Source organism: Alteromonas sp. Cnat3-28, assembly GCF_022348265.1.
GTDB classification, from domain to species: domain Bacteria; phylum Pseudomonadota; class Gammaproteobacteria; order Enterobacterales; family Alteromonadaceae; genus Alteromonas; species Alteromonas macleodii.
Window position 1 is genome coordinate 1 of sequence record NZ_JAKREY010000003.1, and the last position, 57,671, is coordinate 57,671.

At 45.4% G+C, this 57,671-nt stretch carries 57 protein-coding genes (1 of these 57 running past the window's edge); 14 read left to right on the forward strand and 43 right to left on the reverse strand.

Translation table 11 applies throughout. From position 1 onward, the window contains the following. Window positions 1–225: 225 nt before the first annotated feature. From MHM87_RS03970 to lpxD, 10 genes are all read right to left on the reverse strand, one after another. Complete coding sequence (locus MHM87_RS03970) at window positions 226–726, reverse strand: phosphatidylglycerophosphatase A (protein ID WP_239257827.1); 501 nt, start codon at window positions 724–726, stop codon at window positions 226–228. Between the two features lie 41 nt (window positions 727–767). Further along, on the reverse strand, window positions 768–1,733 hold the full coding sequence (gene thiL / locus MHM87_RS03975) for a thiamine-phosphate kinase (protein WP_014950086.1): 966 nt from the start codon (window positions 1,731–1,733) through the stop codon (window positions 768–770). Window positions 1,734–1,781: 48 nt separating this feature from the next. After that, window positions 1,782–2,204 carry a transcription antitermination factor NusB gene (gene nusB / locus MHM87_RS03980; RefSeq protein ID WP_012518940.1) on the reverse strand — a complete coding sequence of 141 codons (423 nt, stop codon included), beginning with the start codon at window positions 2,202–2,204 and terminating at the stop codon, window positions 1,782–1,784. Between the two features lie 12 nt (window positions 2,205–2,216). Then, entirely contained in the window at window positions 2,217–2,690 is a 474-nt protein-coding gene (ribE, locus tag MHM87_RS03985; protein ID WP_014950088.1) for a 6,7-dimethyl-8-ribityllumazine synthase, read from the reverse strand. A 174-nt stretch (window positions 2,691–2,864) separates the two neighbouring features. Then, window positions 2,865–3,965, reverse strand: a complete 1,101-nt coding sequence (gene ribBA, locus MHM87_RS03990; RefSeq protein ID WP_014950089.1) for a bifunctional 3,4-dihydroxy-2-butanone-4-phosphate synthase/GTP cyclohydrolase II — start codon at window positions 3,963–3,965, stop codon at window positions 2,865–2,867. A 20-nt stretch (window positions 3,966–3,985) separates the two neighbouring features. Further along, window positions 3,986–4,648, reverse strand: coding sequence for a riboflavin synthase (locus MHM87_RS03995; protein ID WP_014950090.1), 663 nt, complete (start codon window positions 4,646–4,648; stop codon window positions 3,986–3,988). A 20-nt stretch (window positions 4,649–4,668) separates the two neighbouring features. Further along, window positions 4,669–5,808 carry a bifunctional diaminohydroxyphosphoribosylaminopyrimidine deaminase/5-amino-6-(5-phosphoribosylamino)uracil reductase RibD gene (gene ribD, locus MHM87_RS04000; protein WP_239257828.1) on the reverse strand — a complete coding sequence of 380 codons (1,140 nt, stop codon included), beginning with the start codon at window positions 5,806–5,808 and terminating at the stop codon, window positions 4,669–4,671. Between the two features lie 50 nt (window positions 5,809–5,858). Then, entirely contained in the window at window positions 5,859–6,308 is a 450-nt protein-coding gene (gene nrdR / locus MHM87_RS04005) for a transcriptional regulator NrdR (protein ID WP_012517538.1), read from the reverse strand. Window positions 6,309–6,406: 98 nt separating this feature from the next. Next, a complete protein-coding gene (gene glyA, locus MHM87_RS04010; protein ID WP_110289203.1) occupies window positions 6,407–7,663 on the reverse strand; it encodes a serine hydroxymethyltransferase in 1,257 nt (418 codons plus the stop codon). Between the two features lie 154 nt (window positions 7,664–7,817). After that, window positions 7,818–8,846, reverse strand: coding sequence for a UDP-3-O-(3-hydroxymyristoyl)glucosamine N-acyltransferase (gene lpxD / locus MHM87_RS04015; protein ID WP_014950093.1), 1,029 nt, complete (start codon window positions 8,844–8,846; stop codon window positions 7,818–7,820). 292 nt (window positions 8,847–9,138) lie between these two features. Between lpxD and ettA the strand changes: the two genes are divergently transcribed. Together ettA and MHM87_RS04025 are read left to right on the forward strand one after the other, a co-directional pair. Then, window positions 9,139–10,806, forward strand: a complete 1,668-nt coding sequence (gene ettA / locus MHM87_RS04020) for an energy-dependent translational throttle protein EttA (RefSeq protein WP_075177085.1) — start codon at window positions 9,139–9,141, stop codon at window positions 10,804–10,806. Between the two features lie 210 nt (window positions 10,807–11,016). After that, the gene (locus tag MHM87_RS04025; RefSeq protein ID WP_239257829.1) at window positions 11,017–11,424 is read left to right on the forward strand and encodes a PilZ domain-containing protein; all 408 of its coding nucleotides are present in this window, start codon (window positions 11,017–11,019) and stop codon (window positions 11,422–11,424) included. Window positions 11,425–11,532: 108 nt separating this feature from the next. Here MHM87_RS04025 and radA read toward each other — a convergent pair whose 3' ends face one another. After that, entirely contained in the window at window positions 11,533–12,900 is a 1,368-nt protein-coding gene (gene radA / locus MHM87_RS04030) for a DNA repair protein RadA (protein ID WP_014950096.1), read from the reverse strand. Window positions 12,901–13,089: 189 nt separating this feature from the next. Here radA and MHM87_RS04035 point away from each other — a divergent pair, with 189 nt between their 5' ends. Next, the gene (locus MHM87_RS04035) at window positions 13,090–15,615 is read left to right on the forward strand and encodes a PilZ domain-containing protein (RefSeq protein WP_239257830.1); all 2,526 of its coding nucleotides are present in this window, start codon (window positions 13,090–13,092) and stop codon (window positions 15,613–15,615) included. 171 nt (window positions 15,616–15,786) lie between these two features. On the opposite strand, the gene serB is transcribed toward MHM87_RS04035, so the two are convergent. Beyond that, window positions 15,787–16,770, reverse strand: coding sequence for a phosphoserine phosphatase SerB (gene serB, locus MHM87_RS04040; RefSeq protein ID WP_239257831.1), 984 nt, complete (start codon window positions 16,768–16,770; stop codon window positions 15,787–15,789). A gap of 118 nt (window positions 16,771–16,888) precedes the next feature. Here serB and MHM87_RS04045 point away from each other — a divergent pair, with 118 nt between their 5' ends. After that, window positions 16,889–17,605: a hypothetical protein gene (locus MHM87_RS04045; RefSeq protein WP_061095469.1), complete on the forward strand. Its 717-nt coding sequence runs from the start codon at window positions 16,889–16,891 to the stop codon at window positions 17,603–17,605. Between the two features lie 17 nt (window positions 17,606–17,622). Here MHM87_RS04045 and MHM87_RS04050 read toward each other — a convergent pair whose 3' ends face one another. The 10 genes from MHM87_RS04050 to rpoE all read right to left on the reverse strand — a co-directional run bounded on the left by MHM87_RS04050 (window position 17,623) and on the right by rpoE (window position 27,098). Continuing rightward, a complete protein-coding gene (locus tag MHM87_RS04050) occupies window positions 17,623–18,444 on the reverse strand; it encodes a TatD family hydrolase (protein ID WP_239257832.1) in 822 nt (273 codons plus the stop codon). A 115-nt stretch (window positions 18,445–18,559) separates the two neighbouring features. Next, the gene (gene pdxH / locus MHM87_RS04055) at window positions 18,560–19,198 is read right to left on the reverse strand and encodes a pyridoxamine 5'-phosphate oxidase (protein WP_014979782.1); all 639 of its coding nucleotides are present in this window, start codon (window positions 19,196–19,198) and stop codon (window positions 18,560–18,562) included. Window positions 19,199–19,411: 213 nt separating this feature from the next. Beyond that, entirely contained in the window at window positions 19,412–20,323 is a 912-nt protein-coding gene (gene era, locus MHM87_RS04060) for a GTPase Era (protein ID WP_239257986.1), read from the reverse strand. Window positions 20,324–20,342: 19 nt separating this feature from the next. Continuing rightward, window positions 20,343–21,029 carry a ribonuclease III gene (gene rnc, locus MHM87_RS04065; RefSeq protein ID WP_014950103.1) on the reverse strand — a complete coding sequence of 229 codons (687 nt, stop codon included), beginning with the start codon at window positions 21,027–21,029 and terminating at the stop codon, window positions 20,343–20,345. Then, a complete protein-coding gene (gene lepB / locus MHM87_RS04070) occupies window positions 21,029–21,931 on the reverse strand; it encodes a signal peptidase I (RefSeq protein WP_014950104.1) in 903 nt (300 codons plus the stop codon). Before lepB ends, rnc begins: the two co-directional genes overlap by 1 nt. Further along, window positions 21,931–23,727 carry a translation elongation factor 4 gene (gene lepA, locus MHM87_RS04075; protein ID WP_101565230.1) on the reverse strand — a complete coding sequence of 599 codons (1,797 nt, stop codon included), beginning with the start codon at window positions 23,725–23,727 and terminating at the stop codon, window positions 21,931–21,933. The genes lepB and lepA overlap by 1 nt, the downstream gene beginning before the upstream one ends. 322 nt (window positions 23,728–24,049) lie before the next feature. Continuing rightward, the gene (locus MHM87_RS04080) at window positions 24,050–24,511 is read right to left on the reverse strand and encodes a SoxR reducing system RseC family protein (RefSeq protein ID WP_131137719.1); all 462 of its coding nucleotides are present in this window, start codon (window positions 24,509–24,511) and stop codon (window positions 24,050–24,052) included. A gap of 18 nt (window positions 24,512–24,529) precedes the next feature. Then, window positions 24,530–25,714 (reverse strand): MucB/RseB C-terminal domain-containing protein, encoded by a 1,185-nt coding sequence (locus tag MHM87_RS04085; protein ID WP_239257833.1) that lies wholly within the window; start codon window positions 25,712–25,714, stop codon window positions 24,530–24,532. A gap of 124 nt (window positions 25,715–25,838) precedes the next feature. Then, on the reverse strand, window positions 25,839–26,420 hold the full coding sequence (locus MHM87_RS04090) for an RseA family anti-sigma factor (RefSeq protein ID WP_014976995.1): 582 nt from the start codon (window positions 26,418–26,420) through the stop codon (window positions 25,839–25,841). A 99-nt stretch (window positions 26,421–26,519) separates the two neighbouring features. After that, window positions 26,520–27,098 (reverse strand): RNA polymerase sigma factor RpoE, encoded by a 579-nt coding sequence (gene rpoE, locus MHM87_RS04095; protein WP_012518957.1) that lies wholly within the window; start codon window positions 27,096–27,098, stop codon window positions 26,520–26,522. 197 nt (window positions 27,099–27,295) lie between these two features. Between rpoE and nadB the strand changes: the two genes are divergently transcribed. After that, window positions 27,296–28,981 carry an L-aspartate oxidase gene (gene nadB, locus MHM87_RS04100; RefSeq protein ID WP_239257834.1) on the forward strand — a complete coding sequence of 562 codons (1,686 nt, stop codon included), beginning with the start codon at window positions 27,296–27,298 and terminating at the stop codon, window positions 28,979–28,981. Window positions 28,982–29,291: 310 nt separating this feature from the next. On the opposite strand, the gene MHM87_RS04105 is transcribed toward nadB, so the two are convergent. The 3 genes from MHM87_RS04105 to MHM87_RS04115 form a co-directional block, all read right to left on the reverse strand. Further along, entirely contained in the window at window positions 29,292–30,164 is an 873-nt protein-coding gene (locus tag MHM87_RS04105; protein ID WP_239257835.1) for a MaoC/PaaZ C-terminal domain-containing protein, read from the reverse strand. Window positions 30,165–30,177: 13 nt separating this feature from the next. Further along, window positions 30,178–30,573, reverse strand: coding sequence for a hypothetical protein (locus MHM87_RS04110; RefSeq protein WP_014950111.1), 396 nt, complete (start codon window positions 30,571–30,573; stop codon window positions 30,178–30,180). 121 nt (window positions 30,574–30,694) lie between these two features. After that, the gene (locus tag MHM87_RS04115) at window positions 30,695–30,946 is read right to left on the reverse strand and encodes a succinate dehydrogenase assembly factor 2 (RefSeq protein ID WP_014950112.1); all 252 of its coding nucleotides are present in this window, start codon (window positions 30,944–30,946) and stop codon (window positions 30,695–30,697) included. 187 nt (window positions 30,947–31,133) lie between these two features. On the opposite strand from MHM87_RS04115, the gene MHM87_RS04120 reads away from it, so the two are divergent. Both MHM87_RS04120 and MHM87_RS04125 read left to right on the forward strand, forming a co-directional pair. Continuing rightward, a complete protein-coding gene (locus MHM87_RS04120) occupies window positions 31,134–32,180 on the forward strand; it encodes a glycine cleavage system protein T (protein WP_239257836.1) in 1,047 nt (348 codons plus the stop codon). A 59-nt stretch (window positions 32,181–32,239) separates the two neighbouring features. Continuing rightward, a complete protein-coding gene (locus MHM87_RS04125; protein ID WP_014950114.1) occupies window positions 32,240–32,725 on the forward strand; it encodes a peptidylprolyl isomerase in 486 nt (161 codons plus the stop codon). An 84-nt stretch (window positions 32,726–32,809) separates the two neighbouring features. Here the strand turns inward: MHM87_RS04125 and MHM87_RS04130 are convergent, their stop codons facing one another. Together MHM87_RS04130 and nadE are read right to left on the reverse strand one after the other, a co-directional pair. Further along, window positions 32,810–33,148 (reverse strand): P-II family nitrogen regulator, encoded by a 339-nt coding sequence (locus MHM87_RS04130; protein ID WP_014950115.1) that lies wholly within the window; start codon window positions 33,146–33,148, stop codon window positions 32,810–32,812. A 2-nt stretch (window positions 33,149–33,150) separates the two neighbouring features. Further along, window positions 33,151–33,987: an ammonia-dependent NAD(+) synthetase gene (gene nadE, locus MHM87_RS04135; protein WP_014979790.1), complete on the reverse strand. Its 837-nt coding sequence runs from the start codon at window positions 33,985–33,987 to the stop codon at window positions 33,151–33,153. Between the two features lie 409 nt (window positions 33,988–34,396). Between nadE and MHM87_RS04140 the strand changes: the two genes are divergently transcribed. Next, a complete protein-coding gene (locus tag MHM87_RS04140) occupies window positions 34,397–34,942 on the forward strand; it encodes a GspH/FimT family pseudopilin (protein WP_239257837.1) in 546 nt (181 codons plus the stop codon). Window positions 34,943–34,980: 38 nt separating this feature from the next. Here the strand turns inward: MHM87_RS04140 and MHM87_RS04145 are convergent, their stop codons facing one another. Further along, window positions 34,981–35,373 carry a prepilin-type N-terminal cleavage/methylation domain-containing protein gene (locus MHM87_RS04145; RefSeq protein WP_014977002.1) on the reverse strand — a complete coding sequence of 131 codons (393 nt, stop codon included), beginning with the start codon at window positions 35,371–35,373 and terminating at the stop codon, window positions 34,981–34,983. Between the two features lie 78 nt (window positions 35,374–35,451). Here MHM87_RS04145 and MHM87_RS04150 point away from each other — a divergent pair, with 78 nt between their 5' ends. The 4 genes from MHM87_RS04150 to MHM87_RS04165 are packed head-to-tail and all read left to right on the forward strand — an operon-like array spanning window position 35,452 to window position 37,904. After that, window positions 35,452–36,006 (forward strand): prepilin-type N-terminal cleavage/methylation domain-containing protein, encoded by a 555-nt coding sequence (locus MHM87_RS04150; protein ID WP_061486153.1) that lies wholly within the window; start codon window positions 35,452–35,454, stop codon window positions 36,004–36,006. Beyond that, a complete protein-coding gene (locus MHM87_RS04155) occupies window positions 36,000–36,638 on the forward strand; it encodes a potassium:proton antiporter (RefSeq protein WP_101565236.1) in 639 nt (212 codons plus the stop codon). Before MHM87_RS04150 ends, MHM87_RS04155 begins: the two co-directional genes overlap by 7 nt. Further along, a complete protein-coding gene (locus MHM87_RS04160) occupies window positions 36,625–37,596 on the forward strand; it encodes a hypothetical protein (RefSeq protein ID WP_239257838.1) in 972 nt (323 codons plus the stop codon). The genes MHM87_RS04155 and MHM87_RS04160 overlap by 14 nt, the downstream gene beginning before the upstream one ends. A 47-nt stretch (window positions 37,597–37,643) precedes the next feature. Further along, window positions 37,644–37,904, forward strand: a complete 261-nt coding sequence (locus MHM87_RS04165; RefSeq protein ID WP_239257839.1) for a hypothetical protein — start codon at window positions 37,644–37,646, stop codon at window positions 37,902–37,904. Window positions 37,905–37,985: 81 nt separating this feature from the next. On the opposite strand, the gene MHM87_RS04170 is transcribed toward MHM87_RS04165, so the two are convergent. From MHM87_RS04170 to murJ, 11 genes are all read right to left on the reverse strand, one after another. Next, complete coding sequence (locus MHM87_RS04170) at window positions 37,986–38,450, reverse strand: type IV pilin protein (RefSeq protein ID WP_343213311.1); 465 nt, start codon at window positions 38,448–38,450, stop codon at window positions 37,986–37,988. A 2-nt stretch (window positions 38,451–38,452) separates the two neighbouring features. Then, entirely contained in the window at window positions 38,453–42,523 is a 4,071-nt protein-coding gene (locus MHM87_RS04175) for a PilC/PilY family type IV pilus protein (protein WP_239257840.1), read from the reverse strand. Between the two features lie 8 nt (window positions 42,524–42,531). Further along, window positions 42,532–43,095 (reverse strand): PilX N-terminal domain-containing pilus assembly protein, encoded by a 564-nt coding sequence (locus tag MHM87_RS04180; RefSeq protein WP_014950125.1) that lies wholly within the window; start codon window positions 43,093–43,095, stop codon window positions 42,532–42,534. Then, window positions 43,092–43,949, reverse strand: coding sequence for a PilW family protein (locus tag MHM87_RS04185; protein WP_014950126.1), 858 nt, complete (start codon window positions 43,947–43,949; stop codon window positions 43,092–43,094). Before MHM87_RS04185 ends, MHM87_RS04180 begins: the two co-directional genes overlap by 4 nt. Continuing rightward, a complete protein-coding gene (locus tag MHM87_RS04190) occupies window positions 43,946–44,596 on the reverse strand; it encodes a pilus assembly protein PilV (RefSeq protein WP_080589202.1) in 651 nt (216 codons plus the stop codon). Before MHM87_RS04190 ends, MHM87_RS04185 begins: the two co-directional genes overlap by 4 nt. 395 nt (window positions 44,597–44,991) lie before the next feature. After that, on the reverse strand, window positions 44,992–45,936 hold the full coding sequence (gene ispH, locus MHM87_RS04195) for a 4-hydroxy-3-methylbut-2-enyl diphosphate reductase (protein WP_014977011.1): 945 nt from the start codon (window positions 45,934–45,936) through the stop codon (window positions 44,992–44,994). Between the two features lie 2 nt (window positions 45,937–45,938). After that, on the reverse strand, window positions 45,939–46,406 hold the full coding sequence (gene fkpB / locus MHM87_RS04200; RefSeq protein WP_014950129.1) for an FKBP-type peptidyl-prolyl cis-trans isomerase: 468 nt from the start codon (window positions 46,404–46,406) through the stop codon (window positions 45,939–45,941). 14 nt (window positions 46,407–46,420) lie between these two features. After that, on the reverse strand, window positions 46,421–46,969 hold the full coding sequence (lspA, locus tag MHM87_RS04205) for a signal peptidase II (protein ID WP_136782298.1): 549 nt from the start codon (window positions 46,967–46,969) through the stop codon (window positions 46,421–46,423). Further along, entirely contained in the window at window positions 46,962–49,781 is a 2,820-nt protein-coding gene (gene ileS, locus MHM87_RS04210; protein WP_239257841.1) for an isoleucine--tRNA ligase, read from the reverse strand. Before ileS ends, lspA begins: the two co-directional genes overlap by 8 nt. A gap of 268 nt (window positions 49,782–50,049) precedes the next feature. After that, the gene (gene ribF, locus MHM87_RS04215; protein ID WP_014950132.1) at window positions 50,050–50,970 is read right to left on the reverse strand and encodes a bifunctional riboflavin kinase/FAD synthetase; all 921 of its coding nucleotides are present in this window, start codon (window positions 50,968–50,970) and stop codon (window positions 50,050–50,052) included. A gap of 120 nt (window positions 50,971–51,090) precedes the next feature. Continuing rightward, the gene (murJ, locus tag MHM87_RS04220; RefSeq protein WP_239257842.1) at window positions 51,091–52,650 is read right to left on the reverse strand and encodes a murein biosynthesis integral membrane protein MurJ; all 1,560 of its coding nucleotides are present in this window, start codon (window positions 52,648–52,650) and stop codon (window positions 51,091–51,093) included. Window positions 52,651–53,100: 450 nt separating this feature from the next. Between murJ and rpsT the strand changes: the two genes are divergently transcribed. Then, the gene (gene rpsT, locus MHM87_RS04225; protein WP_014950134.1) at window positions 53,101–53,364 is read left to right on the forward strand and encodes a 30S ribosomal protein S20; all 264 of its coding nucleotides are present in this window, start codon (window positions 53,101–53,103) and stop codon (window positions 53,362–53,364) included. 182 nt (window positions 53,365–53,546) lie between these two features. Here the strand turns inward: rpsT and MHM87_RS04230 are convergent, their stop codons facing one another. From MHM87_RS04230 to MHM87_RS04245, 4 genes are all read right to left on the reverse strand, one after another. Further along, on the reverse strand, window positions 53,547–54,299 hold the full coding sequence (locus MHM87_RS04230) for an SDR family oxidoreductase (protein ID WP_239257843.1): 753 nt from the start codon (window positions 54,297–54,299) through the stop codon (window positions 53,547–53,549). After that, on the reverse strand, window positions 54,299–55,429 hold the full coding sequence (locus tag MHM87_RS04235; protein ID WP_239257844.1) for a phosphotransferase family protein: 1,131 nt from the start codon (window positions 55,427–55,429) through the stop codon (window positions 54,299–54,301). The genes MHM87_RS04230 and MHM87_RS04235 overlap by 1 nt, the downstream gene beginning before the upstream one ends. A gap of 183 nt (window positions 55,430–55,612) precedes the next feature. Further along, complete coding sequence (locus MHM87_RS04240) at window positions 55,613–56,443, reverse strand: SDR family oxidoreductase (protein WP_101565254.1); 831 nt, start codon at window positions 56,441–56,443, stop codon at window positions 55,613–55,615. 127 nt (window positions 56,444–56,570) lie between these two features. After that, on the reverse strand, window positions 56,571–57,470 hold the full coding sequence (locus MHM87_RS04245) for a bile acid:sodium symporter family protein (protein ID WP_239257845.1): 900 nt from the start codon (window positions 57,468–57,470) through the stop codon (window positions 56,571–56,573). Between the two features lie 119 nt (window positions 57,471–57,589). Here MHM87_RS04245 and MHM87_RS04250 point away from each other — a divergent pair, with 119 nt between their 5' ends. Continuing rightward, window positions 57,590–57,671: the 5' portion of a LysR family transcriptional regulator gene (locus MHM87_RS04250; protein WP_239257846.1), read on the forward strand. Its footprint extends 824 nt past the window's final position; 82 of the gene's 906 nt are visible here — the first part of the coding sequence; its start codon is at window positions 57,590–57,592; the stop codon falls past the right edge of the window.

A 57,671-nucleotide genomic window follows, 5' to 3' on the forward strand; every position in this document is an offset into this window, starting at 1 on the left:
GAATGTTTCATCGAGGTTTGTAAGTAAAGACATTAAAAAATCCGATACCAGAGACTGATATCGGATTTTGAAGCCTTAAAAAGATCGGTCAACCGATCATGAAAATTTTCTTAACTGATCGGCATTACGCTATTTTGCGGGCTTTTTCGTAAATAGTTTGCTCACCGTCAACTGGCTTTCCTTTGAGGTAAGTCTAACAAAATGGCGGCGAATATTCGTAATGAATTAAAACAAAGCCAATGCGGCAGGCCAAAACGCTATTAGTAAATGTAGACAACCGCATGCCATGGCGCCAGCGATAAGATCATCAAGCATAATGCCTGTACCGCCGTGTAAGCGCTTATCTATGATACCTATTGGCCAAGGCTTCAAGATATCGAAAAGCCTGAATAGAACAAAGCCTACAAGTAAAGAGGACGCTGAAATAGGTACAAACAGAAAGGTCACAAACATGCCCGCTATTTCATCCCACACTATAGAGCCATGATCGTGAACCTGCATATCGTCAGCAGTCTTGCCACACAGGTAAATGCCTACAACTGAGAATATCAGCGTAAGCGCGATAAAGGAAATTAGGGAAATCTGGCTACAGGCAATAAGTAGGGGCAACGCAGCAAGTGAGCCAAAGGTTCCCGGAATGAAAGGAATAAGTCCACTGCCAAAGCCTAGTGCGAGAAAATGCACGGGATTTTTCATACTCACTCTAGCGCGAAACTCAGCCTGCATGCTTTTTCCTTTTTATTGCTTTTGTCGGACAAATAGGCCGCCTAAAAGGCGTGCTCGTAACCTGACACGTTAACAGGTGTGTACTTTTCGTTGTCTTTGAGCAATGAAAGTGTGCCGTTATGGCCGGTTAATTGGCCAATACATGTGGCTTTCACGTTTGTGCTTGCCAACGAGGTTTCAAGACTTCCGCGCTGCTCTTCACTTACAGTGAAAATAAGCTCATAGTCATCGCCTGCAGACAGCGCGTATTCGATAGCTTGCTCAGGTGTAACCGCGCTTGTTAATGCTCGTGACAACGGTAAACGCTCTACATGAACATTTGCACCGCAATTAGACGCTTTTAGGATATGACCTAAATCTGAAATTAAACCATCAGAGATATCAATGCACGACGTTGCAATACGTCGGATAGCTGTGCCCACCGCTACGCGAGGAGTTGGGAAGTAATGACGATTTACCAAGACATCTTTCGCTTCACCACTTACACTCAGCTTATTTTGCAGGATGTCTAAACCTGCACCCGCGTCACCAAGCGTTCCTGTGACATAAAGCCAATCACCCGGCTTAGCGCCGCTACGCGTTAGCTCAGAACCCGGCGGTATAAAGCCTTGAGCTGTAATCGTGAACGCCATTGGGCCTTTAACCGTATCGCCACCGATTAGCTGTACAGAATAGTACTGAGTTAGCTCATAAAGGCCCGAAACAAAGTCATCTAGCCAAGCTTCGTCCACTTCCGGTAATGACAGAGATAAGCTAATCCACGCTGGCTCTGCGCCCATTGCGGCAAGGTCGCTTAAGTTTACCGCCACTGTTTTATACGCAACAGACTTCGCCGGTGCGTCTTTCAAAAAGTGCACACCTGCAACCAGGGTATCTGTGGTAACGGCAAGCTGTTGGTTTTCAGGAACCGTTGTTACAGCACAGTCATCACCAATACCAATAACAACGTCTTTGCGTTTGTGGCCGCTGTTTGAAAAGTAGCGGCCGATAAGATCAAATTCTTTCACGGTAATTTTTAAACCCTTTTAGCGGCAGTCCATGCCGCCACGGTAAGGTTAGTCGCGCTCGTCTTTGCGCAATGTGCGCACTGCTTTGTCCAGTGCACCATTAATGAACTTGTGACTTTCTTCAGCACCAAATGCTTTAGCAAGCTCAATCGCCTCATTAATAATTACGCGGTAAGGGACGTCAATGCGCTCGGTCAGTTCCAGCGTCGCAATGCGCAAGATTGCTTTTTCAATAGCGTCTAACTCTTCAGGCAAACGGCCAAGGTAAGGCTTGATGGTCGCATCAAGTTTACTTGCGTTGTGTGCAACACCGCGAAGCAGAGCTTGGAAATACGCCATATCTACCTTTTGCATGTCGTTACTGGTGGCTAGCGCCAGTTCAACCTGCTGAATATCGTTGTGACTCATTTGCCATGAATACACGCCTTGCAGAGCGAGTTCACGGGCTTTACGACGAGCTGAAACTTTCACTTAATGTTTACCTTAAAGCTTTTCAACAGCATCGATAACGTTAACCATTTCCAGCGCACCAAGTGCAGCTTCTGCACCTTTGTTGCCCGCTTTGGTTCCTGAACGCTCGATAGCCTGTTCAATTGAATCTGTTGTAATTACGCCAAATGATACGGGTACACCGTATTCAAGAGAAACTTGCGCAAGACCTTTGTTACACTCGCCTGCTACAAAATCAAAGTGTGGCGTACCACCACGAATAACCGCACCTAGTGCGATGATGGCGTCAAATGACTTTTTCTCAGCTAATTTCTTAGCTACTACAGGTAACTCGTAAGCACCAGGTACACGTACTAACGTGATATCGTCATCACTCACTTCACCGTGACGCTCTAGTGTATCTAGTGCACCTTCAAGTAAGCTTTCAACTACAAAGCTATTAAAGCGTGATACAACGATAGCAAATTTCTTACCGGTTGCTCTGATATTACCTTCAATTACCTGCATGGATTCATTCCTCGAGAAAAAACGGCGCGAAGTATACCACAACTGCGCCCAAACTAAATCGATTGTTTCTTTAACTTCAACTATTCGTAAACGGGTACGTTAGCTTGACTCAATGTGGGAAGGGAGTGCTCGTCGCAAACCCTATCCACTTTAGCTCCGCCATACAGCTAAGTACTAGTCGTGCACGTACTCCACTACTTCAAGGCCGTAACCTGAAAGTGCGTGATATTTAATTGGCTTACTAAGAAGACGCATTTTGTGTACGCCCATTGATGCTAGAATTTGACTGCCTACACCAATAGTGCGTGACGATCCCTGCCAGTCAGCGCCAGTCGGGCGCTCGCCTCGGTCTTCTGCGGCAAAGCGGCGTACCTGACTTTCAATATGCTCTTCTTTACCTAATAGCACCAATACGCCACCGTCTTCTGAAATTTTGCGCATGCCATCTGCAAGCGTCATCGAGCGATGAATACCGCGGGTAGACCCAAGAAGATCACTAAAGGTATTGTGAAGATGTACACGTACAAGTGTCGGCTCATCTTCTTTAATTTCGCCTTTTTTAAGTGCGAAATGAAGCTGGTTGTCGATGCTGTCTTTAAACGTGTGAAGCTCGAAGTCACCATACTCGGTTGGCATATTGCATTGAGCGACCTTTTGAATGGTGGTTTCGTTGAGATTGCGATATTCAATCAAATCAGCAATGGTGCCGATTTTAAGATTATGTTTTTCAGCAAACTTTTCTAGTTCTGGACGACGGGCCATCGTGCCGTCTTCATTGAGGATTTCTACAATAACCCCAGCAGGCTCTAACCCTGCCAAACGCGGTAAATCTACACCAGCTTCAGTGTGACCTGCGCGGTTTAACACGCCACCGTCTTTAGCAATTAGCGGAAAAATATGACCCGGCTGTACAATGTCTGTCGCTTTCGCGTCTTTCGCTACAGCAGCTTTAATGGTTGTTGCGCGATCTGCCGCCGAAATGCCTGTGGTCACGCCGGTTGCCGCTTCAATAGACACAGTGAAGTTGGTAGAAAACTGTGCTTCGTTTTTATCCACCATAAGCGGAAGATTCAGGGTGCGACAGCGCTCTTGCGTCATTGGTAAACACACTAAACCGCGAGCGTGGGTTACCATAAAGTTAATGGCTTCAGGCGTCACATGCTCTGCCGCCATTATCAAATCGCCTTCATTTTCCCTGTCTTCGTCATCCATCAAGATAACCATTTTACCTTGGCGAATGTCTTCAATTATTTCTTGTGTAGTGTTAAATGCCATGTTGTGTGCTTCTTGTAGGGTTATTTTCTTAAAAATCCGTTCTCGGCAAGAAATGCCATGTCAATGCCTTTGCTTTTTGGTTCGGCGGCTTTGTCGCCCAACATCAGTCGCTCTAAATAGCGCGCAATAACATCAACCTCTAAGTTCACCGCTGTGCCCACCTTATAGCTCCCCATAATGGTTTCTTGCAATGTATGAGGAATGATCCAAAGCATAAATTCTGCGCCATTAACTTCGTTAACAGTTAAGCTGATACCATCAACGGTGATACTACCTTTATGCGCAATATATTTAGCCAAGGCTTCTGGCGCTTTTACCCAGAACTCTACGTAGTCTGAGTGCTTAATGATTTGTGTAACCTCGCCTACACCATCAACGTGACCGGAAACGATATGACCACCTAAACGGTCGCTTGGACGCATCGCTTTCTCAAGATTCACCGTAGAGCCTGCGCTGTAATGTGCAAAGCCCGTTAATTTGATGGTCTCTGCCGACACATCTGCACAATAATAATCGGGGCCCATATCAGTAACTGTTAAGCAAACACCATTGGTCGCAATACTGTCGCCGAGTGCGACATCAGACATATCAAGCGTAGGCGATGAAACGGTAAGTCGAATATCGTTGCCACGGTTATCAAGCTTCTTAATTGTACCTAGCGCTTGAATAATTCCAGTAAACATAAAGTTCCTCTTTAATCGCGTTAACCACGGGTGTTGCTAACATCAGGACGGAAGATAAGCTTAATATCGTTACCCACTTGACGATTTTCAATAAGCGAAAGCGAAATACATTCATTTAGCGACGTGAACGCGGGTAAATTAACCATACTGACTCCCTTATCACCTAAAAGCTTAGGCGCTTGGTAGCAAATAAGTTCATCCACCAGCCCTTCTTGCAATAATGCACCGGCAAGGCCTGGGCCTGCTTCCACCCACACTTCATTATATTGCTTATCGCCTAGTGCTGACATAAGTGAATGTAAATTGAGTTTACCGTCTTTTTCGTCCAGTTGGAGATAGTACTGAGTAGCGGTGTCTGGGTGAGCCTGTGACGTCGCCGTGAACGTAATATTGCCGTCGTTAAAAAGTGTGTAGTCTCTACTAAGCTTACTTTTGCTATCTACAACCACACGTGCTGGCTGGCGGATATGATCTAGTGGATACTTTTCAAACTGAGCCTCTTTTTCACGAACTAAGAGGCTAGGATTATCAGCTTGTACCGTACCCGAACCCGTCAATACTACGCAACTTTGTGCACGATACTGTTGCACATCCCGCCTTGCTTCTGCACTAGTAATCCACTGACTCACCCCATTTTGAAGGGCTATTTTTCCATCTAGGCTAATGCCTAATTTCACGCGAACAAAGGGCTTACCAGTAAGCATGCGTTTAATAAACCCGGGGTTTAGCGCTGCGGCCTCAGCAGCCATCACTTCGCTTACCACTTCAATGCCTGCTTCCTGCAGAATGCTAATACCGTTACCGCATACGTTTGGATTCGGGTCGGTCATAGCAATAACAACACGCGCTACCTTTGCTTCTACCAAGGCAACAGCGCAAGGCGGTGTGCGACCAAAATGACTACAAGGTTCAAGTGTAACGTATGCCGTCGCGCCCTTTGCGCCCTGCGGACGTGCGTTAGATGCTTGTCTTAATGCATGCACTTCGGCATGGGGTGTACCAGCTTGAATGTGATATCCCTGACCAAGCAATTGATTGTTTTCGTCAACAATTACACAGCCTACGCGAGGGTTAGGAGAAGTGGTAAAACGCCCTTGTTGGGCAAGCTGAATGGCTTGTGCCATCCAAAAATAATCGTTCTTAACCGTATCGTGGTTCACTTGGATTCCTGTTGTAGCCCTAAGTGCCTGATGTTTGAGAGGTCGCCGACTTAATCTCCTAATCGCGCAATCTCTTCTCCGAATTCACGAATATCTTCGAAAGAGCGATAAACGGAGGCGAACCGGACATAAGCAACTTTATCGAGTTCTTTGAGGGCTTTCATAATTAGGTTGCCGAGCAGTTCACTGCTCACTTCACGTTCACCGGTTGCGCGCAACTGTGACTTAAGTGAGAGGATACATTGTTCAACTTTTTCTGTGCTCACAGGGCGCTTTTCGAGTGCGCGTTGCAAGCCTGCACGAAGTTTATCTTCGTTAAACGGTTCACGAGAACCATCGCGTTTAATAACGCGAGGCATCACGAGCTCGGCACTTTCAAAGGTCGTGAAGCGCTCGTGACACACCATACATTCACGGCGTCTACGCACCTGTTGCCCTTCTGCAACCAAACGAGAATCAATGACTTTTGTTTCTTGTTCTGAACAAAACGGGCAAAACATGAATAATCCTTAAATATTGCGTACTTAGGTATCTAAATTGAACCTAGACTAGTTAGTCCAGCATTAGTACCAAAGTACGCAATAAAACACAAACCTATTTATTTATAAACAGGGAATTGTGCGCAAAGTGCAACCACTTCGTCTTGAACACGTTTGATAACAGACTCATCGCCCATGTTATCTAGAATGTCGCAAATCCATGTTGCAACTTGTTTAGCTTGTTCTTCTTTGAAACCACGGCGAGTAATCGCTGGGCTACCAATACGAAGACCGCTGGTTACAAACGGTGAACGCGGGTCATTTGGCACTGAGTTTTTGTTTACCGTAATATTTGCGGCACCAAGTGCTGCGTCAGCATCTTTACCGGTAATGTCCTTGTCGATAAGGTCAAGAAGGAACAAGTGGTTGTCAGTACCGCCAGAAACGATGTTATAACCGCGCTCTTGCATTACAGAAACCATAGCTTTCGCATTTGCAACAACCTGCTGCTGATACGCTTTAAATTCTGGCTGTAGTGCTTCTTTGAATGCAACCGCTTTAGCTGCGATCACGTGGCAAAGAGGGCCACCTTGGTTGCCTGGGAATACCGAGCTGTTTAGCTTTTTGTAAATCGCTTCATCGCCGCATGAAGAAAGGATTAAACCACTACGTGGGCCAGCAAGGGTTTTATGAGTAGTCGTTGTTACCACGTGAGCGTGAGGAAGCGGGTTTGGATAAACGCCCGCTGCTACAAGTCCTGCTACGTGCGCCATATCTACGAGCAAGTAAGCGCCAACGCTATCAGCGATTTCACGGAATTTTGCCCAATCAACAATGCCAGAATACGCAGAGAAACCACCGATAATCATTTTCGGCTTGTGCTCTTTAGCAAGTGCCTCAACCTGAGCGTAATCGATTTCACCGGTTTCTTTGTTCAGACCATACTGAACAGCATTGTAGGTTTTACCAGAGAAGTTTACGTGTGAACCGTGAGTAAGGTGACCACCTTCAGAAAGGCTCATTCCCAATACCGTATCGCCTGCGTCAAGTAGTGCCATGAATACGGCAGAGTTAGCTTGTGAACCAGCGTGCGGTTGAACGTTCGCGTAGTCTGCACCGAATAGTGCTTTTGCACGATCGATAGCAAGTTGTTCAACAACGTCTACGTGCTCACAACCACCGTAGTAACGCTTGCCTGGGTAGCCTTCCGCGTACTTGTTAGTAAGCTGCGAACCCTGTGCTTCCATTACACGTGGGCTACAGTAGTTCTCAGAGGCAATTAGCTCTATGTGATGTTCTTGACGCTCAACCTCTTTAGACATTGCATCGGCTAATTCAGGATCGAAGTCGGCTATATTCATTTCGCGAGAAAACATGGGGGCTCCTTAACTGCGGTTTTTATATGGCGTTACGCACTGATTGCTCAAATTCGAGCCATATTCTAGTCATTTTCGAGGGCTTGTATACCGCTTTGTGACCAAATTAATATAAATGGCGCAGGTTTAACGAAATACCTGCGCCAGCGCGAGATCAGACCTGTTTCTCTAAGGCCTTAACACGGTCAAATAAACTACCAATTTTGGCAAGGCGAACCGTATTCTTGCGCCAGTCACGGTTGGTTTGTGCTGGCTGGCCAGAAGAATAAACGCCCGGTTCAGTGATATCTTGTACAATCATGGTATAGCCAGTCACCTGAACATTATCGCAAATGCTAATGTGGCCATTAATGCCCACTCCACCACCGATAATAACGTGCTTGCCGATATGACAGCTACCAGCAATACCTGTAGCGCCGCAAATACAAGAGTGATCACCAATAATACAGTTGTGGCCAATTTGTACTTGGTTATCGATAATAACGTTAGTGCCTAAAATCGTATCTTCCATGGCGCCGCGGTCAATGCTGCTGCTTGCGCCAATCTGACTGTCGTCACCAATGCGAACCGACCCTGTTTGTGGAATAGGGATCCAAACGCCTTTATCGTTTGCGTAACCAAAGCCTGCCGCACCAATAACTGTTTGGCTATGAATTGTCACGCGCTTACCAATCACAACGTCATGATAGATAGTTACATTCGGGTGAATGGTACAGCCTTCACCAATATGGGTGCCTCTACGAATAACCGTATTCGCGCCTACAGTAACTCTATCGCCTAAAACCACGTTCTCTTCAATGATTACATTGTGGCCTAGCGATACATCACTGCCGATGCGGGCAGATGGCGCAATAACCGCTGTCTCAGCAATACCTGTCGCTACCGCTGGAGTAGTATCAAACAACTGAGCGATAAGGGCGAACGCTGCATGAGGGTTTGCCACAACCAACGCTGGAACTGGGCTATCATCTTTTAAGTTTTTGTGCAGAATTACCGCACCAGCCTGAGTATCTTTTAACTGCGGCTTGTATTTAGGATTTGTTAGAAACGAAATTTGGTGCGATGCTGCACCGGATAACGTACCTACTGCAGAGATAGTAATGTTTCCATCGCCCTGCACTTCCCCACTTACATGTTTGGCAAGCTCTTCCAGACTGTATGTGCGTTTACTCATAGCGGTCATCATAATTACCTGTTCAGAGATATGAATAGTGTTGAGTCTATCGCTTTGGGTTCTTTATTGCTGTTTGCTAGCTCACCCTAAAGCCCATGTTTACTCATGCTTATAAAAACAAGTTTACCTTAAATCAACTCGCCAACCGATGCATAAATCGATCTTTTTGGCATGAGTGATTAAAATATCGCCAAGCACAAATACACTAAGCGTAAGTAACTGGCACAAACTACTCTGTTACGAGTAGAATAGACCACAATCACTTTTTTATTTTTCACCGCTTATTCAGCGAGGATAGAGCATGGCGCAATACGTTTACAGTATGCATCGCGTGGGCAAAATCGTCCCACCTAATAGACACATTCTAAAAAATATCTCACTTAGCTTTTTCCCAGGCGCCAAAATTGGTGTGCTAGGTCTAAACGGTGCAGGTAAATCTACCTTACTTCGCATTATGGCCGGCGTAGATACCGACATCGAAGGTGAAGCGCGTCCTCAACCGGGCTTAAAAGTGGGCTACCTTCCACAAGAGCCTCAGCTTGATGAAACAAAAGATGTTCGCGGCAATATAGAAGAAGCCGTCGCCGACGTTAAACACGCATTAACTCGCCTAGATGAAGTATATGCAGCTTATGCAGAAGCAGACGCTGATTTTGACGCCCTTGCTAAAGAGCAGGGCGAGTTAGAAGCTATTATTCAAGCCAAAGATGGCCACAACTTAGAAAATGCATTAGAGCGTGCTGCTGATGCCCTTCGCCTTCCAGCGTGGGATGCGGACGTTAGCAAACTATCTGGTGGTGAACGCCGCCGTGTAGCGCTGTGCCGCCTACTTCTAGAAAAGCCTGAAATGTTGCTTCTAGACGAACCCACTAACCACTTAGACGCAGAATCAGTCGCATGGCTAGAGCGTTTCCTTCACGATTATGAAGGTACGGTAGTCGCTATTACCCACGATAGATACTTCCTTGATAACGTTGCAGGTTGGATTTTAGAACTTGACCGTGGTGAAGGTATTCCGTGGGAAGGTAACTACTCTTCTTGGTTGGAGCAAAAAGAAAACCGACTTGAGCAAGAAGAGCGTACCGAAACGGCACGTATGAAGAGCATGAAACAGGAACTTGAGTGGGTACGCTCAAACCCGAAAGGTCGTCATGCTAAAAGTAAAGCTCGTATGGCCCGCTTTGAAGAACTATCTACCAGCGATTACCAAAAGCGTAATGAAACCAATGAGCTTTTCATTCCACCAGGTGAACGCTTAGGTGACAAGGTTATTGAAGTAAGCAACCTTAAAAAGTCGTATGGCGATCGCGTACTTATCGACGACTTAACGTTTAAAGTACCAAAGGGTGCCATTGTAGGTATCGTTGGCCCTAACGGCGCGGGTAAATCAACCTTGTTCAGAATGCTTACTGGTGCTGAGAAACCTGATTCAGGCACCATCGATTTAGGTGAAACCGTTCAAATTGCTGCGGTAGAACAGTTCCGCGACCACATGAACGAAAACAACACCGTGTGGAAAGAAATTTCTGACGAACAAGACATTATTCGCATTGGTAACTTTGAAATTAACAGCCGCGCCTACTGCAGCCGTTTTAACTTTAAAGGCACCGACCAGCAGAAGTTCATCAAAGACTTGTCAGGTGGTGAGCGTAACCGTGTTCACCTTGCGAAACTGCTTAAAGCAGGCGGTAACGTATTGCTACTGGATGAGCCAACCAACGACCTAGACGTAGAAACACTTCGCGCCTTGGAAAACGCGTTGTTGGAGTTCCCAGGCTGTGCCATGGTTATCTCGCACGACCGTTGGTTCCTAGACCGTGTAGCAACACACATTATGGATTACCGCGATGAAGGTAACATCAACTTCTTCGAAGGTAACTACTCAGACTACGAAAGCTGGTTGAAGCAAGAATTTGGACAAGATGTGGTTGAACCGCACCGCCTTAAATATAAGCGTATGTCTAAATAACACAAATTCAGAGATGTAAGATCTGTATCTCTGCTTTACGCCTAAAGCCGCTATCGCTGATAGCGGCTTTTTTATTTGTTCGCTTTTCATTGCGAACCCACGCAAATTAGCCAATACTAATACCAGTCCGCATAGGTCATTACCCACTCAGTGGGCAATTATCTACGCGGACTGATATAACAGCGTTAATGATAACTGGGTATTTGAAAAATGACGGATAAGCGCCAATTTCAACGGGTGTCACTGAATGTAAATGGCACACTGGCACACAATGACGTTAGTATTGATGTGGTAGTCAGCGACGTATCGCTTCAAGGCATTAAACTTCAAGCTACCGAAACGGCGTTGTCACACTTACCTTTTGACAGTCACGACCCTTACACTGCTACCTTCCAAGCAAATGAAGACAGTCCTGTAATAACCCTCTCTATTTCGCAGTTGTATCGTCATGCCGACAGTAGAAAAGAACGGGTTTCATTAGGCTGTAAAGTTGAACGAATGGATGTAGAAAGCATTAGCGCTCTTCGCCGTTTAATCACCTTAAACAGCGACGACGCCAGTATTGAAGAGAAAGACCTGAATGCGTTAGTTAATGCGGTTTATCAGGCGCCACATTAACCTCTAAAAAACGCATTTCACTCGTTTAATGCAGGAAAAGCCCATTCAATAGGCCTTTTAATCTAACAGGCACCGTCAACACTTTGCGTAAATGTTGAGCCTTTCGCATTACTCAAGCGCGTCTAACGCTTCAGATAAGCGCGCTACCGGTACCACTTTCATACCATTAATGGCTTGCTTAGGCGCATTGGCTTTTGGCACGATCGCCCGCTTAAAACCATGTTTCGCTGCCTCGATAATGCGTTCCGTTCCGTTAGGAACCGGGCGAATCTCGCCGGCTAGCCCGACTTCGCCGAATACAATTAAATCTCTGGGCAGCGAGCGATTTCTAAAGCTTGAAATCATGGCCAATAATAAGGCTAAGTCTGCACTGGTCTCTGATACTCTTACACCACCTACCACGTTGACAAAAACGTCTTGATCGTTCATTTGCACATTGCCATGGCGATGCAAAACCGCGAGCAGCATAGACAAACGGTTCTGATCCAACCCTACAGCGATTCGCCTTGGGTTCGACATCTGCGAATAGTCTACCAACGCCTGTATTTCTACAAGTAACGGGCGGGTGCCCTCCCAAATAACCATAACGCTAGACCCTGGCGTTTCATTGTCACCTCGACTTAAGAATATGGCCGATGGGTTGCTTACTTCTTTAAGGCCTTTTTCTGTCATGGCAAACACGCCGAGCTCATTTACCGCACCAAAGCGGTTTTTATGACTTCGAAGCGTACGGTAGCGACCATCACTTTCTCCTTCCAGCATCATAGAGCTGTCGATACAGTGCTCAAGAACTTTCGGACCCGCCAAGTTACCGTCTTTTGTTACATGGCCAACAATGAACATAGCAATATGATTTTGCTTGGCAAAGCGCGTTAAATACGCCGCGCTTTCTCGTACTTGCGACACACTGCCTGGCGCAGACTGAACGTCTGACACGTGCATCACCTGAATAGAGTCGATAACCATAATTTTAGGCTTTTTCGTAAGGGCTAAATCGCAGATAGTTTCCACGTTTGTTTCGGCTAACATCATCAGCTTGTCGTCAGGTAGATTTAAGCGCTTTGCTCGCATGGCGACTTGCTGAAGCGACTCTTCCCCCGTGACATAAAGCGCGGTTTCACTTTTTGCCATCTGACACATTACTTGAAGCAGAAGCGTACTCTTACCCGCTCCTGGCGAGCCACCAATTAACATAGCTGCCCCAGGGACTATTCCGCCCCCTAACACTCTATCTAGCTCTTTAAATGTTGACGAGAATCGCGGTAGTGATTCGAGATCTATTGCATTTAATGTCTCAATTTTGGCAGCGGTTTGCCCAGCATAACCTGACGTGGTTTGGCGTGCGACACTTTTGGCACTTGCAACCACAAACTCACTTATCGTATTCCACGCTTTACACTCCGAACATTGACCTTGCCAGCGAGGGAACTCTGCACCGCAGTCAGAACACACATAAGCAGTTTTACGTTTTGCCATATTCCAGTTTTATCCATTGCTTAAAAAGAGTATTCTAACACTTAACAACGGTGAAATAAGCACAAACCTAAGGTCAGTTCTCCTCCAGTAAAACGGTACAAAAGTATAACGACTTTACGGGTTAATGAGTTTTGCTGATTTGCCGATAACAACTAAAATAATGATACTAAACAACAAAGTTGCGCATTCATGAGTCAAGATTTAAAGCAATATGCTGATATTATTGAACAGCTAAAGCCCATGGTTAATGAGCCTGAGTTTAACCAGGTATTGCTTCAAACTGCATCTGATGTGCCGAAAGAAAAGCGCTTCCTCATCAAAATGGAAGTGAAACGCCTAGCCAAACCCTGTATGCGCACCATAGACTTGCGTGGTCATGTTGACGGAAAGTGCAATAAATATGTACACGAAGGACGTAGCCATTACATGGATGACGTCGCTGTTGACAAGTTTGAAGAGCAGTTGAGGGTATTTGGCCGATATACTTACGGTGTTTACGAAGCGGTACAAAACACCGAAAACAACTTTCGCTTAATGCGCGAAAAAGAACTCGCACAAGAACGCGCTGATAAAGAAAATCCTGAACTTAAAAAGCGCTCAGCAGTATTGGAGCAGTTTAAAGTTCCTACCGTAAACCTGCTTGATTACAGACAGCGCAACACTGAACGCATGAACTTCGCTGTGGCGGTAGAATTATTTAATAGCGCCAATCAATCAATGCGCGGTTTGAGTGTTGATATATCTCTTGAAGGCTTGCAGGTAAAACTCTCTAAAGACGCGTTTTTCGAAAAAGGAGAAACGCTGTTTATATTCTTTAGGGGCTTAGAGAATGAATTTGCCATGGACAAAAAGAATGGCATTGCATATAAGCTCGTAAAGATAATAACTAAAAACGATGTTAACTATCTTGCCTTGCAACGAGATAAAGAAAAGCCAAGCCCCGCATTCGACAAATTCTTAGAAAGCTTTATACACGGCAATAAACGCCGATATAAAGTTAATATGAGCAATACGATTGAGGCGATTACCAGTAAAATTTGTGAGCAGTACTTTTCGCCGCGTAGCCCCACGTTGCCGGTGTATATAGACGTCATTAATAAAACGCTGGTTCCCCGGTTTGCTATGGTTAACGAAGTGAACCGCGAAACCGTACAGTATTGGCAAGACGAAGACGATAACTGTCGATTGAACTTCTTACTCACCCAGGAAAGGCTTATGCGCCTATTGCAGAAGTCAGAAGAAGTAAGAGAGATTTTCGTATTTAGTTTTACTCATTTGCAGAACGACAAGGTCTATTTTTACTCAGCGTCTTACGAGGAACTCTTGCAAAAAGACGTACTAACCCGAGTATTTTTAGGGTTTGGATCTAAAAAAGCGAGTTGGCGTGTATTTAAAATAACCTTAACAGAGATTGACCCTGAACAGGCCCATATTCCGCTTTCCATTCCGGATTCTGTAGGTAATAAAGTTAAAAAACTGAACACTCCACCATCAGCTCGACTGATGTCAAAGCTGAAAAACCTGCGATTCTTGGCACACGTAACCGATGTAACCTCAGTAACAGGGCAAGAGACCTACAACGAATTTAAGTTTAATAGAGAAAACCTCTCTCATCTGCGAAATTTTGGGCATCCGCGCAATCGCGCTCCTTCGAATGTTCAGGTTGTCAGGTTTAAATATGAAGAGCAACGCATTGAAAGCCGCTATCAGCTGAGAACCCAAATTGAAGCTCGCTTCAATAATGAAGAGCTGGTGCACAAAGGGGTCAGCGAAGATATTTCGGTGCATGGACTTGGACTTCGTATAGAGTTAAGCAAAGAATATAAAGGTAATTTAGAGGGCAAAGTAGAAGTCGCCTTCCCTCGTCTGCAAGAAATTGCCAGTTCCTTTGATGTCATGCATTTGCAATACGAAATCATTTATCACAACGTCGGCAAGAACATTCTTCATTTAAAAACTATGCCGGGCGACGAAGGTAAAAGTGCTAGAAACTTCTTTGAAGAACTGATTAAAAAGAACAAAGGCAGCCTTAAAGTAGAGAACGACGAAGAAGAAGTACCAGGCATGGGACAGGCGCTTCGTTGTATTAATGCGCGAAACGCTACCTCCCTATCCTTCTTGATGAGTAAGGAAGGTGTTCGCTATACACCACAGGCTTGTATTGTCGGAAAGCAGGACGAACGCATAACCACCCTAACCACGCAATACGCCAAACGTGGGCAAGTGAATTTAGAGTTTCTCTTTAGAGACCGAAAGCAAGATATACCTTTTGTACAAAGTGGCATTAAGGCCGTTAAGCTTGAAAATATGCCGTTGCGACAGGAATTATTTATCTCCTTCGATGCATCGCAAAAAGAGCCGCGAATGGCGATCATTCCCCGCTATTCCGATAAATTCGAAAATAACGAGCAGCGCCGAGCATTTATTAGAGAAGCTATGGTTCGCGGCCAATTCGTGGCTATTCATGTCATGCTAACCACAACCGGCAAGCCAGACATGACCATGCTGGAAACGGAAATCAATTACGTCACCATTTACGCCATGCACCGGGCCCGTGAGTTAGAGAAGAAAATGTGGAGTATTGCAGCGTGCTCTCACCTGGTCGATGTCACAGATGAAGTGCTTATAAGATACGGCTTTACAATGGAAGATATCACGGCTAATAAAACGTTAAAAAGTGCGGTTCAACCTAAAGCCATTGCGCGCAACGCATAGTGAAATCGCAAAGCCTATCAATTTAAATGAGCCCGAAGGTTAAAACCCATCACGGGAAGCTTTTAATCACAAGATTTTGGAAACTTGTGGCTGGTGAAAGGTAATCGATAAAGTGTGATGCGCTAGTTTTATTTTCCCAAAACTAGCGCTTGTATTACAGACTCTCGTTAACTACTTGTCTAGAAAATACAGAAGGCTATGTAAACTGCCAATGCGGATTGCCACATCCGCCTTTTCATTAACCAGTGGCTTACCGTGACACGCCACGCCAAGCGCTGATTCAGCCATCATGACCAAATCGTTAGCCCCATCCCCCATAGCAACGGTTTGTTTGGCTGGAATTTGCCACTTCTCAGCAAGGGCGTTTACGGTTCGCGCCTTAACGTCTGCATTGACAATTTCACCCTCTACTTTTCCAGTCAGCTGCTCGTTTTTCACCGCAAGCGTGTTAGAAATGGCAAAATCGAGTCCAAGCCTTGCTTTTAGGTGGTCAGCGAAAAATGTGAACCCACCTGAGGCGATTGCTAATTTCCAATTGTACTGTTTCAAGTGAGTGAGCAAGGCTTGAATGCCAGGCATGATAGGTATGCTGTCACGAATTTGATTAAGGTGACTAACTGGCACGCCTTCCAAGCACGCCACCCTATGCGTTAAGCTATCATTAAACGCAATTTCTCCACGCATTGCCTTAGCAGTAACTTCTGCCACCTGCTCGCCAACACCCGCCAATTTAGCTATTTCATCGATACATTCAATCGCGATGACAGTGCTATCCATGTCCATGACCAGTAGTCCTGGCTTAGACAATGAGGGGCGAGAGCCCTGCAAACCAACATCAACATTATATGCCTTGGATACGTCGCCCAGCAGTGGCTTAATCTGATCAAGCTCAGTGTTTTGCAAAGCACCTCTAATTTCTATTACATCATCCCCCATTTGCTTGTGTAAATGATGGAAAGCAGCGCTAGAAGGAGTAAACACATCGTTGAGTTTAATTAAAACGCTGTGCAGTAGATAAGGTGTTACAGCTTGACCAATAACGGTTAACGTATGTGAATACGCACTGTCGTTGTGACTATTGCTAACTACATGAGACAAAAAAGAAGCTAAATGGATATCGTCATTATCGATATTATTAAGAAGAGTGTCTTTCATAACGCACACAGAAACTGCGGTGATTGGCAAATGGTGCTCTAATGCTAACCAATTAGGCTAACTAATAAAATATCTCCTTTTAAATTATTTCGAATTATCCTACTGTTAGGTAACCCTCGTGACATTATGGAAAAGCGAATTGGTAGACGGGCTAAGCAACGCAGCTTCACAAACAAAGAATGACTCGCATTCGTTGTACACAGTTCTAAAGCGATTGTTCCACACAATAGTAGTGAGTGCGGTGTTTGCTTTGATAGTGGTATTGCTTCTGTTATTCCAACAGTACCAAAACGACTGGCTTACCGTGCAAACTCGCTTCTCTGGTGAGAGCATAGCAAGGCAGTATGCAAAACTGCTACAACCTGCCTTTATCGCTGACGCACTTTCGAATCAGGAAACTGAGAACAATGTAGATTCCGCGCTATCTGATACTCTCACTCAACGGGAGTATATTGAAAGTGTCGCCTCTATTTTGGTCGACGAGCCACACATTCTTGCCTTGTCTGTGTTTGATAAGGACGGGAGGTATATTGCTCCTTTGCCTCAAATTGCCAGTGTGGTGTCGATGAGTCAGTCGCAAAGTGTAACGCCGCTTACCTATGTTGGCGTTATCACTGACGATAATGAAAATTTACTAGGTTATGTAAATATTCACATGAACACGCAGGCTGTCCTCGAGAGTCCACTGACATTGCGTTACCAGCTTGCTCTTATTGCGTGTATTCTCGTCTTTTTAGCGCTCATGCTAGGTATTTACCTAACCCGGGCCTTTTATAAATCTCGCCCATGGTTTATTCAGGTAATCGAATCAAAAAGAAATAAAGAGAAGCGCTAGATAGCTAGTTTGGAAGTCTATGCTTCACTTCCAGCATCAATATTAAATAGTCGAGTGTAGTTCGCTGTGGTGGTGGACACTATTTCTTTATGTGACATGCCATAGCGGTCGCTTATAACATCAACGACATCTGATAAATAACGAGGTTCGTTTGCTTCTCCTTGTCTACCGCACATGGGCATATCAGGGGCATCCGTTTCTAAAAGCAATTTATCAAAATGGTGTTCTAACAAAAAACCAAGGGTGTTTCGTGTTTTTTGAGCACGCTCATAGGTAATCGTACCGCCTACACCTAGGTAAAACCCTCTTTCAATATACCCTTTGGCCGCTTCAATACTTCCTGAAAAAGCATGTACAACGCCTATACCTTGGTATTTGGTTTGCTTCAATACTTCAACTAGCAGATGATGACTTTTTCTGTGATGTAAAATTACGGGTAACGATACTTTATCGGCAAGTTTCAAATGGTTATGTAGCGCTTCCTTTTGAAGCGCTAATGGCACGCTTATATGCCCATCGATACCTGTTTCCCCCACGGCTCTTACCGAAGGGTGCAAGTTAGCCGTAGCGTCCTCAAGTTGACGAAGACTCTTCTTGAGGGTTTGCTCTGGCTTTTCAAGCTCACTGCCAGTTAAAAAATAAGGATGGAGTCCAAGCGCAGTATCAATAGATAAAAGGCTTTCATAGCGTTCATTGAGCGCTTGTAACGCCTGCCAAGATTCGGGGTTAATGCTAGGCGCCATGATGCGGGTAAGCCCTGCGGCTTTGGCGCTTTCTAATGCAACTCTAAGATCTTTTTTTTGTGCAAGTAAGTCGAGATGGCAATGACTATCAATCACGGCTTAGATGCCTCCTTGTTACCTATCTCGCCGCACGCTATCTACAAGCTCAATAGTTAAGCGGGCTCACATTCTAGAGAAGTACTTTAGCTGGAACGAAAGGTGAACGTATTCCCTACGGCATTAGGCGCTGTGTTACCCACGCGCCATCTTCAGTTTTGTTGTATTCAAAGCGGTCATGTAGCCTATCTTCTCCACCTTGCCAAAACTCAATTTGATGAGGCACGATCCTGAAACCGCCCCAAAAGTCCGGCACGGGAAGCTCTTTGTTAGCAAACTTATCTTTTAATTGCTTAAACTGGGTCAGTAGTAGCTCCCTGCTACCAATAGGTTTGCTTTGTTTTGACGCGTACGCTGCTAGCTGACTGTCTTTCGGTCGCGAAAAGAAATAAGCAGCATTCTCAGAAACAGAAAGCTTTTCAACGCTGCCACATACGCGAACCTGACGCTCCATAAAAAACCAGGGAAAGTGGCACGACACTTTAGGGTTTACCGCTAACTCTTGTGCCTTACGGCTGCCTAAGTTAGTGAAAAACACAAAGCCCTTTTCACTGACATCTTTTAACAAAACGATACGCTGAGAGGGTTGGCCGCTGGCATCGACGGTGGCAACCGTCATTGCAGTGGGATCAGGAATTCCGGCGTCTATGGCGTCCTTTAACCATTTATCGAACATGATAAATGGACTTGAAGTAATATCTGACTCACTCAAACTGCCCTTTGAGTACTGCCTGCGCATATCTGAAATTGCCATATACCGCTCCTAAAAAGAAGTTGTTGTGCCTGCTAAAGATGTTGAAACCGAGTATGTAAACCACCGTGCAAAAGCTCACATAAGCGCATCTAACTGAGGTAGTTGCCCACAAGCCATCAGCTACACCACTTGGCGAAAATGCTGACTCACTCTCTTTGCTAATATAACGCCAGTTACAGCTAACTAGCGTTATAAAGATAATATTAGCGTGAACTAGAAGTTACTGTCGTCACCGTAACCTAGAGAGCGCAGAGCACGTTCATCGTCTGCCCAGCCTTGTTTCACTTTCACCCAAAGTTCTAGAAATACTTTGTTGTCGAACAAGTTTTCCATATCTTTACGCGCTTGCTCACCAATGGTTTTCAAATGCTTTCCGCCTTTGCCGATGATCATGCGTTTTTGGGTTTCACGCTCTACCAAAATCAGACCGCTGATACGATAAACACCATTGTCTGCCATTTTGAATTGCTCAATTTCCACAGTAGTAGAGTAAGGCAGTTCATCGCCGGTAAAGCGCATAAGCTTTTCGCGAATGATTTCAGCGGCCATAAAGCGGCTTGAGCGGTCAGTAATGTAATCTTCCGGGAAGAAAAACTCACTTTTAGGTAGCGACTTGGCCACTAACTCTCTAATTTCGTCAACCATTCGACCCTGTTTAGCACTGATAGGGATCATGTGCGCAAACGGGTGTTTTTCGCCAAGCTTTTTAAGGTGAACCATAAAGTTTTCTTTATCTTCAACCTTATCCATTTTGTTTACGATGAGATAGCAAGGAAGGTTTGCTTGTTTAACCTTACTTAATACCATTTCATCTTCGGCGTTGAATCGATCGCCTTCGACAACAAAAAGCACAAGGCCAACTTCAGCCAAAGAGCTTGATGCCGCGCGGTTCATGTAGCGATTAATCGCGCGCTTTTCGTCTTGGTGAAGCCCTGGGGTATCAACGTAAATCGCTTGATAGTCACCATCGGTGTCTATACCAAGAATGCGGTGGCGCGTGGTTTGCGGCTTACGCGATGTAATGCTTACTTTTTGACCTAGCAAGCGATTGAGCAAGGTCGATTTACCCACATTAGGGCGACCTACTATGGCAACTAGGCCACAGCGAGTTTGAATATCAGGCATTTCTGGCAAATTCGACTCATCATGCGTTGTCATCAAGCTTCTCCAATGTTAAACGAGCAGCTTCTTGTTCTGCTTTTCGGCGGCTATTGCCAGACGCCACTACCGCTTCTGGTAGACTTTCTACCTGACAGCTAACTTCAAAAGTCTGAGCATGATCTTTCCCTGAAATAGACAGCACTTCATAGGTTGGTAGCGCTTGTTTACGGCCTTGTAAAAACTCCTGAAGACGAGTTTTGCTGTCTTTAGGGTGGGCATTAGGGTCTAGTTTGTTAATGCGGGTTTCCCATAAACGGTCTATAACGCCTCGTACCTCGTCCATACCGGAATCGAGATAAATAGCCCCTAAAATAGCTTCAACTGCATCGGCTAAAATCGAACTTCTACGATGACCACCGCTTTTGAGCTCACCGGGCCCTAAGTTAAGTAGTTCACCCACACTGGCTTCCTTTGCAAGTTCTGCCAGTGTGTCTCCTTTAACCAAAGTAGAGCGCATTCGTGTGAGTTTGCCTTCTGGCACAGTTGGGAATCGCTTAAACAGCGTTTCCCCAACAATCATGCCTAAAATAGCGTCACCCAGAAATTCTAGTCGCTCATTGTGCTGTTTAGCCGCACTGCGATGAGTAAGTGCTTGTTCCAATAGAGCTTCATTGGTAAATGTGTAGCCTATCGCCTTGTACAGACGACGATATTTATCAATTCCCTGCATTAATGAATGCCACCTGCTCGCTCAAATCGAACACCTGTTGGTACCCAAGTTGGAAGGAAGTCTGACGGACTGCGCTCAAATTCAAATGAAATCCAAATCGCCACCGCTTTTCCAACCAAGTTTGCATCTGGCACAAAACCCCAAAAACGGCTGTCGCGGCTGTTGTCACGGTTATCGCCTAGCACGAAATACTGACCTTCTGGCACAATCCACTCATTGCTGCGCGTTCCAGGCTGGGTATAAAAGTTAACCGGCGAAATCTCGCGTACTGGGTGGCGCAAAATGTCGTGCTCTACTGTGCCTAAATCTTCGGTGTAACGCATAAGCTGCGCCATGTCCTGTACAAACTCACCACGCTCTTGGAACGTCAGCGGTACGGCTTTCAATTTAGGACAGTTGTTGCCAGTCTCACACTTCGGTTTGATATAAACCTGTTTATTTTGATAAACCACAGTATCGCCCGGTAAACCGATCACGCGCTTAATGTAGTCTATTGAAGGCTCTTCAGGGTACTTGAAAACCACCACATCACCACGCTCTGGAACGCCAGTTTCAATCAGCTTACTTCTGAAAACCGGGTCTTTAACGCCATAGGCAAACTTTTCAACTAAAATGAAGTCACCCACTAACAGAGTGGGCATCATTGAGCCAGAAGGAATTTGAAATGGTTCATATAAAAACGAACGCAATACCAACACGAAAGCAATAACAGGAAAAATCTGTTGCGAAGTATCAACAAGGTACGGCAGTTGAGGATCTTCTCCGTAGCCCGCCCCTTCTGCGGTTGCCGCAGCCTGTAAGCGTGCTTTTCGTTTTGGTGCAAACACTAGGCTATCCACTAGCCAGATTAATCCTGTTATTAAGGTGAGTGCCACCAAAATCAAGGAGAAGTAATTCGCCATTATTTGCCCACCTTCAATACTGCAAGGAACGCATCTTGTGGCAATTCAACATTACCCACTTGCTTCATTCGCTTTTTACCTTCTTTCTGCTTTTGAAGTAGTTTCTTCTTACGACTTACGTCACCGCCGTAACACTTCGCGATTACGTTTTTACGTAGCTGTTTAACTGTACTTCTTGCAACAATATGGTTACCGATAGCCGCCTGAATAGCGATATCGAACATTTGTCGTGGAATAAGCTCGCGAAGCTTTTCGACCAGCTCACGACCACGGCCTTGAGAGTTTTCTCTATGCGTAATTACTGCTAACGCATCTACACGTTCACCGTTAATAAGAATATCAACACGCACCATGTCTGATGCCTGGAAACGCTTAAAGTTGTAATCAAGCGATGCAAAACCACGGCTCGTAGATTTCAAACGGTCGAAGAAATCGAGCACCACTTCTGCCATTGGCAGTTCGTAGGTTACCGCCACTTGCTTACCGTGGTACGTCATGTTGGTTTGCATACCGCGCTTTTCAACGCAAAGTGTAATTACGTTGCCTAGATACTCTTGTGGCACAAGAATATTGGCTTCAACCATAGGCTCACGAATTTCAGCGATATCATTTACCGGAGGTAGCTTAGCCGGGCTATCTACAGTAAGGGTTTCGCCTTTGGTCGTTTCTACTTCGTATATTACCGTTGGCGCAGTAGTGATAAGACCCAAGTCATATTCACGCTCTAAACGCTCTTGAATGATTTCCATGTGCAGCATGCCAAGGAAACCAATACGGAATCCAAAACCTAGCGCTGCAGAGCTTTCTGGCTCATAAAACAGTGAAGCGTCGTTCAGGCTTAATTTCGCAAGGGCATCACGGAAATCTTCATAATCGTCTGAGCTTATTGGGAAAATACCGGCATAAACCTGAGGTTTAACCTTTTTAAAGCCCGGCAGCATTGCATCAGCTGGCTCGCGAGCCAAGGTAATGGTGTCGCCCACAGGCGCGCCTTGGATATCTTTAATCCCTGCAATGATAAAGCCTACTTCACCGGCTCTTAATGTGCCTGTATCGAGTGGCTTAGGCGTAAATACACCAATTTTGTCAACCTGATGCGTTTGACCGTTTGACATAATTTGAATTTTGTCTTTCTTGGTCAACTGGCCTTCGACAATACGTACCAGTGAAACAACGCCTTGATAGTTGTCAAACCAAGAATCGATAATCAACGCCTTAAGTGGCGCTTCGCGGTCACCTTCTGGCGGCGGAATTTTATTTACAATAACTTCAAGTACATCTTCAATACCGATACCGGTTTTTGCTGAGCAGCGCACAGCGTCCAGTGCATCGATACCAACAATATCTTCAATTTCTTCTGCAACGCGGTCTGGTTCAGCCTGAGGCAGGTCGATTTTATTTAGTACAGGCACCACTTCCATATCCATCTCGATAGCGGTATAGCAGTTTGCCAATGTTTGTGCTTCTACGCCCTGACCTGCATCAACAACCAAAAGCGCACCTTCACAGGCAGCAAGAGAACGAGATACTTCATAGGTAAAGTCAACGTGTCCAGGAGTGTCGATGAAGTTAAGCTGATAAGTTTCACCGTCGCGCGCTTCGTAGTTCAGCGTTACGCTTTGCGCTTTGATAGTAATACCGCGCTCTTTTTCCAGGTCCATTGAGTCGAGAACCTGTTCAGCCATTTCACGGTCTGTTAGCCCTCCACAATGCTGGATTAGACGGTCTGACAGCGTAGACTTACCGTGGTCGATGTGGGCGATAATACTGAAGTTACGAATGTGCGATTGTTGCATAATGCTGGAAATTACCTGCAGAAAAATTCATTAAACAAAAAATGCTGCTTGCCTTGCTTAAAGGGTTATACGCAGCGCGTGCGGATTTTACCCATTTCTTGCGCGAAAAGCGAATTGGCGTGGTGGAAAATTTATTACTTTCAAGAAACATAACGAATGGAAGTGGCAACCTGACGTGACTTCCTCGGCCTATCTCAAAACTTGGCTACATTGATGAGCGTGAGTTAACACTATAATCTCGTATAAATTGGCCTCGTATAAAACGGCATGTATGGAGCAGTCCCGTATTAAACCATTGAGCAGCGTAAAGCCCTTCAAAAAATCAATGTTCTACTGCACTGTGATCTTGTTGACCCAATAGGACAGGTTGATATTTCGTACGTTCTACACGACGCAACTTGTAAGCAATTAGCTTATAGGTAAAGAAGGTTACTAACCCACTTGGCAGCATGGCCCATAACTCGTGAGTAAATCCGTTACTACTAAGTAATGATATAGACACCGAATATGCCCCGATAAACGCTATGAGCGGTAGTAAATACAACCAAGCCGATGCACTTAAAATACCTGCTTCCGGTATGCCTACAGTCACTTCTTGGCCAACCCGCACAGGCATGGGAGTGCGCAGCGTCAACTGCTGCGTTTTCGGTGCAAGCGCACGAGAAATAACGCCGGTACCACAATCACTTTGTGCTTGGCATGCGTTACAGGTCGATTTAATCGCTGCTTCTACGGTGACCGTATCCCCATTAACGGCAACTACGGTGGCGGTTTCTCTTATCATTGTTACTCAATTGCGCGGTTATTCACTTACACTGCTGACGGGGCGTAAAGACGTAGCAATAGCGTTAGCGGTTTGCAAAGGTATTTCTCCCACCACTGTCACCTGGGCTTTGCCGTCTGTCAACGTTAAGAACGTACTCACTTCATTGCGCAGCGCCAGCGTTTCACCTAACGCATCTTCCGCAGGCTGAACATACACAGATACGTCAACCAATCCATCTGAAAAGAGTTTATATTCTACAATCTGTCCTGTTAAGGCCAATCGTCTTGTATCTTGCTTTATTTCTCGCATGCCAGCCGGCAAATAGGTGACATCCCATTTGTGTGCACGATTTGGCGTATTGCTCAGCGCCATGGGCGCGGGTAACGACGCAGAATTAATTCGTGAGAAATAATCAGCAGGCTCTGGCGATATCGCAAATGCCGTGACCTGAATCTGCTCTAATAGCGCCCCTTGCAAATCAAGCATGTTCAGTTTGAGCAACATACCAGACGACTCATCCAGCCACAGTTGATAACCAAATCGCGTGTTATCTCGGCTGACTATTCGAATTTGTTGCGCTGAACGTCCTGCCACCCGCGCTCTTCCCACAGCGACGAACTCATAGGCTTCGGCAAGCTGTTCAGGATGATACAATAATACACTTGGTATTGGGCCGTTGATATGCTTTGAACGCAAGCTATAGGGTTGTACATCTGGCTCAAATACACTCACCACATCGTTCACACGAATAAGCTCGCGGCCTGGTCCATTTTGAAGATTTAACTGCTCTAATTCAGAGCCATCTTCCATAATCCCGTGGCGCCATAAATATGGAACGGTTTCCTTTCCTGCAATAGTTTGCACAAAAGACACTTGGAAATTGGCATTGGTTATAATGTTTTGAAGTTCAGCTAACCACTGGTTGGCCGATTGAGGCTCTCGTGTGCGAGAAGCAGATGTATTTTGCTCGCTTCGACTTTGTTCAAGTTGCTCTTGAATCACGTCGTCTCGCACTGCTTCTTTTTGATCAGCTTCATCTAGTCGGCCAGCTCTCGTGTTTGATTCTGAGTTAGCGTCTAATTCAACGTCGCCATCATTCACGTTTTGGACTGGAGCAATAGGAGCTTTCGTTTCTTCGCTCAGCGAAGTAGTTTGGGCAATAGTGGGCTGAATAGCCGCGCCCGAAATGAAAAAAAGTGCAAGGATAGAACTACAGCGCATTTTTTCCCGCCTTAAAACAAACATACCAGCAGTATATGCTGGTATGATTAAAATATGAAATACATGTCAGTCGCAATTTACTTGCGAAAGCACATTCCAACTAATGTTGACTGGCTGCGATAACTTATGGGCGCTCTGGTCCACTTGTTTCGCTTTCACCCTCGTCCTCTTGCGCTTGCTTAAGCTTTATTTGCTGCTCATGATCAGCAATCAATGCATTAATTTTGCGCTTTTTCTCAAGCATTTCATTCATGTCGTTACGTGGTAACGTTCTGGTTTGTTCCAAACTCACTGGAGACAATCCACCTTGAGGAGCAATCGTTGGTGCTGTCATAAATGGCTCGGTAGGCGCTTCTTGATTAGTGTATTGAACACCAAAGATAACTGCCACTGCCACCGAAGCGGCTACTGCAAACTGGCCTGACTGCTTCGCAAAAGGAACAACATTCCCAATCAATGGTATCGACTGCCAGCGCGAGCGTTTAGGTGCGACTATAGCTGGCTCGTTTTCAAGCGCAGCTGCTACGCTTGCGGTGATGTCCAACTGTGGAGCAACACTTGCTTCTTTTCGCATTGCACCGCGATACACATGGTAACGTTGCCATTTGGCCTGAAGCGCTTCATCTTGCTTAATCGCATCGATGATGTCATTGCCTTCTATCTCACCATCCATGAATGCGGACAATTTTTCTTGCTGTTGCGTCATATATTCATTTCCAGATCAAAGTGATCGTTAACTACCCTAACACAGCTGTTAGTCATCGTGGAAAAAAGAAAGTTCATCTTTTTTTGATTTTATTTCTTTTTAATTTTCTAACAACGGTTGAATAACTTTATCAATCGCCTCGCGAGCCCTAAAAATACGGGATCTCACCGTACCCACAGGACACGACATTACGTTCGCGATTTCTTCATAGCTCAACCCTTCAATTTCACGCAGCGTTATCGCCATACGTAAATCGTCCGGCAGCTTCTCAACTACCTTAAACAGGGTTTCTTCAATTTCCTCAGATAACAGGCTTCGCTCGGGTGTAGATTGCTCTTTTAATGCATCACTACCTTCGTAGAAATCTGCTTCGTCAGCATCGACATCGCTTGCAGGCGGCTTGCGACCTTGAGATACAAGATAGTTCTTGGCACTGTTTACCGCAATCCGATAAAGCCAAGTATAAAATGCACTGTCGCCACGAAAATTAGGTAAGGCACGGTATGCTTTGATAAACGCTTCTTGCGTTACATCAGCAACGTCACCGGTATTTTTCACATAGCGAGAAACGAGATGCATCACTTTATGTTGGTAACGAGTTACCAACAAGTTGAACGCATTTTTATCGCCACGCTGTACTTTTTCGACCAGTTGTTGGTCGGTTATCTGCTCGCTCATTCGAGCCATTACTCCCTACTTCAACTACACAATAGCTCTAACAAGCATGTGTATAGACGCGTTCTTTTTACAAAAGTTCTGTAAAAGCATTAAATATTTTAAAAAATGCTTAGGCCAGGGGGCAAGAATGATTGTGTTTTGCTACTCATCCTTTAGACTTGCCGAACCTTTGCTCGTTTGAATTGATATAAAAATACATGAAATCTGTATCGTCTTCACTAACTTCCACATCAAATGCAATAGAACACCGTTGTGACGTATTGATTATTGGGAGTGGCGCGGCAGGATTGAGCTTAGCGCTTAAGCTTGCCGACCATTGTCAGGTTATTGTACTTAGTAAAAGTGACCGCAATGAAGGCTCTACCCGCTATGCACAAGGTGGTATTGCCGCAGTATTCGATGAACAAGACTCCATAGACGCACACGTAAAAGACACGCTTGCTGCAGGTGCTGGGCTTTGCGAAGAGCCAGCCGTAAGATTTACTGCAGAACGAGCAAAGGCGTCACTTGAGTGGCTTATCAGCTACGGTGTACCGTTTGATACAGAAAAAAGTGAATCTGGTGAGGAGCGCTTTCACCTTACCCGCGAGGGTGGACACAGCCACCGGCGAATTCTTCACGCTGCAGATGCCACTGGCGAAGCGCTTCAAATTACATTAAACGACGCGGTATCGACCCATCCAAACATCCACATATTTGAGCGCTATAACGCCATTGATCTCATTCCTTCAAAGGAAGAAAAGAACAGCGTGGTGGGTGCTTATGTTTGGAATAGACAACAAGAGCACGTTGAAGTAATTCGCGCCCCTTTCGTTGCGCTAGCGACTGGCGGTGGTAGTAAGGTGTACCAGTATACATCGAACCCCGATGTGTCGAGCGGTGACGGCATTGCCATGGCATGGCGAGCGGGTTGTCGAGTGGCCAATATGGAATTCAATCAATTTCATCCGACTTGCTTATTCCACCCGCAGGCACGTAACTTTTTGATTACAGAAGCGCTGCGCGGCGAAGGCGCAAACCTATGCCACGCCGACGGTACCCGCTTTATGCACAAATTTGATGAGCGTGGCGATCTTGCGCCGCGCGACGTAGTCGCTCGCGCAATCGATTATGAAATGAAGCGATTGGGCGCTGACTGCATGTACTTGGATATCAGTCATAAGCCTGCTGACTTCATCGTTAAGTACTTCCCTAATATATATCGAAAGTGCCGCTCGCTTGGTATCGATATAACCCGTGAACCTATCCCAGTCGTGCCTGCTGCGCACTACAGCTGCGGCGGAGTGATGACCGACTTTAATGCCAAAACCGACTTGAATAATGTATACGCAATCGGTGAAGTGGCCTACACAGGTCTGCATGGCGCCAACCGCATGGCATCTAACTCTTTACTTGAGTGTGTGGTTTTTGCCAGCGCTGCAGCGGAAGATATTATTAAAAATCTTCCCAGTGCAGACTGTGAAGAGTCTATTGCGCCTTGGGATGAGAGCCAAGTGTCTAACTCTGACGAAGAAGTCATCATTCAACATAACTGGCACGAACTTAGGCTGTTTATGTGGGATTACGTAGGTATTGTACGCACTGATAAGCGCCTTGAACGGGCCATGCGCCGCATTAAGCTATTAGAGCAAGAGATTACTGAGTATTACTCACACTTCAGGGTAAGTAACAACCTGCTAGAGCTTCGAAACCTTGTTACGGTTGCAGAACTCATTGTGCGATGCGCGATGGAGCGAAAGGAAAGCAGAGGGTTACACTTTAATTTGGACTACCCTGAACAGTTAGACAACCCCGTTCCTACAATACTTATTCCCAGAAAACAGCTGTCAGGCGCCGACGTTGGCTCGCTAATTACTCAAGACAGCTTCGCCGATGCCGACTAGTGCATAAAGTAAGATTTGTATCAGTCTAAAGAAGGCGCTAATGTTAATGCGCCTTCTTTAATAACTGGACAATACATTCACACAGCATCATTTAGCGCTCAATAAAACACCTCAAACAAAAAGAGAGCATCACAGCATGCTCTCTTTTCACCGTCCACAGTATTATACCAGTCTGTTCCCTTTCAAGTTCACACGCTTTGCTAGGAAACTTGCCAGCGCCTCTGAGTGAGCAATGATCTATGCGGATTGTTATAACCTTAGGTTATCTCCCGCTTATCTTTTGCTTATCTGCACCTGATTAAACGTTAATTCAGGCCTGATTAAACACTAAACTAGTCGATAAGTGCACAAGGCTGTCATTACTATCGGTAACGTCTATTAGCACACTATTATCTGTTTTACAGTGTTGTTGAATATGAATGTCACAGGGCAAAAACACGGGTTTTCTAAAGCGGCAGTTTACTTCTTTTACGCTCATAGATTGTCTGAAGTCTTGATGACTTACAAACGCCGACACAGCGCGTGACAATGTCCACATGCCGTGCGCTATAGGCTGTTTAAACCCAAATGCTTTGGCAGATATTGCAGACAAGTGAATAGGGTTATAGTCGCCAGAAAGCTTTGCATAGCGGCGACCTGTATTAGCCGAGGCACTAATTTCGCCGATGAGCGCCCTATTCTCTAATTCACAATCGTCATGTAAGTCATTTTTAGCACCAAGTGGAGCTACATGAACGGCTTTCACCTTCACTAAGTAACTACTTATCGCCCTGTAAACCAGATTCCCTGCCTGCAGCGCCTCTAACATCACATCCACTTCCCAACCTCGGTTATGCGGTCTCACATCGTGAAAGCGCACGCGACATTCAAAGGGTTCGCTTAAATCGCAATGGTCTATTACCGATACTTTGTTAGCGGCGTGGATGAGGCCAAGCAATGGAAATGGGCTTTGTTTGTCCAGCAAACACTGCATTTGCAATGGTAAGGAAAGCATCTGCAAATAAAGTGGATGGACATGCTCATTTGCCGGCCAGTCAACTTCCTGACAAAAAGAAGCGTAGTGCACATTGTCGACATTGAGCGTTTTGGTATAGATGCGCTGAGGCAACGTAGGCGGTTTAAACTGCATAAGCTGCCTGGCGTCAACGCGTTTAAATAACGCTTTGGTATACTCACGAAACATCTTTTTAATTCCTTTAAGGCGTTGCTTTTCGGGCCAAGATAATGGCTCTAGCCAACCGGCGATAGTCTGCTTCGCAGCACTCACCTTTTAAGATCCAAGCGAGATGGCTATGATCTTTTTCAAACCATCTGCGTTTTTGGCGCAGCACATTGATACACAGCCCCCAAGTAAAGAGCTGGGAAGAATGATGAATGTTCATTGATGTGCCGTCGACCTGAGCATCAACTAACAAGCTACCTTTTGGCATGCTTTGCAAATCCAGTGGGAGCGTGCTGTCGTCAACAACCCGGATAATACCATCGCTGGTCAAAGAGAGAGCGTATTGAGTAGCAGAAATTTTGTTACTAAACGCGTCATAAAGACGCCAGAAAATAACTAACGTGGTTGCAACAGCAACAAGCGCTATCAATTTTGAGAAGCTCAGCCAAGACCACAAGTATTGAGGAAGGCTGCACAATGCTGCGAAAAGACAAACAGCAACGCATACTTCCCCAAATAACCTTCTAAACCTATTGTGCGTAATGCAAATTCTATACTTTGACACGGTTGACGATAGTCGCCACCATGGCGGCTAGTTCAGGGTCTTCGCACTTTTGGTGTCCCATGATCCATGCAAACAAATCAGGGTCATCACTGGTAAGTAAACGTTCAAATGTTTCTTGATCTTCATAACTTAAAGAATCGAAGGCTTCTTCCACAAAAGGAAGTAAAAGTACGTCTAATTCTAGCATGCCTCTGCGACACGCCCACTTTAATCGCGCTAATCTTTTTGGTTCAAACATATGTCTTTCATACCGTTTTTTATTCGCTAACAATAATACCATGCCCTATGCGTGGGGATCACTGCTCTTTTGGTCAGATAGGCAAACTAAATAGAACTTAATCTGCGCACATTCCCATGTATTGCCCTTGAATATTGATGGTTTTACCATACCTTGAGTACATACAGCGAATTTTACAGTGGTGAATATGACATCTATCGCATCATTACAAAGTCTTCCAAGTGAATTTGTGGTCGAGCTTTCAAATGCCATGATAATTTCTTTGGAAGGAGAACAGGCCGACAGTTACCTGCAAGGGCAAATTACGGTCAACATTAATAAGCTAACCGAGAATACTGCCAGGCATTTCGCCCATTGTGATAATAAAGGCAAAACGTGGTCTACCGGGTACGTAACTCGCCACCAAAACAAATTATTGTTGGTTACCAATGAAGATGCGGGTAGTCATTCATTAGCACAGCTTAATAAGTATGGTGTGTTCTCTAAGGTTGATATTCTCGACGACACACAAACATACAGCGCTTATTTTATTTCGCTTGATGCAGTGAAAACTAACGAAGTAAAGGCAGCGTTAAGCCAGCTTTTCTCCGAAAACGAAGTGGAACGCCTTCTAGAAAGCGATACTCCTGACAATGGCTCTCTTGAAAAGGTCGAGAGCGAACACGGCGTCGCCTATTTTGCCAATACTAGCTGCAAAGGAATTATTGTTCTTTTAGATGATAATGGCGCAAAGCAAATAAATTCGTTAATAGAGGCGCAAACCCTTTCTTGCTATCCCCAAACCGTGTTTGACGCTATACAAATTCAAAGCGTACACGCTTTAGTGCAAGGCGACGCAGTGGCGGAATACGTGCCCCAGATGATTAATGTGCAGGCGCTCAACGGTATCGACTTTGATAAAGGCTGCTATATGGGGCAAGAGGTGGTTGCGCGAACCCGCTTTCTGGGTAAAAACAAACGCGCCGCCTACAGCTTTAAGCTTGAAGGTAACGTAAATATTAAACCTGGCGATGCATTAGAAAAGCAGTTGGGCGAAAATTGGCGTATAGCGGGCAAAATACTCAATGTTGCATCGCTTGATAATGAAACCTGGTTTATTGCAGTGCTCAACAACGATACCACCAGCGAAGATTTACACAGATTGGCTGATAATAACGCCATTACCTGTTACCCTAATACTTTGCCGTACAGTATTGAGCAGAAAGCTAGCAATATTGTGAAAAAACGTCGATAAGCAGTTTTTACTGCATTACATTTATTGCCCTTTATTAAAGGGCCAAGATAGGATTTGTTATGACAATTACTTCTGACAGCGTTGTAACGCTACACTACACCGTATCTACCGAAGACGGCACAACGCTAGACTCTTCAGAAGGGAAATCGCCACTAGTAGTACTACTAGGCCGTCGCTTCTTAATTGAAGGACTAGAAGATGCACTTATTGGTAAATCGAAGGAAGATAGCTTCAACGTTTCAGTAAACCCTGAAAAAGCATACGGTGAACGTGCTGACGAACTTGTACAAACTGTACCACGCTCAATGTTTGACGGTATGGATGTTGAAGTGGGTATGTCTTTCCGCGCAACTACGCCACAAGGTGAGCAATCGGTCATTATCATTGAAACAACTGACGAAGAGGTTGTTGTTGACGGTAACCACCCTCTTGCCGGTATTCCGCTAACTTTTGACGTGACTGTTGTTGACGTACGAGAAGCAACGAAAGAAGAGCTTGAGCACGGTCATGTACACAGTGAAGGCGGTTGTGGTCACGACCACTAAGTCACGTTGCTATTAAGCTTTAATAAATACTTAATATATTAAAAAAGGAGCCATTGGCTCCTTTTTTTAATAAACACCATTTAATTAAATCGCGTCTTCGTTTTGTTCACCGGTACGAATTCGTACGGCGGTCTCAACGTTGTAAACGAAGATTTTCCCGTCGCCAATTTTGCCTGTCTTAGCTGACGTTTGAATAGCTTCAACCGCTTGCTCAACGCGGTCATCGTCCAATACAAGCTCAATTTTGATCTTGGGTAGGAAGTCAACTTGGTACTCAGCACCGCGATAAAGTTCAGTATGGCCTTTTTGACGACCAAACCCTTTCACTTCTGACACTGTCATCCCTGCGATACCGACTTCAGCTAGCGCTTCCCTAACATCGTCCATTTTGAACGGTTTAATGATAGCTTCAATTTTTTTCATGACTACAACTCATCGTAAATTGTTGGAATTGGCACACGTTTATGCTGTGTACGCTCATAAATATAGAGCAATTTCTCTTCCACTTCCGCAGAAACTGGCTTTCCTTCCAAAAAGTCATCAATTTGGTCGTAAGACATGCCCAATGCTTGCTCATCGGCTTTTTGCGGAGACAGGCTTTCCAAGTCAGCAGTTGGCGCTTTAGTGATGACGTTATGTGGTGCACCCAAATGGGCTGCCACTGCACGTACTTGGCGCTTACTGAGACCAAACAACGGCGCAAGGTCACATGCACCATCACCATACTTGGTATAAAACCCTGTAATATTTTCAGCCGAATGGTCGGTACCTAAAACGAGGCCATCAACCATCCCAGCAATTTCATACTGGATAACCATACGGGTACGTGCTTTAACATTTCCCTTCACAAAGTCTTGTTTCGCTTCATTGTCGGGAAGAAGATTAGCACTGGCAAGCGCTTGTGAAGTAGACGCATGAATAGCATCTGCGCCAGGTTTTACATTCACTGCAAGAGAATGAGAGGGCTGGATAAAGTCGATAGATTTCTGTGCATCGTCTTCATCGGCTTGGGTATCATAAGGTAAACGAACCGCGATAAATTGGTATTTTTCGTGGTGCTCTTCGTTTAATTCATTTACTGCTAATTGAGCTAACCGACCCAATGTGCATGAATCAATGCCGCCACTAATACCCAGTACCAGCGAATTTAAACCAGAAGTAAGTAACTGCTTTTTTATGAACGAGACTCGACGTGCGACTTCGTACTCTACGTCAATTTCAGGCAGCACTTTCATTTCATCAATAACTGCTTGTTTTTGCATCATTATATCCACGTATTTTTGGGGCGTCCTGGAACTTGATTCTACGACAATCTGACCGCAGATGTTAGTGGTATCCGCGCATCTATTTGGATTTACTCTTCTGGTATTGCAGTTGTGCAGCACTTAAGGTCAGCAATTTATTATTAAGTTGAGATTCAAGCACAGCAGAACGACAAGCCATTAAACGTAAGGCGTATGGCCAAATATGCGGTTGCGCGGTAAAACATACCTTTGCCAACTCAAATTAGTTTACCCTAAAATATGAGTAAGTAGCGTAAAATTATGGCGCTACAATATTACATTGGAGAAAGGCGGCGCAAAAGCAAACTCGCCTGTTTCTCTTTATACCAACGCGTGGAATCGAATACCGTTTATGACAAACACTAGGCTTACAGCACGACTATCCATAATGTCGAGACAGCAAGGATTAACCCTTCTAGAAATGCTTGTTGCCGTCGCTATTCTTGCCATTATTCTCACCACAGTTGCGCCTGGCATTCAAAATATCGTAATCAAAAATAGAATTACCTCTGACTTAAACAATTTAAGTGCAGTGGTTCAACGCGCTCGCTTTTCTGCGGTAGACGAACAAACGAACGTAGTGCTGTGCCCTACGCAAAACTATACAGCCTGCACGTCGAGTTGGCGCAATGCAAAAATGGTGTTTATAGATGCAAATGGAAACGGCGGCCGGGATAACAGTGAGGTCTTAATTGTAGCAAGCGATCCACTTAGTAATGCCAATACCATCTCCGGTATAACCGGCAGCCTTATCTTCGACGAGCAAGGCGGAATAGACCGTGCCGCAACCATCACCTTATGTCCCAATAACAACGATGCAAACTATGCATCAGCACTTTTATTATCGCTTTACGGAAGAATATCTGTTGCCGTAGACAGTGATGACAACGGCAAAAAAGAAGACCTAGAAGGTAATGAGTTAAGCTGTAGCTAACCGTTCACTTTTCGTATCGTTAAGTTTCGAGCATTTTCTTACCAACATTCTGTGGGCGTCAGTGCGTCTTCACGTATTTTTATTACTCTACAGCTGTCCGTAGATGCTCTAGATGTCAGTGTAGCACTAATTTCATACATTCCCGTGTCGCTGATGGTTTGTGAGATGCGTACGCTGGCTATTCCAGAGGGTGGCAACGCATCGTGCGTTACGTACTCGCCTGTAAGTAGCCAACTTCGCGACTGAATTGCTTGGGCAGACAGAAGGTACGCTTTGACCTTGTTGAGCTGACTTAGTTGTTTGCTAGCGGTAATTGCCGACGTAGTCGCAACGCACAATATGCCTGCTATAGCCGTTGCAACCAGTATTTCTACAAGCGAAAACCCTTCAGTCAGATGATGTTGTATGTACGCCTTATAATTCCCTTCCATGGTACAGCTATCTCTCTAATTGAATTTCGGTACATTGAGATTACCAATATGAACTAAGCAGGGTAACTGGACTTACGCATGGCTTTTCACGCTTACACATCCAACAACAAGCTAAGCATTCCACAACGGAGATTGAATGGGTTTACGCTTTTAGAAATGCTAGTTGTACTGGCAGTAATCAGTCTCCTATCGTTAATTGCTATTCCTTCATTTGATGCATGGAATGAGCGAAATGCCTTTAAACATGCTGCCACCGGAATAGCCTCACTCGCAAAACAGGCGAGAATGAAAGCACTAATAAACAAAAAGAACATGTTCCTGATTGCGCAAATTGAACACAATAGCTGTGTACTCGTGAGCGAAGAAGACTCGTGCTCTTGCGCCACCCGCCAAAGCTGTGCCTTGACTGAGTCGAGTTTCTTGTCATTGCCTTCGCGGTGGAATACAGAATTGAGCACAACCAATAATGAGGACAAGATTGTCGCGTTCAATAAAAACGGTACCCTCAATTTTGCGAGTAATACGACGCTAACGCTTTCAAGCCAGCGCTTCAGGGCAAAGTTAGTTATTAATACATTGGGGCGAATAAAGCTATGTAGCGTTCAGTCTATTTCTGGAATAGCGCCATGTTAAAACATGTAATGCGTCGTGGCGCAATCAAGCCGTATTGTGGATATAGTCTCACCGAACTGCTGGTGGCCTGTGGCTTGGCAAGTATAGTGATTTCAGCCGTTGCAACTCAAGCGGCGCGGTCGCACATTGCACACTCATCAATTCAACACGCTACCAGCGTAGAAGACGACATACGTGCGCTACAAAGTACAATTACACAACACCTAAGCAAAGCGGGTTTTGTTTACTCTCCTAACACCCTATCACCTTTCGGTGCGACCACAATCGAAAATACGGTATTCGAAGTAACCACTGGCCACCGCGCAAATGAACCTGAAAATAGCTGTGTTACTTTTTCTTATGATAAGAACAAGGACGGCGTGGTATCGCAGGCTCAGGGGGAGTTTTTTGGATACCGATTGCACGACAATGCCATCGAGTACCGAGTAGCAGGGCATTCCTGTATACAAAGCGGTTGGTACGACTTAACCGATACGCAAACTACCGTTGCCACCAAATTCACGGTTAACCGAAGGCACAGCAGTAGCTGGGGAAGTGCCTATGAAATTGAAATAGAGTTGCACAGTAAAGTTGATCCTACCGTCAAAAGCGCCAGAACGTTCATAGTTGAGGCTGTCAATGCCTACGACTAATACCGAAATGCAGTGCCCTCAAAGAGGCAACAGAAAAACTGAGTTTAGAACAAGCCATGTAGGGGTTGTACCTACACGCCCTACTGCACCGCTTCGTTTTCAGCAAGGCATCGCCGTGTTGGGAATTGTGGCCATATTATTAAGCGCTATTACCTTCTCAGCTATAAGTACATCACAGCAGGTTCAACAATTTTATACGATTGAAAAGACAAAGCGGGATACCGAGAAGGCGCATGTTACACACATGCAGCAAGTCAAAGAAATCGCCACGTTGTTACGAAGTCATTCGGCCTCGCAGACGTTGAATAGGATAGACACATCCAATGCAACAATACTTATTGAGCAGACCGATTTAGTTGGTGAAGAACAGCAGCCTTTGCAACACTTTGACGTGCGGGTTTCCCAAGACGAAAGTAATATGATTTACACAGCTAAATTTCTGCGCTATCCGTCACTGTTAAGGCTACCTACTTCAACTCAACAATTATCATGGGACAATCAGCTTACCGAATGGCTTTTTAATCGAAGCATAGAGCACCTGAGTGCGACGTATTTTCCTCAAAGCGTTGCCAAACAGGATTGTGTGGACCTTCCGCCTGCCAGTATTTTCTGGATAGAGGGAGATTGCCAATTGGATAACGAAGATATAGCACACTCAGACGAAAACCAGCCTTTAATGCTACTGATAGTGGATGGCGACCTTTCACTTCACGCTGATACGCAATTCCATGGTTTGATAGTTATGCTTTCCACCACGCCATATACGCACACTTTGCATGTTTCACCTGAGGCATCTATAAAAGGCGCTTACGTTTCCAACCACCCCTTGAACACGAGTCTTGATGGGTCATTAACACCGTCCACCACGGTGCTAAAAAACCTTCAATCGCACACTACACTCGCTAAAATTATCCCTATCCCGGGTTCATGGTATAGGAATAACTCAACAAACGATTGAGCTGAATATTAGGTAAACGAAAAACCAGAAATAAAGGATCCTCAAAGATGCCTAAATTGAAAAATACAGGAAGTATTTTAATTGAAGTGATGCTGGCACTGCTTATTTTAACAAGCACTACCACCTATCTACTTGCCACTCGCATTGACTCTAGGCTTCTCTTTCAAGTGACTTTGGATGAAAACGCTGAGCACAATGGCTCATTGAATTCGGTTCGACTCGCCCTGGTTAACGACCCGGTTGACCAACGTTGGGATGACATCGCAATATTTGGTGAACCGTCATTACTGGTAATTTCCGCCCAATAGCACATCAACGCTACGTTTTTTTAAGGCGTCAAAACGACCTGTGGCATTAATCGGTTTACGAATATCTACCAGTATTAATAATTAACATGACCAGCAATATTCATCGGACTCAAGGGATCCATTGTTATTTTTATCCCAACCCTTTCTCCCATCACTGAAGTAAAACAACGTGCCATCTGATGCTTGACCTGTACCGCTGACTGGCGTTGCCCTCAACTCATAAGCTGTTGCGCTGGCCGCTTGTATAGTTAAATTATAACGGCGACTTGCTTGGGGCTCAGAAGACGGAGAATAAGTAGAAAAAACGGCTGGCGCGCCGGTGTTTGCGCCACCACTTGCCGCACCTTCATAACTGAAAGAACCACTGTGATGACGTTCCATTGCAGATGCGAACCCCAACAAGTCAGCCTGCCCTGTGCCGCGGTATCCATCGGCAATAACACCTTGGTAAGAAGGGTATGCAATGGCGGCAATAATGCCCACTATCGCCACAACTATCATAAGCTCAATTAATGAAAATCCGCTCTCTGTTTTTTTATGCTTCACAATTATTCCCTCTCTGTTTCTGAGTGCCAACTACCACGCTGAATTCGCTCGAATCTTCCGTAAATATTTTCAGCTAAACACTCAAATGCGTTAGTACATGCCTCGTCGTTGCCATCTTCATCAACGTCAATCACTGCTGAGACACATTCAGTACCCAAGCAAACCACTGGGCTCACAATATCTTCTATAAGAATTTTGGTCTCTGGTGCGATGCCAGTTTGTTTTAATTCTGCTGAGCGGTCAGCGTCGTTAACTTCTCCGTCATTATTTACATCTGTGACGGCGTTGCCATTAAACATACTGACTAAATAAGCGCGACTATTACCCGTGGGCGGAGCACATGCACTGGTACTACTCGCCGCCGGAACATAGGTCGTAAAGAACACCTTGTAATCGATAATTAGCGGAGAAGACAGTACCTTTTCACCGTTAGTGGTTAAATTCAAATACCACCCAGCCTTGTTAGCAAAGTCCTGTGAAGCCAACTCACGCTCCCCCTCGTCACTACTATTTAAGGCATGACTCGTGGCGTTGTACATTCCACTCTCATAAACCGTTTGCATAAATGTGTAATTCCCATTTACATCACGGTTAAATACGCCGCTGTCTTTAAGCATATAAAAGTTGTCTTCAACTACGGTATCTAGCGGAGATGCACGCCATCCACTGCCAAGGGCTATGCCATAATACAACTCATCGCCTAGCGCTATCTCTGTTACGTCTGGCCCATAGTAGAAATGTCGGTTGGTTTCTGCTGTGTCGCCACCGAAGTCGGCAATGCGCGCGCCTTTTATAAAATTCGTACCTGAATTTCCATTATAGATGTCTAACCTGAATAACTGGCCGCCCATATCGGCCACATACATATGGTCCGCAAACCCATCGTTATCCCTATCAATAACTGAAATTCGCCCTGGAACGCTGTATGTCATATTCGTTAAGTTTAAATCCGCATCTTCATTACTTGCATGCCACAAGAGGCTGCCAGTATCAGCGTCGAACATAAACACAGCATTGCCAACGACATCATTTGCTCGAATAGCACGATCATCTTGTGCGTCATCGTAGCCACCGCCAACAATCATGACATTTTTAACTTGTCCGCCCATGTTCACTTTAGTGATTGTTGGTCTCGACCACGTCTGGCCCAACTTTGCCAGCGTCCCCGCCCCGCCTTCAATTTTGAATTTCAGCGTGGGTGAGGTCTTTTGCGTCACATCAAAGACATAATAATTACGTCCCCCCCTGCGCATACCAACATAAAGGTACTTGTTGTCTCCAACTGTTCTTAGAATCATGTCACCATCTAAGCCATATTTGTGCTCTAGCGATGATGTGTCTTTATAAAAATGATGTAGATTCTGCAGCAATGTTTTAGGCATGATGGCAAAGTTCTCTTCGCCTGTTGAAGTGTCGAATGAATGCAACATTCCTTGGTTGGTGGCGACAAAAATGGCCGAGTCGTCAGTACCGTAGTTAACAATTATAGGCTGAGAGTGAATGGGATCGCCCATTTGAGAGCGATAGTCAGTTGTACTTCCATCGCCGTTACTGTCTTTTACGTCCACGCCTCGAGTCCACTTTAAGATGGCATCTCTTAGTGCATTCGCATCAGTTTCATCCTGAATGGCAAGATCAGCATTCGTTATATTCGTATTGTTTTCGTGTAATTCATTGGCACTTCTTACAATGCTGCCCGTATCATTAAACACGTATATATTTCGGTTCCCGCCCAAGCGACTGGCTGCACCACCTTCACTTACCTCGCTACCGTCAGCAAGGGTTGACCAATAGCTGTGTGCATTTTCAGCAAAGAATCCCGTAACGCTATCCACCGCATTTAGGCTGTTTTTGTCGAGAATTTCATCACCACTTAAGCGATAACGTTTAAGGTTCCCTGGCCAAATCGCCCCCTCGCTCGGCTTAAATAATGCGAAGTATAATTCATCTCTATGGGTTAGACGGTTGAGCTGGTTAACCGCCACACCAGGCGACACAAAGGTTGCATTAATATCTTTTACAGAACGCAAAATAGTATTAAACGCCTCGAGCAAATCCGTACTGTTATCTGCCTGATAGAAACCACCACCACTTTGCAAAGCAAGCTGATTAAGGAAGTTGTTGGCGTTATTGTTCGCCGCAAACCCGATGGTGTGTGTAATAACCCTTGGGCCTATTACTGACGTTGACGCTTCACTGATATTTCTCACTAAATCTAGGCCGCACTTCTCACCGCTACTTCCGGTACAGCTTTTACCAAGTAACGTCTGAATTTTCGAAACACTGTGGTTGTTGTTCGCTTCACCGTCGGACAATAAAACAATGTGGTTGTTCGTTTGGCACTGTAGGTCAGACACCGGTGAAATGTAACTTGCCGGTGTTGGGATCTGCTCAGTGATACAGTCGCTGTCTGACAAATTGTCTTCCGAGCAGCCCGAAGGCAAAATTGAATCTGCACCTATGTAAGAGCTTCTGTGGCTCACACGAGTACTTCTTCGCACAGAGCTACTAACGTCACTTTCCCCACGTTTTCGCCCATAATCTACGTCTCTACCGCCATAATAGTTAGCCGCTTCCAACAACGTGTCTACTATAGGGGTAAGACCGTTGGCGCTTAGCTCATCTATTTTGCTGATCAAATGTTCACGGACCGTTGCTGAAGCGCCAGGTGTCGCCGAGCCGTTAAACTTCACAATGAGCTTCGGTGCTTTTGATGGCGAGTTGTTATACGTATGCGCACCGCGGTACGACACAAAATCATCAAGTACAAAGGCCATATCGTTACCTGACCGCCACCCTGAACGATCAACAATTTGCTTAACGATGTTACTCACGTCAGGCGTACGGTAGGTATAATTATTGTAAAAATCAGGCATGGACCAAGTAATACCCGATGTTTTAGGCAAATTTCGTAAGCGGTTACGACGGCCTGGATGAAAATCAGACGCATCATCATCAGCTACGCCCCTAATACGCATGCTCGGGTTACCATAGGTCACCGTACTGTAAGCAGTAAACTCAAGATACGCTTCTGTCACTACCGCCCCTTGAGGAATGTTCACATTGCGAAATCGAACGCCTATGTAATCATTGTAAGATGGGTGGAAGGTCAGTTCACTGCCGGTATTCGGGTAGCCGTTTACGTTCTCTTCCAAGTTATCTCGTGAACTGGCTACTTGATAAACTGCTTCGCCTTGAACACAGCCCGTTGCGGTGGAGTCATCATAAGTTACCACCAACTGTGGCGCACCACTTTGGCCTACGTCACTGGCTCTTACCTCACGAGAGCTTGCTGAATCGGTGCTAGAGCCTTCTATTAAAATATTAAGGTTCTTGCCACCACACCATGCCGATAAATCAACAACTTCTTGAATGACTGCGCTTATGTCAGGTGTGGTTATCACCTCGCCTGAGGCGGGAAAGCTATTGTCGGTTGCCCACTCAACGTTAGCCGCGGTTTTCGTTCGCGCACTTAAATTGTTCGAAGACGAAGCAAAGGCCGTGCTTGATGCCGATGCTTCAGCTGATATAACAAGGGATGTACCCGCCACATTGAATTTTTCTGAAGTAAACCTAATGCTGGCATTAACGATTGTCGCGCCTTGAGGTATGTTTAACTCGGTAAAACGCAGACCAGAGGTTACGGTTTGGGTACCGCTGCTTAATACAAGGTCATTGCTGTCAGTGGTAACGCTACCGTCTATTTCATGTGCGTCGTGATCGTCGTCGTTGGTTGAAATGATAATTTCAGGTCTTACCGCTTCATCTATATTGCGAACCGGATAGAGGATTGGGCCACCGTAATCCGAAAAACGCATCAAACCTGCGTTAATATTGGTCGCCGAACCGAGCGCTTCTTTTAGTGCATTCTGTACGCGCAACATTCGAGTTTGGCTGGTGTTATCGTACGATCCCATACTTCCCGATGAGTCCATGATAAACAGCACATTCGGGTTATAGGTTACGGCGTTATTTGCGTTGCCTAGGTAAATATCGAGGTCGTCACCAAACGCAGAGAAACCGATACAGCTAAATAGTGTAATAGAGGCAAGGTAAGTCGAGAGTTTCTTCATATTAATACCTATTGAGACGCAGGGCCAAATACAGAGGCAGCCAAGCTGTTCGCCACAACAGAAGATTTACCCGCCACTTTCCCACATCCTCTGATAATGAATACATGGCAATTGACGTTGCTTCCACCAATCACGTTACTCGAGCCTCGACAAGCCTGCTCTCTGATAAAGGCAGTGCGCGACCAACTCTTTGACGAGGCCTCACTTTGATACGTGCCATCCACCACATGTCTGTCACCAACAGCAAGGCCGCCTTCAGTCATGTATCTGTCAGTCCACTCCCCGTCATCGAAACAGCTCATTGAATCTGCTTCAGGGTCAAACACGTTACCCTGCCGAGCTTCCGAGAGCGGGTCTGTCTTATTCGGGTCGGTAAGTAGGGTTTCATCTTCAGATTCAAAGAAAACGCCCGCGATCGCTGCTTCAGCAGCATCAAAAGCCAAACCACTTTGCTGCATAGACACTGCCATTTTAGACTGAGACAAGCTACTGGTTACCGCGCTTACCCCTAAAACAGTGATTGAAAGCAACACAAGAAGTGCGAATACCATCACTAAGCCTTGTTGTTTCATCGCGAACTCCTGACAAAATTTTTCATATTTCGAAGTGCCAACGTTTTTGAGAACACTTGATAATAATGGGCCGTGTCCATCGTTTTAGATGCTTCGTTTAACAGCGCATATTTCTGAGACTGTGTTTGTCTCACTTCATTTTGATAGCTTTTAAGCATTAGCGCCCAGCGCAGTGACACAACTTGTTGATTAAGCGCCCTTAAATCTTCAATTTCATCTGCGGTTACATACGAAACAGCTTGCCCTTGAGAATTGGTAATGCTGCTTGAAACGCCGAACTGCACTTGGAAACTTTCGACGTTATCGAGCAATGTTACGGTAAGGGGCGACACTGTCTGCACCTTTAGGCCACGAAGTACACGACCATCATATCCTGTGCACTTAAGTGTACTGCCGCTTACAAAGTAGTGATTAACAACGTGAAACTCGAGACCGCCATAGCCGTGCTGGTTTCCAGTACAATCTTCGTCACTTAGTAGGCTCACAACCAGCTTATCACTGCCGCCACTAGAGGTTTGTATGCTGCCTAGTGTCGCGTTGGTAGCGAAATCCCCTGCTACAGCGATGGGGTGATTTTCCACATAGGCCGCTTCGGCAACGATATCAACGGATGTATCCACATCCGCGACTATCTGATCATAACGGCCGACTTCATAGAATTCTGCTGAGAGGCGAGCCATGATAAAGCGGCCTGACTCTTGTACTTGAGCCACGGCTTGATTGAGCTTATTCGTCACACTACTACTGACGAGCACTTGAATAATCGCGCCTGATATCACTAACCCCAGCGTTAACGTAATCATTAACTCGACAAGGGAGAAACCCTGCTGTGGGCGGTGGCGACGTGCATTCATAATGTAATGTCCTTAAACACACATGCGTTACTGTCACCTTCAGATTCGTTACATCGCGCATTAAGGGTATAGGTCTGATTTCCCGAAGAAGCGACAGGCCACGTCAACAACACTTCTACACGAGAACCTGCACTACAGCTGTAAATATCTGCCGTATTGTTGTCGTCACACGATACCGACACTTTAGTTTGAGGATTGGTTTGTACCGCTGAACACGATAGCGCCCAACCATCGTACTCAGCCATCTGTGCTTCAGTACAAGCCTGGCCTTCGCAATTTGGGATCCCTGCCGGCCTTGCCAGACAGTAGCAGTGATAAGGATGAGACGAGCCAGAACAACTTAACGTGGCAAAATTATAGGTATCGCTAGAGAAGTACGCATTGTTGACTACCATGCCGTCTCCCACTGTTGCTGGGCGAGCGGCGGCTCTCAATCGTTCTGCAACTTGTGCTGCTACCATTTCGGCCTGAGTTCGGCTTATTGCGTCTTTATTGGCAAAAGAGCCCGTAAACTGGAGCGCAGCAACACCCAGTAAACCCACCGCTAATATAAATAAGGTGATTAAGATCTCTATAAGACCTGCACCGTGTTGTGCGCGAATATGACTTCCCTTCACTCGCTTCATTATCACCTTTTCAGCAATCATCTTTTTTTGCCATATACCTAACATTCAAATTGGTGTTATCACCAATGTAGTATAGTAAGACAAAAGCGTATAACACTGGGTATCAATGGTTATTAAAACGTATAATTTTCTGTGACCTGCTCTAGCAAGCAAGTACAAGGCAGACTGTTCAACCATTTTATCTTTAAAGTAACAGGCTCTAAATGGTTAGCGTGCTATAACACCGCTTTACAATGTACGTTTACGGCACAAAAGGTGCTACCTTAAAGCCGAACGGTGTAGCCTGTTCATGTTAAAATACCCAGTTCTAAAGGTATTATTATCCATTCGCAACTTGTTGAATTTCCAGTAGACAAAAGCATAAAAAAACACCGCAACTAAGTGCGGTGTTTTTTTATTTTGATAGTGCGGATAAATTAAACGACCTGTTTAACACGCAGCTCTTTAGGTACTGCAAATTCCACATTTTCTTCGCGTCCAGCACGCTCAGAAGCTGAAACAGCACCCCACGCTTTGAGCTTGTTTACCACACCTTGCACTAACACTTCCGGTGCAGACGCGCCTGCAGTAACGCCAATATGCTCTACACCTTCTAGCCATTCCTCTTGAATGCAATTAGCGTCAGCAATCAAATACGCTTTTGCGCCAATTTTTTCAGCCAACTCGCGAAGACGGTTCGAGTTTGAGCTATTCTGTGCCCCAACAACCAGTAAAACCTGACAATCTTGGGCTAGGTCGCGCACCGCGTCTTGGCGATTCTGCGTGGCATAGCAAATGTCGTCTTTTCTCGGACCATTGATTTTGGGGAACTTAGCGCGAAGTGCATCAATAACATCGGCGGTATCATCAACAGACAGCGTAGTTTGGCTGCAATAATAAAGGTTGGTCGGATCTTTAACTTCAAGCGTTGCCACATCAGCTTCAGATTCAACTAAATAAATACCGCCATCTTCATTGCTGTACTGCCCCATGGTGCCCTCTACTTCAGGGTGACCAGCATGACCAATCAAGATACATTCAGTGCCCGTTTTGCTAGCGCGGGTAACTTCCATATGTACTTTCGTCACTAAGGGGCACGTGGCATCAAAGACCTTTAAACCGCGATTTTCCGCTTCTTTTCTTACCGCTTGCGATACGCCATGGGCAGAAAATATTACTATGCTGTCGTCTGGTACTTCGTGAAGCTCATCAACAAATAGCGCACCACGCTCACGTAGCCCATCTACCACAAATTTATTGTGTACCACTTCGTGGCGTACATAAATGGGCGGCTCGAACATTTCAAGCGCGCGTTCAACGATGGTGATAGCTCTATCAACGCCCGCGCAGAAGCCACGAGGGTTAGCTAAATGAATTTGCATAACTAGTTTCCACCTTGTGCTGACACGCCAGGTTTAACATCAATAATTTCAACGTCAAAGATAACCGTTTGCCCTGCTAGCGGGTGATTAAAGTCTACAGTAACAGAGTCTCCAGCAGCACTTCGAATAATCCCCGGAATCTCTGAACCATCAGGCTGAGCAAAGGCTAAAATCATGCCTTCCTCAACTTGCAAGTCTGCACCAAAGCGGCTTCTATCCATATAGTGAATATTATTCGGATCAGACTGGCCGAATGCATCTTCAGGGCCTAATTTAAATGACTTTTTGTCACCTTTCTTAAGCCCAAGTAAACACGCTTCAAAATTCGGCGTAAGGCTACCGTCACCCATCACCATTTTGGCAGGTTTGTTGTTTACACGAGTACTGTCAGCGGCAGAACCATCTTCTAGCTTTAAATCAAAGTGAAGAATAACTTCGTTGTCAGCACCAATTATCAATGAGTCTGTCATAACCTTTCCGAATACTACTTAATGGTTTCGCTACTGTCTGCCGCGCTTGTTTGCGCGTCTGCACCGTTGCCTTCGCTTTTTTTATCGCCATTTTTAAACATGTCGATAATAAGTAAAGCCGCGCCTATAAATATTGCGCTGTCAGCAATGTTAAACGCTGGCCAGTGGTAATTGTTTACGTAAAAATCTAAGAAGTCGATGACATAACCATGGACTAAACGGTCGTAAACGTTACCTAATGCACCACCTAGAATAAAGGCAAACGCAACGGGCAGCATTTTTTGCGAACGGGGTGACTGCTTCAGCCACCACAAAATCACTACACTTACTACAACAGCAATGGCAGTGAAGAACCAGCGCTGCCAGCCACCTGCATTTTCTAAAAAGCTAAATGCGGCGCCGTAATTGTGTACGTAAGTAAAGTTAAAAAACGGCAATACCTGTATCGACTGATACAAGGACATGCTGTCGATAACCGTGTACTTACTCCATTGGTCGAGGATAAACGCAATTGCGCTTATCCACAAAAAACGCAAGCCTGTTTCGCGAAAAAGCTTAAGCATAGTGGCGCTCTTCTCCATCACCGTCAATGTTTGTCACACAGCGACCACAAAGCTCTTCGTGACCTTCATGTGAGCCCACATCTTCACGGTGATGCCAGCAGCGAACACACTTTTCACCGCTTGCTTTATTAACGCTCAACCATAAACCTTCTACGTCTGTAGCTTTCGCATCAGACGGTGCACCGTCAACTTTCGTTAGCGTAACGCCTGACGTAATAAGTACGAAGCGTAGCTCGTCTTCAAGTTTTGCGAGTACGTTGTACAACGACTCGGTAGCATAAAGCGAAATGCTCGCTTCTAGTGAGCCACCTAGCTCGCCATCTTTACGCGCCTGTTCCATCGCTTGGTTTGCCGCGTCTTTTACGCTTAGCACTTGATGCCATAGGGCATCGTTAAACGTGTCACTTTGCGTGAAGTTATTAAACCCTTCGTACCAGGTTTCAGTGAATACAAACTCGCTGCGCTCACCTGGTAACGTTTCCCAGATTTCTTGAGCAGTAAAACTGGTAATAGGCGCCATCCAGCGAACCAATGCTTCAATGATATGATACATGGCCGTTTGGCATGAACGACGGGCTAGCCCATCTGCTTTAGCTGTGTACTGGCGGTCTTTAATCACGTCTAAATAGAATGAGCCCAGCTCAATTGAGCAGAAGTGCGTAAGCTTCTGTGACACTACCAGCAAGTCGTAGTTGTCATACGCTTCGATAAGCTCTTCTTGAAGTGCCTTAGCACGAGCAACAATCCAGCGGTCAAGCGCGACCATATCTTCTTCTGCAACCGCATCTTCAACAGCGAAACCATTCAGGTTCGCTAGCAAGAAGCGTGCAGTGTTACGTACGCGGCGGTAGCCATCTGCAGCACGCTTTAAGATTTCATCCGATACCGCAATCTCGCCGCGATAGTCAGTAGAAGCTACCCATAGACGAAGGATGTCTGCGCCTAATTTGTTGGTCACTTCCTGAGGCGCCACAACGTTACCTACCGACTTCGACATTTTTCTGCCGTGGGCATCTACCGTAAAGCCGTGTGTTAGCACTTCTTTATAAGGCGCGTGACCGTGCATGGCAGTTGATGACATAAGCGAAGACATAAACCAACCGCGGTGTTGGTCTGAACCTTCAAGATATAAATCGGCAGAGGCCGGGATATCATCGCGACGGTCTACAACGAAGTAATGCGTCACGCCTGAGTCAAACCAAACGTCTAGGGTATCTGTCACTTTTTCATAGTTGTCTAATTCGCTACCAAGCAGGGCTGCATCATCGAGATCCCACCACGCTTGAATACCTTTAGCTTCAACTTCCAGTGCCACTTTTTCCATTAACGCCGCAGACTCTGGGTGGATTTCACCGGTAAGTTTGTGCACATACAAAGGAATAGGCACGCCCCACGTACGTTGACGTGAGATACACCAGTCTGGACGACCTTCAACCATCTTCTCAATGCGGTTTTGGCCCCAGTCTGGGATCCATTTGGTTTGCTTAATTTGTTCAAGTGATTCTGCGCGAAGGCCTTTTTTATCCATGCTGACAAACCACTGAGGCGTAGCGCGGAAAATGATTGGCGTTTTGTGGCGCCAACAATGCGGGTAGCTGTGCTCGTATTTTACGTTTAGGACAAGGTTACCCTTCTCTTTGACCGTTTCGATAATTTCATCGTTGGCTTTAAATACAAACTGCCCTGCGAACAGCGGTGTGTTTTCAAGATACACGCCATTGTTACCTACCGGATTGTACACTTCGATATCGTATTGCTTGCCCACGTTAAAGTCGTCAACACCATGGGCTGGCGCTGTGTGTACACAACCTGTACCAGACTCAGTCGTAACGTGGTCGCCTAGAATTAACGGAACTTCAAGGTCTAAGAATGGGTGATTAACTTTAAGCTTATCAAGCGCAGCACCAGTACAGGTTGCCACTTCGCGGAAATCTTCAACGCCGTAACGGTTCATGCAGCTTTCAAGCAGGTCCTGCGCTACCACTAGCCATTCATTTGAAGGCTGAACTTCAACAATCGCATAGGTAAGCTCTGGGTGTAAGCTGATTGCACGGTTGGCTGGCAGTGTCCACGGTGTGGTAGTCCAAATAACTACACCTGCTTTGTGTGTGGTTAAATCACCTTCAGACACACCAAACGCTTCTGCAATAGCAGCCACATCAGCTACTGGGAACTTAACGTCGATAGCAGGTGATACTTTGTCTTTGTATTCAACTTCTGCTTCAGCAAGTGCCGAACCACAATCTGTACACCAGTGAACAGGTTTGAAGCCCTTTTCTAAGTGACCAGAGTCTACAATTTTACTTAATGCACGAATGATGTCGGCTTCAGATTTGAAGTCCATCGTTTTGTATGGGTTATCCCATTCACCAAACACACCTAAGCGTTTAAAATCAGCCATTTGGCCGTCAATTTGCTTTTGTGCGTATTCGCGACACTTCTGGCGAAATTCAGCCGCCGTAACTTTCTTACCTGGCTTACCAACTTTCTTTTCTACCATCAATTCAATCGGCAAACCGTGACAGTCCCATCCGGGAACGTACGGAGAATCGAAGTCAGAGAGGTTTTTCGACTTTACAATAATGTCTTTAAGAATTTTGTTAACCGCGTGACCAATGTGAATATCGCCATTCGCATAAGGAGGGCCATCATGAAGAATAAATGGCTTTTTGCCTTTTTTCGCTTCACGAATTTTGCTGTATACCCCTTTTTCCTGCCAGTCTTTAAGCATTTTCGGCTCGCGCTGAGCAAGGTTACCGCGCATCGGGAACGCAGTTTCTGGAAGGTTCAGTGTGGCTTTGTAATCACTCATAAAATTGTATTATCCGGTTACCTTAATTTTCACCCAATGCACTAACACATTGTGAAGGCGATATTCATTTTGCGATGTTCAAATTAAAACGCTGAATGTAAAAGGTTCAACGTAAAACTGTGTGTCGTTCTTACTAGCGCAAGGCTGACGTTATAGGTTCTAGCACAGTGACTTACTTACGCGTTTCGCGAACAAGGATCCACGTTTAAAAAATCGAGCTCAATAAAACTGATACGCGCAAAACTTTTCGTGACTTTATCACGTTTAACTATGCTAATAACAGACGCGCTTGTGCTGCATCTGCTTGAATTTGATCTTTCAACGCCTCAAAAGAATCAAATTTAATTTCATCTCTTATTTTTGCCATCGGAAACACCGTAATGGGCTTGCCGTAAAGGTCAGATGACAAATCAAAAATATGGACTTCTAACTGGTTTCTTACCCCGTTAACAGTAGGACGGGTACCAATGTTCGCAACGCCGTTATAGTGTTTTCCATCTACGTCGACACGAACTGCGAACACGCCGTGAATTGGCGTTTTTTGACGTTTTAGCATGACATTCGCGGTGGGAAAACCAATGGTGCGACCTTTTTTCTCGCCGTGAACCACCCTACCGTGAATAGCAAACGGGCGCCCTAGCATTTCGGTAGACAAACCGAAGTCGCTGTCAGCCAACGCTTCTCGCACCGCGGTAGAGCTTATTCGATGGGCATGCATGGTAAAACTGTGGGTGCTTACTACTTCGAAACCGTATTGGCGACCTGCCGCCTCGAGCATTTCGAAATCCCCTTTGCGGCCATTGCCAAAACGGAAATCGTCGCCAACAACAAGAAATTTAACACCCAGTTTGTCCACCAATAAATCGTGAACGAAGGTATCGGCACTTTGCTTAGCAAACTCCGCGTTAAATCGCACAGCAAGCAGTCTGTCGACACCTTGTTGGCGCAGCAACTCGTACTTTTCGCGAAGAGGGCTTATACGCGCTGGTGCTTTATCAGGCATAAAGACTTCTTCAGGCTGAGGTTCGAACACCATTACGGTGGCAGGAAGTGATAGCGATTTCGCTTTTTCAAGCACGTTAGCCAACACAGCTTGATGACCACGGTGTACGCCGTCGAACTTGCCAATAGTGAGCACACACCCTTTATGGTGCGGTTTTACATTGTTTAGCCCGCGGATAAATTCCACTGTTAGCCACTACCTTTTAACTGCTAGAAAATCAAAGCTCGCGATTATAGCCGACCGCGAGCACAATACCAAGCACACGGGCCATTCTGGCTCCATGCGCTATTTCGCATCTATTGAATACTAATCGCCGCCGCTTCTGAAATGTCTGGGTCGCATGCCCAGCACCACCATGGTGGTCACAAACAATATAACCGACAGCGAAATGGTTATTCCTACCTCTACCATTTGGGCGGAAAGAGACAATTCAAAGAAACCTAAGCCTTGATCGCGATAATAAATAAGCCCGCCCATGGCAGCACTTGCAATAACCACACGGGCAATAAACAAAACCGATGTGCGGCTTAACGCAAATACACCTTCTTTATGCAGCGTAATATAAAGCAAAGCGGCGTTAAGCGTAGCTGACATACTGGTAGCGACAGCAAGCCCTACATAACCAAACGGAATCGCTAAAATAAGGTTAAACACCATGTTTGCGACCATACACCAAATACCAAATTTCACTGGCGTCTTGGTGTCTTGGCGGGAGTAAAACCCTGGCGCGAGAATTTTTACCAGCATAAAGCTGAGCAAGCCAAACGAGTACGCGGTAAGCGAGTAAGACGCCATAATGGCGGTTTCTGCAGTAAACGCGCCGCGCTGAAAAATAACGGTCAAAATAGGCCTTGCCATCACGCCAAGCCCCACTGCAGCAGGTATGCCTAATAAACACACCATGCGAAACGCCCAATCGATATTCGCAGCAAACGCTTTGGGGTTATTACTAACGTGGTTTCGGGATAGCGTAGGTAAAATGACTGTTGCGATGGCAATACCAAACAACCCTAGGGGAAATTCAAGCAGCCTGTCTGAATAGTATAACCAGCTAATAGAACCGGTAACTAAAAAGCTGGCGATGAAGGTATCAAACAACAAATTGATTTGCCCTACTGACACACCGAATAAGGCTGGGATCATCAGGGTGCGTACTTTTACCACGTTTTCGTCATGCCAGCCCCACTTTGGCTTTACCAAGAGCCCTGCCCTGAACAAAAACGGTAGTTGAAACAAGAACTGTACAATACCGCCGATAAACACACCCCACGCTAGCGCGTATGCGGGTTGCTCCAGCGTAGGTGCTAAGTATATTGCGCATGCAATAATGCATACGTTAAGTAAAACAGGGGTGAAGGCAGCAACCGCAAACTTATTGAGCGTATTGAGTATCGCCCCTGCCAACCCGGTCAGAGAGATAAACGCCAAATAAGGAAAGGTAATTTTTAACATGGTCGACGCGAGCACAAACTTATCTCCGGCCTCGTCCCCTTCGAGCCACGCCACAAACCAGCCTGTACCAAATAAAGCCGCCAAAACAGGAGATGCTATTACCCCTATGATAGAAACTACAAAAACAATAGCGCCTAATGTACCGCTGACTTTTGCAACGAACTCTCTAAGCTGCTTTTTATCGTCGTTCTCGTGGACTTCGGTTAATACCGGAATAAACGCTTGTGCAAATGCACCTTCAGCGAATAGACGACGAAGAAAATTAGGAATTTTGTTAGCAAAGAAAAATACGTCAGCGGCTGCTCCATCGCCCATAAGCTTGGCAACAACAACATCACGTACCAAGCCTAATACTCGCGAGACCAAGGTCATAATACTGACGATAAGACCAGATTTTATTAACTTCCGTGACACGTCACACTTCCAATAAGAGGTAAAGAATAGGCTGAATAGCATCAGCCATTTGAAAGATAGTCAAAGGCGTCTGCTAACCGCAAAGCGGCAACGCTAGGTTGCAAGCGAGCCATAATAACTAAAGGCTATCGCAGACGAAACGATTTCTTCAAAATAGTTGTGCATCTTTAACAACTTTCTTGTTATAATCCGCGCCCGGTATGGGGTGCTGTCGTTTATGCATGTCCTTCGCTAAAATGTCTTGAAAGAATATCACTACGAATCTCTTTCAAAAAATGTCGCAGAGAAATGTCGCAAAGAATGTGCAACGTGTTGAGCATACTTTGTGTTCAATAGCTTGCGCGTTTTAACGCGGAACGATTTAAGTTTTAAATCGTTTGACATTTGGGCGTTTGGTAGGCACAATCCGCACCCTCGTTTTTGACATGAATTTATTTTGGGAGTTACACCTTGGCTAACATTAAGTCTGCTAAGAAGCGTGCAATCCAAGCCGAAAAGCGTCGTCAGCACAACGCTAGCCGTCGTTCAATGACTCGTACAAGCATCAAGAAAGTTATCGCTGCAATTGCAAGCGGTGACAAAGAAGCGGCACAAGCTGCACTTACTGCTGCTACTCCAGTACTTGACAGAATGGCTACTAAAGGCTTGATTCACAAGAACAAAGCTGCTCGTCATAAGAGCCGTCTAGCTGCACAAATCAAAGCACTAGGTTAATCTTTACGATTAGTAGTTAAAAAAGCGCCCTTCGGCGCTTTTTTTGTATCTGTTATTGACGCTAACTAGCATGGGTTACTGATTGCAAGTTTAGACTTAAAGGCATAAAGCCCACCACTAGGCGAGCTTTGTCACTAGATAAAAAGTCTTTGCGGTGTGTTCACACCTCAGCTATCCGCTTATCAGCTCATTTTTCTTATTGAGCTTGCAGGTGCAATACGCATGATCCAGTGAAGGATGGCCCAAGGCCAGCTTGGCACAAACGCATTCGCTTTTTCTTTATTGATTGCATTGACCATCGCGCGACAGCCCACATCGGTATCGACAATAAACGGTACTTTTTCCACCTTTTCGTTTATTTCGCTGCGAATAAAACCGGGGTGAATACAGGTGACGTTAATTGGCGTATTCATTACATCCATTCGAATGCCTTCGGTCATTGATGTAAGCCCTGCTTTTGTTGCTGCGTATACAGTCATGGCGCGCCTAAAGCCGCGCACCGCGCTTATAGATGAAATCGTCACAAGATGACCACTATTTTGCGCCCTAAAGATAGCCATTGCCGCTTCACATTGTGCTAGCGCCGACACAAAATTAGTCACCGCCGTTTGCTTATTAGCGTGGAAATACCCTGTTCCAATAGACGCGCCCTTGCCCATTCCTGCGTTCACAATGACTCTGTCAAGGGTCCCCATGTCGGCTTTGAATGCGTCGAATACTTCAAAAACTGCATCGTGATCATTGACATCCAGCGAGCGAATATACACGTCAATGTTTGGATTAATTGAAAGTAGTTCTTCTTTCAGTTTTTCTAGGTTCTCAAAGCGCCTTGCGCATAAGGCTAAGTTACACCCCTGTTTGGCAAACTCAATCGCCATTCCCTTGCCTAGGCCTGAACTTGCGCCTGTGATCAGAATATTGCGTCTTGTTGTCATTATCGTTTTCCTGATGCTTTGATGGCCTTATTACAACACCACATTAAGTAATGAATAAAGATCCAAAAGTTTTTGAATGCTGGGGTATTGGTTTGCTTGTGGTGATAGCGATAGTAGATTTGCTGGGCAATACCGGCTAAACGGAAAAGTCCGTACACCTCGTAAAAGGTAAAATCATCTACATCTATTTCCATCTCTTTGCAGTAGTACGCAACCACCTGCTTGCGAGTTAGCATACCGGGTAAGTGAGTAGGTTGGCGACGCGTTGATTGAGCCAAAAAGTCATCATCAGCTTGTACCCAATACGCCAAGGTATTGCCTAAGTCCATAAGCGGGTCGCCCAAAGTAGCGAGTTCCCAGTCCAACACACCAATAATTTGCGTATAGTTATCTGGCTTTAACACCACGTTGTCGAATCGGAAGTCATTGTGGGTAATACAAATGCGTTCATTAGCGGGCATGTGGTTTTCTAACCAGCGCATTATTTTTTTACCCGAGGGGACATTCCAGGTTTTTGCTTTACTATAGCGTTCACTCCACCCGCTTATTTGGCGTTCTATGTAGCCAGCACCTTTACCTAAGTGCTCAAGCCCCGCTTTCTTATAATCCACTTTATGAAGCTCGATTAAGCTATCAAGTACATTAGTGCAGAGTTGTTTGGTTTGCTGCTCAGACGTGTTTAAGCCTTTGGGTAAGTTCTTACGTGGTATAACGCCGGTAAACTTCTCCATTACGTAAAACTCTGTGCCTATAACGCTCTCGTCTTCACAAAGTCCAAGCATTTCTGGCACATAGCGGTAAACAGGCTTTAACGCATGCTGTAATCGAAACTCCCGCCCCATATCGTGAGCCCCTTTGGCTTTAGTACCTGCCGGTGCCCGACGCAAAATTAACGACGTTTGTTCGCTCTGGTTTTGTTTACTGCCTTGATAGTCCAAGCAGTACGTCCAATTAGAAGCGCCCCCAGAATACTGGGTGACTTGAGGCAAGCTATCGCTACTTTGTATCATGGCCTTCAATGATGGACTGGAGGCACTAATATTTTCCTTAAGCCAATTGTGCACAGCGCTCACGTCTAGCTCTTCGCCTGCACGTACGCTGTCAGCTTTATCTACGACCTGTTGTTGCATATCTCAATCTTCTTGTAATTCTGTTTCAAAGGGCCTATTCAAAGTGCTAACTCACAATCTTTGGCTAGAAGATACTTCTGTTTGTGCCTGTACAAGAGCCGCTCGACAATTATCTTCAGATAGCTTGGCGACAAACACAGGTGAGCGCGTTTCCGTTTTACCTAATTTTGCTTTAAATTTGCTTTAAATTTGCTTTTCCATTGCACGCTTCATCATCTTCGTTTGATTGAGCATATTTTTGATATAACGCTGGGTTGGCAGCAGCTTCTTTAACAGGAAAGCGCGTTTACCCAGTTTATGGGTAAGAATAAGAAACTGCTTTTTATCGACTTGCTGAAATATGGACTCAGCCACGTCTTCTTTCGTCATGTCTGCTTTGGCAAAGAACTTATTGAGCATTTTGTGCGACGCTGGGTTGCTGCTTCGCATCGACTCATCTAAATTCGTTTTGAAGAAGCTTGGACAAACTACACTAACGTCAATATTGTCAGGTGCTAATTCCAACTTCATGGTTTCAGAAAACGACACGACTGCAGCTTTAACCGCGTTATAACTTCCCATATAAGGAATAGGCGTTAGCCCCGCTTGCGATGCAATATTAATGAAATAGCCACCGCCCTGCTCTCGCATTAACGGTAAGAGTGCACGACTGACTCTCACCATGCCTAACACATTAATATCAAACACCCACTGCCATTGCTCAATGCTCTCATCTAAAAGGCTGCCACCAGAAGCAACACCCGCATTGTTAAACACAGTGTCAACACCGCCCCAGCGAGTTTCCAAGGTGTTCGCTAACGTTTGAACATCATTTTCAGAGGTTATATCGCAATGGATGTAAAACGCATTGGCACCTTGGGCGGATAGCGTATTTACTGTTTCATCGCCTCTTTCTTGGTTAATATCGGCAATGCAAATATCTAACCCCTCGTCTTTGCCTGCCCACTTTTCCGCCCACTTAAGGGCAATGGCCTGACCTAAGCCGGTAGCGCCACCGGTAATCAATACGCGCATGATGTGTTTCCTAACTGTTCTTGTTTCATTATTCTTGTATCGGCGTTTATGTTTAGTTGCGCTTTATTGTGTTAAGCGCTAATCAGTACTTCACTATTCTCTCGAATTGACCGCCTTATCAATCCAATCAAACTGATTCCGTCTTTTGCAGTGACACTGATGGCTGTTCGTTACGCATTTTTCGTTTTGCCCACAGGGCCAATAGTGCGGGCCCGATGTACATTGCTACGCCATATACACCAGGTGCAATCGCGTAATCAGGCGCATCTAAAAAGGTAATACATATCAGCATTGCAAGCGCCGCGTTTTGCACGCCTATTTCAATGGCCAGCGTGAGCGAGTCTTTAAATGCTAGGTTTGAAAGTTTAGCAAGCCCGAGTCCTAACAATACCGATGATAAATTTAACGTTAAGCAAACCAAAAACGCGCTTTCAAAGGACGCGGCTAAATTGTTTCTTTCTGAAACCAGCACGCCCACAATCATAAGCAACATGAAGTACATAGAAAACTGCCGGAAGAAGCTTTCAGTTTTAGTGGCAAACCTGCTGTTAAAGCGACGAATGGTCATGCCTAAAATGACCGGTACAATTGATATACCAACCAGCCCGATCACTGTTTGAATAATAGAAAAGTCTGGCGCGTTTTCTTTTACAAAGTAATCAAGAGCAACTTGAATGATAAAGGGCGTTGAGAAAACGCAAGCGATGGTAGAAATAGCGGTTAAGCTTACTGAAAGGGCCAGATTTGCTTTTGCAATGTGGCTGATTAAATTACTGGTCGTGCCGCCTGGGCATGCCGCTAAAACCATGACACCAACCGCAATATAATCGGGTAGACCAAAAACAAAGCACAGTCCTAGCGCCAACATAGGCAGCAATATAATTTGCCCTATAAAACCCGTTATTACTGCTTTAGGTGCTTTAAGTAGTCGGGCAAAGTCTGCAAGGGTTAGCGTTAGCCCCATACCAAACATAACAAATGCCAACGCTAGAGGTAACAACACCTCGGTAAGTACAGATGCCTGCATGCACACGCCCCTTACAAAAGAAGCCTCTATAAAAGAAACCTTTTATTAACATTTAAGCCAGTGTACTCTGTTTAATAATAAATAAAAATGATGCCTTATTATGGAAACCCATAAATGATATGCATGGAAAATTAGACCTAAATTTGTTTGTTGTGCTGCGCGCGGTCTACGATCAGGGCAGCATTACGAAAGCCGCCAACG

Excerpts from the sequence above, each read along its gene's own strand:
- MHM87_RS03970 (WP_239257827.1), bottom strand. The coding sequence starts at position 726 with ATGCAGGCTGAGTTTCGCGCTAGAGTGAGTATGAAAAATCCCGTGCAT.
- ribE (WP_014950088.1), bottom strand. The coding sequence starts at position 2,690 with ATGCAGGTAATTGAAGGTAATATCAGAGCAACCGGTAAGAAATTTGCT.
- ribBA (WP_014950089.1), bottom strand. The coding sequence starts at position 3,965 with ATGGCATTTAACACTACACAAGAAATAATTGAAGACATTCGCCAAGGT.
- MHM87_RS03995 (WP_014950090.1), bottom strand. The coding sequence starts at position 4,648 with ATGTTTACTGGAATTATTCAAGCGCTAGGTACAATTAAGAAGCTTGAT.
- nrdR (WP_012517538.1), bottom strand. The coding sequence starts at position 6,308 with ATGTTTTGCCCGTTTTGTTCAGAACAAGAAACAAAAGTCATTGATTCT.
- glyA (WP_110289203.1), bottom strand. The coding sequence starts at position 7,663 with ATGTTTTCTCGCGAAATGAATATAGCCGACTTCGATCCTGAATTAGCC.
- lpxD (WP_014950093.1), bottom strand. The coding sequence starts at position 8,846 with ATGACCGCTATGAGTAAACGCACATACAGTCTGGAAGAGCTTGCCAAA.
- ettA (WP_075177085.1), top strand. The coding sequence starts at position 9,139 with ATGGCGCAATACGTTTACAGTATGCATCGCGTGGGCAAAATCGTCCCA.
- MHM87_RS04025 (WP_239257829.1), top strand. The coding sequence starts at position 11,017 with ATGACGGATAAGCGCCAATTTCAACGGGTGTCACTGAATGTAAATGGC.
- radA (WP_014950096.1), bottom strand. The coding sequence starts at position 12,900 with ATGGCAAAACGTAAAACTGCTTATGTGTGTTCTGACTGCGGTGCAGAG.
- MHM87_RS04035 (WP_239257830.1), top strand. The coding sequence starts at position 13,090 with ATGAGTCAAGATTTAAAGCAATATGCTGATATTATTGAACAGCTAAAG.
- serB (WP_239257831.1), bottom strand. The coding sequence starts at position 16,770 with ATGAAAGACACTCTTCTTAATAATATCGATAATGACGATATCCATTTA.
- pdxH (WP_014979782.1), bottom strand. The coding sequence starts at position 19,198 with ATGGCAATTTCAGATATGCGCAGGCAGTACTCAAAGGGCAGTTTGAGT.
- era (WP_239257986.1), bottom strand. The coding sequence starts at position 20,323 with ATGCCTGATATTCAAACTCGCTGTGGCCTAGTTGCCATAGTAGGTCGC.
- rnc (WP_014950103.1), bottom strand. The coding sequence starts at position 21,029 with ATGCAGGGAATTGATAAATATCGTCGTCTGTACAAGGCGATAGGCTAC.
- lepB (WP_014950104.1), bottom strand. The coding sequence starts at position 21,931 with ATGGCGAATTACTTCTCCTTGATTTTGGTGGCACTCACCTTAATAACA.
- lepA (WP_101565230.1), bottom strand. The coding sequence starts at position 23,727 with ATGCAACAATCGCACATTCGTAACTTCAGTATTATCGCCCACATCGAC.
- MHM87_RS04080 (WP_131137719.1), bottom strand. The coding sequence starts at position 24,511 with ATGATAAGAGAAACCGCCACCGTAGTTGCCGTTAATGGGGATACGGTC.
- MHM87_RS04085 (WP_239257833.1), bottom strand. The coding sequence starts at position 25,714 with ATGCGCTGTAGTTCTATCCTTGCACTTTTTTTCATTTCGGGCGCGGCT.
- MHM87_RS04090 (WP_014976995.1), bottom strand. The coding sequence starts at position 26,420 with ATGACGCAACAGCAAGAAAAATTGTCCGCATTCATGGATGGTGAGATA.
- rpoE (WP_012518957.1), bottom strand. The coding sequence starts at position 27,098 with ATGAGCGAGCAGATAACCGACCAACAACTGGTCGAAAAAGTACAGCGT.
- nadB (WP_239257834.1), top strand. The coding sequence starts at position 27,296 with ATGAAATCTGTATCGTCTTCACTAACTTCCACATCAAATGCAATAGAA.
- MHM87_RS04105 (WP_239257835.1), bottom strand. The coding sequence starts at position 30,164 with ATGTTTCGTGAGTATACCAAAGCGTTATTTAAACGCGTTGACGCCAGG.
- MHM87_RS04115 (WP_014950112.1), bottom strand. The coding sequence starts at position 30,946 with ATGTTTGAACCAAAAAGATTAGCGCGATTAAAGTGGGCGTGTCGCAGA.
- MHM87_RS04120 (WP_239257836.1), top strand. The coding sequence starts at position 31,134 with ATGACATCTATCGCATCATTACAAAGTCTTCCAAGTGAATTTGTGGTC.
- MHM87_RS04125 (WP_014950114.1), top strand. The coding sequence starts at position 32,240 with ATGACAATTACTTCTGACAGCGTTGTAACGCTACACTACACCGTATCT.
- MHM87_RS04130 (WP_014950115.1), bottom strand. The coding sequence starts at position 33,148 with ATGAAAAAAATTGAAGCTATCATTAAACCGTTCAAAATGGACGATGTT.
- nadE (WP_014979790.1), bottom strand. The coding sequence starts at position 33,987 with ATGCAAAAACAAGCAGTTATTGATGAAATGAAAGTGCTGCCTGAAATT.
- MHM87_RS04140 (WP_239257837.1), top strand. The coding sequence starts at position 34,397 with ATGTCGAGACAGCAAGGATTAACCCTTCTAGAAATGCTTGTTGCCGTC.
- MHM87_RS04145 (WP_014977002.1), bottom strand. The coding sequence starts at position 35,373 with ATGGAAGGGAATTATAAGGCGTACATACAACATCATCTGACTGAAGGG.
- MHM87_RS04150 (WP_061486153.1), top strand. The coding sequence starts at position 35,452 with ATGGCTTTTCACGCTTACACATCCAACAACAAGCTAAGCATTCCACAA.
- MHM87_RS04155 (WP_101565236.1), top strand. The coding sequence starts at position 36,000 with ATGTTAAAACATGTAATGCGTCGTGGCGCAATCAAGCCGTATTGTGGA.
- MHM87_RS04160 (WP_239257838.1), top strand. The coding sequence starts at position 36,625 with ATGCCTACGACTAATACCGAAATGCAGTGCCCTCAAAGAGGCAACAGA.
- MHM87_RS04165 (WP_239257839.1), top strand. The coding sequence starts at position 37,644 with ATGCCTAAATTGAAAAATACAGGAAGTATTTTAATTGAAGTGATGCTG.
- MHM87_RS04175 (WP_239257840.1), bottom strand. The coding sequence starts at position 42,523 with ATGAAGAAACTCTCGACTTACCTTGCCTCTATTACACTATTTAGCTGT.
- MHM87_RS04180 (WP_014950125.1), bottom strand. The coding sequence starts at position 43,095 with ATGAAACAACAAGGCTTAGTGATGGTATTCGCACTTCTTGTGTTGCTT.
- MHM87_RS04185 (WP_014950126.1), bottom strand. The coding sequence starts at position 43,949 with ATGAATGCACGTCGCCACCGCCCACAGCAGGGTTTCTCCCTTGTCGAG.
- MHM87_RS04190 (WP_080589202.1), bottom strand. The coding sequence starts at position 44,596 with ATGATTGCTGAAAAGGTGATAATGAAGCGAGTGAAGGGAAGTCATATT.
- ispH (WP_014977011.1), bottom strand. The coding sequence starts at position 45,936 with ATGCAAATTCATTTAGCTAACCCTCGTGGCTTCTGCGCGGGCGTTGAT.
- fkpB (WP_014950129.1), bottom strand. The coding sequence starts at position 46,406 with ATGACAGACTCATTGATAATTGGTGCTGACAACGAAGTTATTCTTCAC.
- lspA (WP_136782298.1), bottom strand. The coding sequence starts at position 46,969 with ATGCTTAAGCTTTTTCGCGAAACAGGCTTGCGTTTTTTGTGGATAAGC.
- ileS (WP_239257841.1), bottom strand. The coding sequence starts at position 49,781 with ATGAGTGATTACAAAGCCACACTGAACCTTCCAGAAACTGCGTTCCCG.
- MHM87_RS04230 (WP_239257843.1), bottom strand. The coding sequence starts at position 54,299 with ATGACAACAAGACGCAATATTCTGATCACAGGCGCAAGTTCAGGCCTA.
- MHM87_RS04235 (WP_239257844.1), bottom strand. The coding sequence starts at position 55,429 with ATGCAACAACAGGTCGTAGATAAAGCTGACAGCGTACGTGCAGGCGAA.
- MHM87_RS04240 (WP_101565254.1), bottom strand. The coding sequence starts at position 56,443 with ATGCGCGTATTGATTACCGGTGGCGCTACCGGCTTAGGTCAGGCCATT.
- MHM87_RS04245 (WP_239257845.1), bottom strand. The coding sequence starts at position 57,470 with ATGCAGGCATCTGTACTTACCGAGGTGTTGTTACCTCTAGCGTTGGCA.